Raw genomic sequence first — 57671 nt, 5'->3', positions numbered from 1 at the left:
CTCAAGAATATAAAGAAGAATCAATATCTATAGGAAGAATTGATGTTGATGAATTGAACAATTTAGGATTCTTTAAAGGAAATCTGATAACTTCGGAGAAGCTGGCATCAGTTACAAAAATATTTAATAATGGATTTAAGAATTTCATTTTACTCCCCCTTCTGCATTACAACACCAGAGTGCCATTCATCATAATTTATTTTGAAGAAAATTTTTTGCTAGATAAAGATGAATTAATAATGCTGACTGAAGTTGCAGAAGATTTATCGTTCGGTTTTAAATCATTAAAGGAAAGGTCAGAGTTAGAAGATGCAGACAAACAATTAAGGGAAACTGAAATACTCTTTCAGCAAGTTTCGCAACAGAGCCAGGTTGTGGTTTGGTCGGTTGATAAGGAGGGTAATTTTCAATTTATAAGTGAAACTGCTTTCAAAGTATTAGGATTCCGACCTGATGAAGTGCAGAGCAAAATGAATTTTTTTGATTTTGTTCCGGATGATGATTCTGATGAAATAAAAAAGTTTGTTAGAAAATTAATTATTCAGCGAAAAGAGGTACGGGACCATGAAGTTAAACTTCTAACAAAATCCAAAAGTATTATTTGGGCATCCTGTTCCGGTTTCCCGATTTTTGATAAAAATGGAAAATTTTGTGGAGGCAGAGGATCTCTTCTCAATGTTACTGAACGTAAAAAAATGATTGATGAATTAATTAATTCTAAAGAAGTAGCTGAACACGCTAGCAGATTAAAAGATACATTATTGTCAAACCTCTCGCATGAATTCCGGACTCCACTTAATGGAATTTTAGGTTTTGCTCAATTATTGGAGGAAGATGGAGGCTCGGATCCAATTAAACTTATGGGTTCTAAAATCAGATTATCCGGGTTGAGACTTCTAAATACTCTTAACTCTGTTCTAACTTTAACTGAGTTAGAAAGCAGAAGAAGCAGTTTGAGTATTACCGAGTTTAATCTGGTGGAACTTCTCTCGGAAATTAAAGTTTCTCTCCATTCACTAATTATGGAACATGAACTATCATTTAATATCGAATCTGCTGAAGAGTTAGTCGAGATTATTTCTGATGAATCACTTCTCAGAAAAATGATTTATAATATTGCCGAAAATGCGGTAAGGTTTACACACTCCGGTGGAGTTAGAATTAAAGTCACAGTTTCTACTGTAACCGGGCAAAATGATTTTGTTACAATCGCAATTATCGATTCGGGCATTGGGATTAAAAAAGAAGATCATAATCTTATCTTTAAAGAATTTAGACAAGCAAGCGAGGGATACCGCCGCCATTATGAAGGGCTAGGACTCGGCTTAAATATTTCACAAAAAATTGCCGAAATACTAAAAACAGAAATTACATTAGAAAGTGAAGTTGGAATCGGCTCAACTTTTACACTCAAGATCCCGAGACAAATTGGAGAAATAAAAGATGGGAGTAATTCTTCTAATCCCTCAAATAAAGAGGAGAGCGCAGTGCCAAAATTAGTTAACGAAATTATGGTAATTGAGGATAACCCGATTAATGCAGAAGTACTTCAATGGTTTCTTTCAAAATTCGGAAATGTAACAACTTCTATGAATGGAGAAACAGCTTTATCATTATCAAATGAAAAAATCTATGATCTTTTTTTAATAGATATCAATCTTGGCAAGGGAATGGATGGAATTGAATTACTTAATAAATTGAGAATCAATCCTCTTTATCAAAATACTCCGATGGTAGCTGTTACCGGTTATGCATCAGACTTAAACAAGAAAGAACTTATCGAAAAAGGATTTAATCATTTTCTTGCAAAACCTGTCGCAAAAAATGAGGTTATAAACCTTGTTAAGGATATTTTTAATATAGAATAGGTTATAAAATTCTTCGTGACGCCTCAAATAATAGATAAATATAAATAGAGTTAATATGGTTAACTATTCATCAAATAATTTTTTAGTAAAAGCCAATCTTATTTTGTTGATTATTCTTTTAACAAATATCAACGCTCAACAGCCTCGTTTTAAATTTGAAAACTTGACAACAAATGATGGACTTTCGCAAAATATTATTACAACCATTTTTCAGGATAGCAGAGATTTTTTATGGGTTGGAACCTCCGACGGCTTAAATAGATTTGATGGTATTAACTTCAAAATTTATAAATCAGATTTAGTTGATACATCAACTCTTCAAGGGCATAATTTCAGTCAATTAGTTGAAGATAAAGAGGGAAACCTTTGGATCGGTTCGTATGGAGGAGGACTAAATAAATATATTCGTAAGCAAGATAAATTCAAAAGATATAATTCAGATCCAAGATTCAAAGACAATTTACTTTGGGATAGAATTAAAGCTTTAACTTTTGATAAAGACGGTTATTTGTGGATTGGCAGTGAGGGGGGGCTTCGGAAGATGAATATTAAAAATGGAGATCAACGAGTAATAAACATCAATGCAACTAATCCTGATAGCCTGAGTGAAAAAAACATTAGAGCACTTTATACCGACAGAGAGGGGAAAATTTGGATTGGGACCGCCAATGGTGTATTTATTTACCATCCTTTGAATAAGAAATTTAGAAAATATCTTCCCAGTACTATGAATATAAAATCATTGGCAACAAACTACATAATTTGCTTTGAGGAAGATAAAGATGGTGTAATGTGGGTTGGGACAACCGGAGGGTTCCATAGATATAATAAAGAGAGTGACGATTTTACAAGATATCTCCCTATTCCGAATAATCCCTACTCCATCAATGATTCTGATATAAGAGGCATACTTGAAGATAGAAATGGAAATTTATGGATTGCGACATCAAATGGTGGAGTTAATCTGTTTGATAGAAAGAAAAATATATTTTATCATTATCAAAAAAATCCTTTTAATTCTCAAACGTTAAGCAGTGATATAACAACTTGGCTTTTAGAAGATAGAACTGGTATTCTGTGGATTGGTACCTACGGGGGCGGATTAAATAAACTGAGCTTTAAAAAATCACAGTTCGAGACATATAGAACTGAACCCAATAAAACTAAGGCTCTCACCAATAATAATATCATGCACTTTTTGGTTGAATCAAAAAATCAAATTTGGGTTGCCACTTATGGAGGTGGACTAAATAAATTGGTACGCAGCTCAAACGGCGATAGATTCATTAATTACAGACATGATGCTGGAAATCCCGAGAATAGTTTACTAAGCAATAAAGTTAGAACTCTTGCTTATGATAATTATAAAAATATATGGGTTGGAACTGAATATGGTATTTCGAGAATAGATAAAGCTTCGGGAAAATTTAAGAACTACACAAATTTAAATAGCAATCTAATAAGTAATACTGTGTTTTCATTAGTAGTCACAAATAATAATGATCTATTAGTGGGAACATATGGCGGTGGACTAAGCTTCTTAGAAAAATCCACTGATAGATTCATCAATTACACACACAATCCGAATAATCCAAAAACAATTTCATCAGATATTGTTTGGTGCATTCTTGAAGACAGTAAGAAGAGAATTTGGGTTGGTACCGAAGCCGGATTGAACTACTTTGATCGACAAAAAAAAGAATTCGTTCATTATAAGTATGACCAAAAAAATCCAAAAAGTATTAGTGATAATACCATATTAATAGTATTCGAGGATTCTAAAGGAAATATTTGGATAGGCACTACACAGGGTTTGAATAAGATTATTGGCGATATAGAGAAAAATAGAGACATAAGCTTTTTAAAGTATTCTATAAAAGATGGTTTACCTGACAAAAATATTCAAGGAATTGTTGAAGATGATAAAGGGTTCTTTTGGATAAGTACAAATAAAGGTATTTCAAAGTTTGATCCAATAAAGGGAACATTCAAGAATTATAATACTGATGACGGATTACAGAGTGATGGATTTTCGGTAGGTGCCTGCGCGAAAATAGAGGAAACGGGAGAACTTATTTTTGGTGGTGAAAATGGATTTAATTTATTCTACCCCCAAAATGTGAGTGATGATGAATTTACTCCTAAAATTGAGATAACACAGTTATTAATAAATAATCAATTAGTTACACCTGGTAGTTCGCAATTTGGTAATATTCTTCAATACTCAATTGGAGAAACCAAAGAGTTTGAACTCCCCTATTATATAAACGATATAGCTTTTGAATTTGCAGCGCTTCATTTCGCAAATCCCAAAAACAATCAATATTCTTATTTTTTAGAGGGATTGGATACTAACTGGAATTACATCGGTAAACGAAGATTTGCATCTTTCACTAATTTACTTCCCGGCGAATATGTATTTAGAGTCCGCGGCTCAAACCATAATGGGTATTGGAATCAAACCGGTGCTTCTATAAAAATAATTATCACACCCCCCTTCTGGTTAACATGGGTTTTTAGAATTTCTGTGTTAATATTTTTATTTACTTTAATCTATGTGGGATACAAAACAAAAACTAAAAACATTAAAAAAAGAAATAAACAGCTTGCCATATTAGTTGATGAAAGAACAGATGAATTACAAAAAAGTAATAAAACTCTTGAGGATGAAATTGTTGAAAGAAGAGTGATAGAAGAAAAACTTATAAAATCAAAAGAAGAAGCAGAGGCGGCTAATAAAGCTAAAAGTGAGTTCCTAGCCAATATTAGTCATGAATTAAGAACTCCGCTTAATGCCATTTTGGGGTATACTCAAATATTGAGAAAGCAGAACAACTTGACTGAGAACCAGAAGGATCAGTTAATAACAGTCCAGCAAAGCGGCGAACATCTCCTCACTTTAATTAATGACATTCTGGATTTAAGAAGAATTGAAGCACATAAAGATAGTGTACTCTCAATCGAATTCAATTTTAAAATGTTGATTGAGGAGGTAATTAGCACTCTTAGAGTGAAAGCAATAGAAAAAGATCTTACTTTTAATTATGAAGAAGTTACTGATCTTCCAAATTATATTATCGGCGATCCTAAAAAAACGAAGCAAATACTTTTAAATCTCCTTGGAAATGCTATTAAATATACTAGTAAAGGTAGCGTTACATTTAAAACTTCTTGCCAAGAATTTGTACATGCCACCAAACTATCGCGTGAAACTCCATTTACCAAGGCACGAATAATCTTTGAAGTAATTGATACAGGTCCAGGGATTGAGGAAAGTAAACTAGACAAGTTATTTCAACCTTTTATTTCTCGTGAAGAAGCTTCTTCAGAAATTGAGGGAACCGGGCTTGGTTTGGCTATAACTAAAAAGATAGTAGAATTGCTGGATGGATATATTTCAGTAAAAAGTAGTGTTGGTAACGGAACTACTTTTTCGGTGGAACTTGAGTTTGAAGTTTCACAGAATAAAAATGTTACTCAAATTAGAACGGAATCGAATATCATTGGTTATTTGGGGGAACGCAAAACTATTCTTTTAGTTGATGATAATTTAATTAATACAAATATGTTAACTTCGGTTTTAGAGCCCTTAGGGTTTAATATAATCACAGCGTTTAACGGCATGGAGGCAATTCAATACATAAAAAATAAAAAACCCGATTTAATGCTAATCGATCTATTGATGCCCGATCTTGACGGAATACAAACAATGGAAATAATTCGAGAAGATAAATCCCTCTCTACTTTGAAATCAATCGGGGTTTCAGCCGCTGTAGCCGATGCGTTGAGAATGGAAAAATTCGAAAAATTATGTGATGATCTTGTCTCAAAACCAATAGAAACTAATAGATTGCTTGAAGTTATAGAAAAATACTTAAATCTAACTTGGATTCTTGATCAGGATATAAATTTAACATTAGCCTCAACAAGGCAAAAACCGAAAACAAATATCAATGAAATTGTTAAACCACCACAAGATATTATTGAGAGAATTATTAAACATGTTGGGTTGGGGGATTATGGATCGATCGATAGCATACTAAATGAATTGTCTACCGAAGAAAAATATATTCTATTCGTGAATAAAGTTAAGGAATTGTCGAAACAATTTGATGAAGAATCGATAATAAAACTTTGTAGCTAACTATTCAGCCATTAGCTATAAACTAATGGCTGCAAAATATTATCCAATATACCGCTGATGAAAATCTCCAATTGCTTTGTATGCCTTTTCCAGTATCTGTTCCTGAGCAAGAAATACAATACGGAAGTGATTAGTACCTGGAACCTGGCCAAAACCATTTCCTGGGACAACCACAACTCCGGTTTCCTGAATTAATTTTTTTGTCCAATCTTCATCATCCTTAATACCATGAATTTGAGGAAATGCGTAGAAAGCTCCTTCTGGCGCTACACAAGTTATCCCACTAATTGAGTTCATCATTTCAACCGTTAAATTTCTTCTTGTTGTAAGTTTTTTCATTGCCACTTCAAGGTGCGATTGATCTCCCAATAATGAGGGGGCAATTCCATACTGTTCGGGATGATTGGCACTCAATCGTGATCTCAATAATTTATTAATTGCTTCAACATAATCTGCTAAAGTTTCTCTAGCACCGCTTACTATCCCCCATCCAATTCTAAATCCGGGGACCATATAGTTTTTAGACAACCCGCCGAAAGTAATCATTGGTACTTCAGAATCGAGTGAGGCAATTGAGACATGTTTTTTACCATCCATTAATAATTTATCGTAAATCTCATCTGCAAAAATTACAAGGTTATTTTCTCTCGCGATTTCAATGATCTGTTTTAAAGTTTCCAAGGAGCAGTTTGAACCGGTAGGATTATTAGGATTAATTAGTATTATACCCCTCGTTTTTGAGTTTACTTTACTTTTAATATCCTCTATGCTGGGCTGCCACCCGTTAGATTCATCAAGATAGTAGGGATTTTCCATAGTTTGAAGTTTACTTTGAATAGCGGTGTAGAGTGGATAGCCGGGTGTGGGGGTTAAAACATTTTCCCCATCATTTACCAAAGCGGTTAAACATATATCTATTGCTTCACTGGCTCCAGTAGTAATAAATATATCCTGAATATTTGAGATACCCTTTTTTTCCGCTTCCTTCGAAACTGCATCAACTGCTACTTTTATTCCCGAAGAAGGAGCGTATCCATTTTTATTATTCAACATAGCCTTATAAGTTTCTTCAATAAGGTGTGTCGGCGGTTCCCAGTCAAATAAATTGGGATCACCGATATTTAAGTAGAGCATCTCTTTTCCGCTCTTTGCCACTTCATTCGCTAAAACAACAATGTCTCTAACAGCGTAAGTTATGTTATTCGTACGCACCGCAGGTTTAACAGAAAATTTTCCCATTACTCACTCCAAAATTTCATTCTTTGAAAGAAAAATTAATCTTTTGCGATAAGAAGCGCAAAATATTGTGAGGATATTTAATGGCTAAACCTATCACAATAATGATTTTTATCTATTAAATATTTTGTTATTTCATCAAAATCATTTTTTTAACTTGAATAAAATTGCCGGCTTGCAGTTTATAAAAATAGATTGAGTTGGAGAGTGGTCTTTCTTTATCAAATTCCTTTATGGAAAATTTTATGCTGTAGTTACCCGGCAATTTTGCTTCATTAACTAGTGTGGCTATTTCTCTCCCTAGAATGTCATAAACCCGTAGAGACGTCATAACTTGTCTCGATTCTTCGGGATATGAGGTCTCTACACCAGACGGGACAGAATATTTTATTGTTGTTTCTGGATTAAATGGATTAGGATAATTCTGTTCTAGTATAAATTGTTGTACTCCATTTATATTAACCTCAACTATATCACTATACTCGAACTGACCATCAAAATCTATTTGCTTCAACCTGTATTGAAGCATTGCTGGTAAATAAAAATTAGTGTTTTTAAGAATATCTGTAAATGAGTATTTTTTTGGTGAGTTTGAGTTTCCATGCCCTTGAACAAAACTAATTTTTTGCCAACCCTCAGAATAAAGATTAGTTCCGAGTACTCTTTTCTCTATATCAAATCCATAATTATTTATTTCAGTGGCAGTCTGCCAGCTTAGTACAACTTCTTTATTTAGCAATAACCCATTAAAATAGGTGAGTTGAACAGGTAAAGCTGATTCATTTTCAATAATAATATCATCAATTGTAATTGCCGATCCTACAGTCCAAGAACTATTTGTGTAAAATTTAAATCGAGATAAGTTTTGATTCGGATTATCAACAATTATTTCATCAAATTCTTTTGTGGTTCCAACCCAAATATCCGCTTTATTATCCTCTATTGATTCATAATTTCCGTTAGGTGCCAAATAGGATAGCGTTCCACCCGAATTATTTAGTACCCATAAAATATTTTGTGAACCTGAATAAGTATTGTTGCCCGTCTTTCCATTGGTCACATCTCTAATTTTGAATTCCCCCTCATTACTTGTTGTATTAAAAGAAATCCTCCCAAAAAGATTGCTTATTGTAGGAGTTGTACCAGAATTTACAACATCTGACCCTACTGCTAAAGCGAACACATTAGTCCCAGCAGAACCGCCCGAAACCAAAAAATTAAATTGAATTTTTAATGCAGATGGAGAGCTAGCAAAGTCAACATTTCTCTCCGCATAGGCCACTGTAGTTGATGTCCCCAATCTTCTAAGAAACAACTTATTGTCAGCAATTTTCACTTCTGAGTTTTCGTTTGTAGTCGAAATATTTCTGAACTGATTTGAAGTAGGTGTAACGCTAAAATAGTCTGTAAGAATTGAGCTGCTGTTAAAGTTTTGATTAAATAGTTGTGCATTGGTTTGCACCGAAGTAATTAATAACACTAATGATACTATACCCCCTTTGCATTTCATTTTAACCCCCGGTTAGTTTTGTTAAGATTACTTTTCTAAAATATTCATACCTCTCTCAGAATATTGATGGAGAAAAAAGATTCGATTATTTGTTTTAAATTTTAGCGTTAGAATAGATGAATCAGACTAATTAACAAGAAACCCCCAGCCCCAATTTAAGAAGCTGCATTTCCTTTACTGTTTGTATCAGAAAATTCAACAATGCTTAAATGTTCTTCGGTTTTAGATGCTTCTACCGAGTTGTTTTGTACCCGTCAATCCCGAGATAAAAATATTTTTTAATAGTCATTTTGTGGATTAGTATTGGCTTGGTATAAACTTATAATTTTTCCCGATAAAAAAGAAGAGCCAGGCAATGAAAAAAGCTTTTTATAAAAATTCATTTTTGCATCGGATGACCGTGAGTTTTTCGCAAATAATATTACATAAAAAGTAATTAGGATCAATTGCAAATCAAGTAAAATTGACTTATTCACTTCATAATATTTTTCAAGGAATATTAAATTTTCGATACCGGAATTGCGTGTCCCAAATAACTGCCAAATACCGGTAATCCCCGGTTTAGTGGTAAAGTTTTCGCGGATTAAATATTCAACTGGATGTTTTTCTTTAATTATTTGGATATCGCTTGGCATTAAAGGTCTAGGACCAACGAAACTCATCTTTCCAGTGATCACATGAAATATTTGAGGCAATTCATCAAATCCGGTTTTTCTTAAAAAGGAAGTAAATCTTGAAAAATTATAATGTTCGCTTGTTAAAAGAAAGGTATGCTCTTCATGATTCTGTTTATTAACATCTATATTTTTTATAGTCTTTAACTTTAGCATCCTAAAATAATTATTTCCGAAAGTGATGCCTCTATATTGCAAGAAAAAGGGATTTTCTCTAAACATAAATAAAAGAATAAATGCAAAAAAAAGGGTAAGTATAGAAGCGGGGATTATAAAGAGTAATAATAGAAAATAATCCATAATAATTTTACTGAATTTGGATTTCATATTAATCCTAAAAAACTAGCGTCCATAAAATATAATCTATAATTAAGATGGAAGCTGAGCTTAGTACAAAAGACCGGATTGTGGAATTTCCCACACCCTCGGCTCCGCCTTCTGTTTTAAAACCAATGTGGCACCCCAGCAATGATGTTACTAACCCGAAAAACATCCCCTTCATTAATCCATAAACAAAATCATTTAATAAAAAGAATCTTCGAGCCGATTCAAAGAATACATTAAATGAAACACCCAAAAAAAGGTTTGAAATAAAATAGGCACCAATAGTTGCAATTACATTTGCAAATAAAACCAATATTGGCATCATCAAAGTTGTGGCTATAACTCTTGGGGAGGCAAGAAAGGCAATCGGACTAATTCCCATAGTTTCTAACGCATCGACTTGTTCAGTAACTTTCATTGACCCAAGTTCGGCGGCAATAGATGCACCAACCCGCCCAGCGATTACAATTGCTGTTAACACTGGTCCAAGTTCAGTTATGATTGCTCTTGTAGTTGCGGCACCTAAAAATGAAAGTGGGGCTAATCCTTGCAATTGGTAAGCAGCCTGCCAAGCCGCGACAGCACCAGTAAAAACAGCTATTATTAAAACTAATGGAAGTGAATTAACTCCTATATGCTCCATTTGAAAGAGTAGATTGCTCGGCTTCTTTATTGTTCTGGGTATATACCTTATTATCGATCCGAATAAGATTGATACCTGTCCGAACTCTTCAAAAAAATCGAGTGTTCTTTTACCAATTTTTTGTAGGATTTTGTTTACCATCTTATGATGAATCCATTGAGCATTTTAGGTTTGCTCTTTTATTTTTTTAATAATCAATTCCGGATCATTTTGTTGAATTAATTCTTTAGTAAAATCGGCATTATTAAATTTCTTTGAAATTTCAGCAATTAGTTTTAGTTGTATTTCCGGTTCATTTTGTGGGATAAGAATAAGAAACACTAGATTTGTTAATTGTTTATCCATAGAATCAAATTCAATTCCCTCTTTATTTATTGCAAGACCAATCACCGGTTTCTGAATTGGCAGTCGGGCATGCGGTACAGCAAAACCATTTATTATGCCGGTGGACATTTCTTCTTCCCTCATCCATACTTCATTAAATACTTTATATCCATCTAGTTTTTCTTTTTTAGAAATTAACTCGCACAATTCTTTGATAACTTCTTTTTTTGAAGCATTATGTGTAGTGATGGTGTGAGATGATTTAAGCAGTCCCTCAAGGGAAAATTTATATTTCCTTCTCTTTAAAAATATATTCATAAGTGGAGCGCTTGTAATTGATGTCACCAAAGCCATGATAACCAATGCGACAAATACTTTTTCTGTAATTAGACCCGATTGAAGTGCAAGCAAACCCAATATTATTTCCATGGCTCCTCTTGCGTTCATTCCAAAACCAATCACCATACAGTCATCAAAACTTTTTCCACCGAAATATGCCCCCAATCCGGATCCAACCACTTTGCCAACGAATGCGAGTATAAGAAAAATTGAAACCAGCAGTAAATCAAAATTATCTATAAAATTTACTCGCAAGCCTATAGCTACAAAAAATAGAGGAGCAAATATATTCGTCACAAATTGGTGAATCATCTCTCTAGTTTCTTCCTTAAGATGATTTGAATCTCCAATAGCAATTCCAATAATGAACGCACCGAATATTGCGTGAATTCCAATGTACTCAGTAAAAGCCGCGCAGAGGAATCCGAGTATAAAAATAAAGTTCAGTACTCCTCCGGGATAAGAAGTAAATTTATTCAAATATGGTATCAAGAGATTAATAATTTTTCTTCCAACTATTAAAATTAAAAATACGAATGAAAATAAAGTTATAATCAACCAATGCAGTTCCATTCCATGAGCGTGTTTCCCCATCATTCCTAAAATCAACGAAAAAATAATCCAACCAATCAAATCATTTATCATTGCCGAAGTAATAATCACAAAACCAACATCAGTCTTAAATATTTTAAGATCCATTAATACTTTAGCAACGACGGGTAATGCTGTTATTGATAATGCAACACCTATAAATAGCGCGAACACTAATCTCATATCCGGGTTATTGATTCCTAAAGTTTCTGGCGCGAGGTAAGCAATTCCAAATCCAACTAAAAATGGGAATATAAAACCTAGTGTACTAATTGAGGAGGCGGCTTTTCCCTGTCTCAGCGTGAGGCCTAAATCAATCTCTAATCCGGTGACTAACATTAACATCACAACAGCCATTGTAGTTATACCGCTCAATGCAGTGAATGATGAGGTGGAACTCTCAAATAGATATGAAAAAGCCGAGGGGAATAAATTACCAAATATTGTAGGACCTAGAACAATACCTGCTATTATTTCACCAATAATGAGCGGCTGCCTAAATTTTCGGAATAACTCACCGAAACTGCGAGCAAAAAGAAGCATCACTCCAATACTAAGTAAAAAAATGGTTATGTCGTTTTCGTTTAAACTCATTCTAAATAATCGCTCGATTTGATAATAAGGACACTCGAGGGCAAATCCTTAATTATAAACTCCAAATCATGCTGAAAGATTCTATCGAACAATTTTAATCGCTTCATCGAGGAGGAAACGACGAATAAATCCATTCCATTTTCTTGCACGTAATTGTTTGCAGTCCAACCTTGCCGACCGCATAAACATACCTGCTTAATTTTCACACCGGTTAAATTTAGTTCCTTAATAAAGAAACCCAGCCTAATTTCTTCTTCTTCAAGCATTTGTTTTTTCTGAAGTTCAGTTTCGTCTGTTGAACCCGATTCTGAAATAGTGATCGCAAGTCCAGGTAGCTGGAATTCTCTAATAATAGTAAGCTCTTCGCTCTGTTCAATAATGGATAACTCATGAGAAATTTTAATTGTTTTTTCCCCCAGCTCGGAATAATCGAACGAGACTGCAATATTCTTGAATGGTTTTGGATCTATTAAAGGATGAGGTAATAATAACATTGAGCAGGTAGCTTCACGGACTAAAGTTCGCGCAACCGAACCTAAGTAATATTTCAAAAAATTTTCTTTCTCAAGAGCGCCCGAAACAAGCAGATCAACTTTTTTCTCCTCGCATGCATTTAAAATAACTTTTACCGGTTCCCCTTTTTTCCAATGAAGCGTGTAACAATTTGGATCTAAACCAGATTCTGTTATTATCCTTTTCATTTTTTGTTCTGATTCGGAATTCTGTTCCCCCGCATGAATTAAAACAATTTCTGAATCAAAGAGTCTTTGCAGTCGGTTGACTTCTGCCAGTAATGCTATGCTAGTTGGCGAAAATGTGAGCGCTAATCCAATTTTTTTAAATAACATAATCTTCTTCTGTTTGGTGCTACTACAATTATAGTGAAATTATTTTCCCATTTCCAAACGGTATATTTTTTTTACTTATATTTGTTACAAATTCTAAAATCAATAAAATTTATTTGGTAGTTAAAATAGGGATTATATTATGAGCGAACCAGTTAAAGCAGTTGAGGAAAAAAGATTAAAAGTTAATTTGCCCGATAATTTAGTTTTTGGTAAAGTTTTTAGTGAACATTGTTTTGAGATGGATTACGATTCAACAAAAGGGGGATGGCAAAAACCCATAATTAAAAAATTAACCGATTTACAGCTTCATCCAGCGGCAATGGTTTTCCACTATGGGCAGGCTCTGTTCGAAGGGATGAAAGCTTACAAACAAGTTGACGGTAAAATTGCACTGTTCCGCCCATATAAGAATGCCGAAAGATTTAACCGTTCTGCCGCCCGGCTCTCGATGCCACAGGTAGATATAGAACTTTTCATTAGTCAACTTAAAGAGTTAATTCTGCTCGATCAAAATTGGATTCCCGAAAAACCGGGATATTCTTTATATATCCGCCCATTCATGATTGCAACCGAACCATGCTTTGGAGTGCGTCAATCAGAAATGTATAAATTTATAATTTTACTTAGTCCGGTTGGGCCCTACTATCCCGAAGGTTTTAAACCCGTTCCGATTATGGCTACAGATAATTATGTACGCGCGGTTAAAAGAGGCACCGGAGAAGCTAAAGCCGCCGGTAATTATGCGGCTGGATTAATTGCTCAAACCGAAGCAAAAAAAGAGGGTTATTCACAAATTCTTTGGCTCGATGCAATTGAACATAAATATATCGAAGAAGTTGGAGCAATGAATATTTTTGTTCGTTTTAAAGATGAAGTTGCCACACCAATGCTTTCGGGTTCAATACTTTCGGGTGTTACACGAATGTCTGTAATCGAATTGCTAAAAGATTGGAATTATAATATTTCCGAAAGACAAATATCTATTGATGAAATTGTTGAAGCTTACGATAAAGGCGATTTGTTAGAAATTTTTGGAAGCGGTACCGCCGCAGTTATCTCTGCAGTAAGTAAATTAAAATACCACGATAAAGTTCTTCAATTCAGCGATATAGAACCGGGTCAATTAACTCTAAAATTGTATAATGAGTTGACCGGAATTCAATATGGCACAATACCGGATCGTTTCGGCTGGGTAGTTCAAATCTAATTTTGTCCTTCATAATGGGAGAATTCAATATTCTCCCTCTTTTTTCCCAAACAGGAATCAACATGAAAAAACTATTAGCTATCTCTATTTTATTATTTTTATCCACCATTTCAGCGCAAAATTCAACAAGGCCAAAAAATATTATTATACTTATTGGTGATGGAATGGGACTTCCCCAAGTATCGGCCTCCGTATTATCTATGAAAAATGATCCATTCAAAAAATTTAAACATATCGGGTTAATAAATACTTGTTCAGCCGATAAATTAGTTACCGATTCAGCGGCCGGAGCAACCGCCTTTGCCGCCGGAAAAAGAACGGCAAATTCAAAACTGGGTATTGACACTGAAGGTAATATTCTTGAAAGTATCTTTGAGATTGCAAAGAAGAGAAAAAAATCAACCGGCGTTATAGCAACAAGTTCATTAACTAACGCAACTCCCGCGGCATTTATGGTTCATAAGGATTCACGACATAAGCAATTTGAGATTGCGGAACAGATTTCTAAAAGTAATACAGATATTTTAATTGGCGCTGGCACCGATTATTTTTTGCCCAAATCACTTGGAGGAAAAAGAGACGATGATAAGAATATTGCGGATTCAATGAAGAATATGGGATACCATGTAATCACCGATTCAACTCAAATAAATAATTTGCCCGATAAAAATAAATTACTAGCACTTCTCGGAAGTTATCAATTACCAAAAGGAGAAGAAAGAAATTATAATTTAGGGGAACTAACAGAGCATGCTATTAAATCATTGAATAAAAATAAAAAGGGATTTGTATTGATGGTTGAGGGTTCAAGAATTGATTGGTCGGCGGAAGCAAATGACCGGGATTATTTTTATAGTGAGCAAATCGATTTCAATAACGCAATTAATGAAGCATTAAATTTTGCAAGCAAAGATAAAAATACATTGGTAATTGTTTTAGCAGATCATGATACCGGTGCGATGGGAATAAGAACTAAAGAAGCTGATTCGGATAAATTAGGAATTGTTTGGGGTACAAAATTTCATACAGCGAACCTGGTTGGTGTTTTTTCATTTGGCCCAGCATCGAAAAATTTTGTGGGAATATTGGAGAATTGGGAAGTGGGGAAAAAATTAATTGATTTAGTTAAATAAAATTAGGGTGAGCATTTCATTTTTATTAAAATGCTCACTCAATTCTAATTATGATTTGTTTAGTTCTCTCTCAATAGCTTTAGTAATCTCTTCCCCTTCCGGTGTAACTTTACTTCTGAATCTATCAACAATGTTTCCTTTTTTATCAATAATAAATTTTTCAAAATTCCACTTGATATCCCCCTTCTCAACTTTACTACTATTAACTAAGCGATCGTATAGAGGAGATTTATCATCACCCAAGACTTTAACTTTATCGAAGAGTGGAAAAGATACATTAAAATTACCGGTGCAAAATTCCTTTATTTCTTCATTAGAACCAGGTTCTTGTCCGCCGAAATCATTGCATGGAAACGCAAGTATCTCAAATCCTTTTTCTTTATACTTATCATAAATGGCTTGGAGCCCGGTATATTGTTTTGTATAACCACACTTGCTTGCAACGTTAACTATTAAAAGCACTTTACCTGAATACTCACCTAACTTGACCTCTTTTCCATCAATATCCTTGACCACTATATCCTTGATGTTGTCTGTCATCTTTTTATCCTTTGCATTAGTTTGAAATCCCGTAAAAGCAATCACAAATAATATTATAAATAATTTTTTCACATAGACTCCTATTTAGTTTTATTGATAAACGGCAAGATTATAATATTAGTTCAATAGAGTGAGCGAAAAAAAAGGTCGCACCATTTAATGATGCGACCTTCAATTTAACTTAAAAATTATATAAGAATTAATCAGCCATTAAGCAGGCAATTGCAGAGGTATTTACAATATCATCAACACTGCAGCCACGGCTTAAATCAAAGAATGGTTTTTTAACACCTTGATTTACCGGGCCAACAGCTTCAGCACCGCCCAATCTTTGAGCAATTTTATAACCAATATTACCTGCATTTAAATCTGGGAATACCAATACATTCGCTCTTCCGGCAACATCGCTGCCCGGTGCTTTTTTCTTACCAACATTTTCAACAATTGCCGCATCAAACTGAAGCTCGCCATCAACTTTAAGGTCAGGTCTTCTTTCTTTCACAAATGCTGTGGCTTGCCTAACTTTATTAATTAGCTCATGTTCAGCGCTTCCCTTAGTTGAAAACGATAACATTGCGATATATGCTTCTTCTCCGGTTAATTTTTTATGATTATCCGCGGTCGAAATTGCGATATCGGCTAATTGGCTGGCATCCGGATTCGGATTTACAGCGCAATCTGCAAAACTATAAACTCTATTGGGGTATGCCATTAAAAAGAAGCTGGAAAGAATTGATATACCTGGTGACATTCCAACGCAAAAAATTGCCGCGCGGGTAACATCAGCAGTTGTCGCAAATGAGCCGGATACACTCGCATCCGCCATTCCTTCGGAAACCATCATCCCGGCAAAAAATAGATCTCTGAGAACAGTTTCTCTTGCCTGCTCAATAGTTACTCCTTTATGCTTTCTTTTATTGTAGAATATATTAGTGAAATCACTGAGCTTATCCGATTTTTCAGGATCAATAATTCTTATTCCTTGAAGATCTACTCCAATTCTAGCCGAATCAGTTCTAATTTTTTCTTCATTACCAATTGTAATTACGTTAGCCGTTTTTTCTTTAGTTAATATTTCAGCGGCTTTAAGAACTCTTTCATCATGCGATTCGGGTAAAACGATAGTTTTTTTTCTTTGAGCAGCTCTTGCTCTAATCTGATTTAATAATTCAATTTCAGCCATGTTTATCCTTTAATAATTATTTTGTGATTCAAATATAGTTATTTTACTTTTTTCTCTACCACTTCCCACCTATTTTTGAGGAAAATCGGCGACTAATAATAGATTTGCGTTTTGATTTATATTTGGAAATATTAGCATAAAATGAAAATATAATAATTTACTTTATGAGCACTACAAGAACAAAAAGAGTTATTGCGGTTTCTGCTTCAATTATAGTTTTGCTCGCCGGAATTTATCTGTTCGCAAATATACTTGCCATACTTATAGTATCGGTTCTAATCACCTTAATCTTTGATCCTCTCGTTACTTTTATTGAAAAACGGGGATTTAACCGGGGCTTGGCAACTCTCTCAGTTTTTATAACAATGGGCTTTTTTATTTATGCCGGTATTTCACTTGTCATACCCAAAATTTTAAATCAATTCAGTGATATCTCGTCAGCTTTCTCCCAAGATAATATCAATATCCTATTGCTCAAAATTGAATCTAAGATTGAGAAGGTAATTCCATTTATCGGCTCTTATAATCTTTCCAGCAGGGCTGGTGGATTCATCCAAAACTATTTCACAAACTTTGTTAGTAACATTAGCGAATTTATTTATAATCTCATCTCAATATTAGCGATCGCGGTTATTGTTCCCTTCTTAACATTTTATATGCTGAAAGATAAAAAAGCTTTATTCAGCGGAATACTTGACCTAATGCCTAATAAATATTTTGAAGTCTCTTATGCTGTACTCAGAAAAATTACAATTCAGCTCAGCAAGTTTGTTCGAAGCTGGATTTTTGACGCAGCAATTGTCGGATTCTGTATTGGCGTTGGCGTACATTTTCTTGGGATAGATAATTCTACTTCAATCGGGTTTATAGCTGGAATTGGACACTTAATTCCTTATTTCGGACCCGTGATTGGAGGACTTCCCGCATTACTTATTGCGTTAATTCAGTTTGGTGATTTTTCGATGCTGCCAAGTATTGTTTTGCTCTTTGCTATTATATATACACTTGATAATGGTTTTCTTCAGCCAAAAATATTTTCAAAGAGTACCGACATTCATCCAATAGTAATAATTCTACTTATACTTATTGGTAGTGAATTACTTGGCATTTTTGGAATGCTTTTAGCGGTTCCTACAGCAACCGTGGTAAAAACAGCATCGCGTGAAATTTATATTGGCTATAAGAATTATAAAATTATAAAGATGTAAATTATACTCTCACACCAAAGGCAAAATATTATGAAAATCACATTTGTTGGTGCCGCACAAACTGTTACCGGTTCTATGCATTTAGTTGAAGCTAATGGTATTAAATTTTTACTCGATTGCGGTATGTATCAAGGCAAAAGAAAAGAAGCTTTCGAGATCAATAAAAATTTCGACTTATTTGATCCGTCTGAAATTAGTTTTGTTATTCTTTCGCACGCACATATTGATCATGCTGGTAATCTCCCATCTTTGGTAAAAAGAGGATTTAAAGGGAAGATTTATTCAACTTTTGCCACCCGAGATTTATGTTCGTACATGCTGATTGACAGTGCGCATATTCAGGAAAAAGATGTTGAGTTCGTTAACAAGAAAAGGAAAAAGAATAAACAAAATTTATTTGAACCTCTTTATGTGCAAGCCGACGTATTAGAAACATTAAAGAGATTTGTAGGGCTTAATTATCATCAAGAGCAAAAATTGGAAGAGGGTATTTCAGTAATATTTTATGATGCCGGACATATTCTTGGTTCTTCTATTGTTCTTCTTACAATTAAAGAGAATGGGAAAATTATTAAACTCGGATTTTCTGGCGATCTTGGAAGACCAAACTTACCTATACTTCGAGATCCAGAAAAAATTGAGAATGTTGATTTTTTTATTTGCGAAAGTACTTATGGAGGAAGAACTCACGAGAAGGCTGATCAGTCCGAAGAGGCACTTGCGGCAGTAATTAATAAAGCAATTAAAAGAAAAGCGAAAATAATAGTCCCTGCTTTTAGTGTCGGAAGAACACAAGAAATGGTTTACTCGTTACACCGAATCTTTGATTCAAAAAAAGCCGCATCAATTCCGGTATTTGTTGACAGTCCATTAGCTGTTAATGCGACTACTGTATTTAGAACTCATCCCGAATGTTTTGATGTAGAAACAAGTGAGTTCCTCTTCAAAAATGAAGATCCATTTGGATTTAGTAAATTAAAATATATCACCGATGTTGAAGACTCTAAAGCGTTAAACAATGTTGAAGGACCATGCATAATTATATCTTCTTCGGGGATGTGCGAGGCTGGAAGAATTTTGCATCATTTAGCAAATAATATTGAAAATTCCAACAATATTGTTTTGATGGTTGGTTATTCTGCTGTAAATACTTTAGGAAGAAAGTTAATAGATGGAGAAAAAATTGTTAGAATTTTCGGAGATGAATTTCAGGTTAAAGCCGAGGTTATTGTAATGCAATCTTTTAGCGCACACTCAGATGCTGAAGAATTACTGAGCTATTGCAAAAGTTTTGATAAAAGCCGGATGCAAAAGTTATTTCTAGTTCATGGTGAAATTGATCAACAGGAGATTTTTAGAACAAGTCTGGAAGAAATTGGATTTAGAAATATTGTAATCCCACAAAAAGGATATGAGATTTCTATATAATTTTATACTCTTTAGTATCCTAATCTTTTGGGGATGCAGAGAAAAAATAACAGATGTTCCCGATGAACAATCAGTTCCTCCGCCTCCAATTTCTGTAGCTATTTATGATGCCTTCGATGGACAAATTGGAATTGAATGGCATAAAGTTGAGCGTAGCGGGATTTCATATAAAATTTATAGAAGTAAAGTATCCAATTCCGATTATAAGAATATAGCCTTGGTCAATCAAAACTATTTTGTTGATACCAACTTGGAATATGATGTCACTTACTATTATAAAATTTCTAGTGTAAATCTGCAAAAACTGGAAAGTGAACTGAGCGACTATGTTTATGCAACCCCTAAAAATATTTATCCCCCATTGCGCCCTCAATTTGTGAAAGTTAACGGTAAAAATATTGATGGTGATTTATATTTAGAGGTAAAATGGAACGCCTCTGTGGATAGTGACATAAGCCATTATGAGATATTCCGCGATACATTGTTGACCGAAATTATACCCGGCAGAACACCTAATTATATTTCAAAAGCATTGCTTTTAAGAGACACAACCAATGTTTCCCTATTAAGAAATTATTACTACAGAATAATATCTGTTGACAAAGGAGGGCTTAAAAGTAGCGCCACACTTCCGGTTTCGGATCTTGTACTGAATACCCCACAACTCATTTCACCAGCCAACTCTATTGAATTAAAAAGTTTGGGTAAGTTTATTTTTCGTTCGTCAAGTTTACCATCATCTTATAAACTATTTTTACAATTGAGTGAACACTCAACTATATATAAAGAATTTGATATTGGATTAAAACCTCCGGACCAGGATATAACATTAGACTTGACCGGCGTTTTAATTGAACCAAATCGAAATTATCTCTGGCGTGTTGCAGCGTATTACAATAATACAAGTGAATATAATAGTATAAGTCAATTGCGTAGATTCTATTTAAGTCCATAACGGAATATTTTATTGAAAAAAATTTCTATAATACTGATTCTAATTGCCTACTCAGTTTCAGCACAGGTTGAGAAAGACAGCGCCGCATTTTCACCAAATCTCTACTCACAAAAAGTGATACTAAGTCAAACAGATAAACAACTCAATACTTATAATTTTTACAATTTGTTCGGTTATAACTTCTCGTTTAATAATTTTTTTATTGGACTCAGAGAGAATTTTAATTCCACTATATCTAATACCTCAACTAAAAACATTAAAGATGAGCAATACTTTTCAATGCTTGTTTCGTACAAAATTAATCAATACTTCTCAACAGGCTCATCAATTAAAAATAATTTGTATGTGGATGACCGAAATTTATCTATAAATAAAACTATGCAGTTCAACGGATCATTGTTCTTAAAATACTCTCCCATCGAGAGAATGGAACTCTCTCCGTTTGTTGGATTATCCCGCAACGATCAAATTGGCGAGCAGGATAATGGTTATGTTTATGGTTCTGAATTAAGTATTGATGAACTTCCAATTGGTGAGTTTGGGCTAACTTCTCACTTAAAAGTTCTGAATGAAGACATATCCCCCAGAAAAAATAATTACCGATTAGCATTGGTAAATTTGACCAGTAATTTTGATCAGAGCTTTGAAAATATTTTATCCGGCTATTTTAATCAGCAGAGAAAAGATTTTTACTTCTCAGCTGATCCAATTGTATCCGAATTATTTGAGGTTAGAAACAATATACAAAGCCGTACAGAAACTAATTATTACATTCAGGACAGACTTAGATTGGTTCAAACCGACTCACCATTCTCATTGGAAGTTAATGGTAAAGTAAGCTGGAGGGATATTGAGAGAAATACACGATATATCTCCTTACGAAACTTAAGTTCTTTCAACGATTCAAGAATTAATGAATTAAAAATTGATTTGAATCTGTTATCCGAGTATAACAGCGATCCGCTGCAGTTTGCTTTTCGGGTTAATTTTTCTGAACGGAATGAGAGACACCAGTCGAGAAGATTGGAAGGTATCCTTGAGTCAGACTTTTTAAACCGGCAGCAAAATGAATTTCAAAAAAACAACACTTCGCAATTAGTGAATCTAGCCTTGTCCTCAATATATAATTTATCGAGAAATGATCGAATTTTCTTGAGTTTCTTTCACCGTAAATTAAAATATGACACTCCAAGCTCCGAAAACTTTGATGACAGAGATGAACTATTAACTATTTCTAAATTGCAATACGAAAGAATTTTTAATCCGGCATTTAAAATCTTTGCTTCAATTGAAGCAAGCATGAACAAGATAGTTTATATATTTTCTGAGAGAAGTTCTAATAACAATATTCAGAGGGTTATAAAGTTTACAAGTGGTGGTAGGTTCTCAAATAAACTAATTTCCTCCACAAATTCGGCCGAGGTATTGGCTAATTATACAGTGTTCGATTATGAAGAATTCAATCCAAATTTTAAGAGCTATTCCTTCAGGCAATTCATCTTTCGAGATTCAACGAAAATTAATTTAGCGCAAAAATTAAGTTTGCATATAAATGGATATTTAAAACTTTCAGAACAGGGGGATTTTAAGTGGACAAGTTTTTCGAACAAACCTCAGCGATTCATAAATGAAATATTTGCGGAGCCAAAACTTTCCTTCTTAATAAATAAATTTTCCATTGCCTGCGGGACAAGATTTTTTCTGATATCTACTTACAGCTTCAACAAAGGGATTGATAAAACTAAGTTGACCGATTATACAAGTATAGGCCCAATTTTAGAGTTGAGTTATGAATCTTCGGAACTACTAGAATTTTATTTAAATGCCTGGTACGAATTTATCAGGTCCGAAAAAAACTTGAAGCGAGAATTGTTTAATATGAATTTAAAGCTAAAATATGCTTTATAATTTGCACTTTAGTTGCGACTATTGTTTTGTAGTTATATTTTAATACTTAATGAATATTCGGAGATAAACTTGTCTCATATAGTTTATGAAAGGGATGTGATTAGCGATCCGGAATTACTGCCGGAATTAGAGAATTATATAGTTGAAATTGCTAAAACACATAATGTACCCGAAGAAAAGATCAATAATTTAGCTCTCTCTTTTTCTGAAGCTGCTTCCAATGGAATGTCTCATGGAAATAGGCTTGATAAAGAAAAAAAGATAAATATAAAGGTAGTAATCAGCGATTCCGAATTCCTCGTAAAAATTAAAGATCAAGGCAAGGGTTTTAAACTTGATGAAGTTCCCGATCCTACAAAGCTGGAGAATATTTTAAAGGATAGCGGACGAGGCATTCATATCATGAAATCTTTTCTCGACGGCCTAACTTACAATATTACCCCTTCCGGAACAGAAGTATCTCTTTCAATATCATTAAAGTAGTTTGATATTTAATCATCATTATATTCGGTATTATTTAAAATTTATAGGAGAATAAATGGCAAGAAAAAAAATAGCATTAATTGGAGGCGGCCAAATAGGGGGTGTTTTAGCGCAGCTTATCGCAATTAGGCAATTGGGTGATGTAGTATTATTTGATATAGTCGAAAATTTACCTCAAGGTAAAACATTAGATATAGTTGAAGCTTCGCGTGTTGATGGTTTTGATGTTAACATGCTTGGAACCAACAATTATTCTGACATAAAAAATTCTGATGTTGTAATTGTAACCGCAGGTTTACCTAGAAAACCTGGAATGAGTCGTGATGATCTACTAACCACTAATTCCAATATCATGAAGATTGTAGCCGAGAATGTAAAAGAATATGCACCAAACTCTATTGTTATTATTATTTCTAATCCTTTAGATGCAATGGTAACATTATTTCAAAAAGTAAGCGGATTTCCTCACAAGAGAGTAATTGGTCAAGCTGGAGTACTCGATTCAAGCAGGTTTGCTACTTTTATTTCGTGGGAATTAGGAGTTTCAGTAAAAGATGTAAATGCAATGGTTCTTGGTGGTCATGGTGATACGATGGTACCAATTGTTAGATATGCGAATGTGAATGGCATCCCGGTAATGGAATTGTTGGAGCGAAAATATGGAGATGTTAAAAAAGCCAAAGAAGTAATGAAAGCAATGGTTGAACGAACAAAACAAGCTGGAGGTGAAGTAGTAAATTTGCTCAAAACTGGCTCGGCTTTTTATTCTCCAGCATCATCAGCGGTATCGATGGCAGAAGCTATTATTTACGATGAAAGAAGGATACTCCCCACGTGCGCATACTTAACCGGGGAATTTGGAGTTGAAGGATATTATGTTGGAGTTCCTGCAATTTTAGGTAGTAATGGTGTAGAGAAAATAATTGATTTTGGTTTAGATTCAGAAGAGAAAGCCGCTTTTGACCACTCAGTTAAAGCTGTTAAAGATTTGGTTGAAGATATGAAACGATTAGGATTTTAGAATAATTTAATTTAAAAACAAAAAACCCGCTTTTGCGGGTTTTTTGTTAACTATAAACACTTAATTAATTTTTTGTATCACTAATACTGATATATTTTCGGTTATTTCTTTTAACTTCAAATTTCACAAAACCATCCATTGTAGCAAAAAGAGAATGATCACCGGCTAATTTTACATTTTCGCCTGGATGAAAATTTGTTCCCTTTTGACGAACCAAAATAGAACCGGCTGTAACTTTCTGTCCGCCCCAAGCTTTAACGCCTAAATATTGCGGATTACTATCACGACCGTTTTTTGATGAACCTTGACCTTTTTTATGTGCCATTATAAAATCCTCCGCTACTAAGCTATCTTAGTAACTTCTATTCTTGTTAATTGTTGTCTATGACCTTTTTTACGTCGATAAGAAATTCTTCTTTTTTTCTTAAAAACAATCACTTTATCATCTTTTAGGTGTTCTAATACTTTTGCTTCAACTTTTACACTAGGAACGAAAGGTGTTCCAATTGTAGTTGTAGTATCATTATTTAATAAAAGAACAGAATCAAAAGTTACATTACTATCGGGTTCAGCTTTTAAACGAGGAACATAATACTTCTTGTTTTCCATTACTTTGAACTGTTGCCCGGCGATATCAACAACCGCAAACATTTATCCTCCAATACTTCAAATTTTGAGCCGTAAATATAGGTATTGCAGGATATAATTGTCAATAAAATTGTCGATTTACTCATATTCTATTTTTTTAGGTAAAAATAGAATTCACTGCCCACTCCAATTTTACTATTTAGCTCAATTTTTGAAGAATGAGCTTCCAGGATATGCTTCACAATGGCTAATCCCAAGCCGGTTCCACCCATCTCACGAGAACGATCTCTATCTATTCTGTAAAATCTCTCAAACACTCGTGGTCGATCATGCTCAGAAATTCCCAATCCTGTATCTTGAACATAGACCCTTCCGGAATAAGGTAATTCCTCAACCCCAACTTTTACAAAACCATTTTCGGTGTATTTAATCGCGTTAGTCAATAGATTGCTCAACACCTGCCGGATTCTCTGCTTATCTCCATATAATTGCATATTTCTATCAAAGGTGTCCAATATCAGTTCAAGACCTTTATTTTCTGCATTCGACTTAAACTCATGAACCATGGAATCAATCAACTCAAAAATATTAAAGTATCGATAGCTTAATTTCATCTGCCCCGATTCGATCATCGATATATCAATTAGATCATTCAATAAATTATTCAAATTGAGTGTGTGATTTTTGGCCTTTTCCAGAAAATTTATATTCACTTTTGGGTTATTAATTGCCCCATCAAGGAGAGTTTCTATGAAACCTTGAATCGCAAATATTGGGGTTCTGAGCTCATGAGATACATTCCCTAAAAATTCTGTTCTCACCTGCTCCAATTTTTTAAGATTAGCAATATCGCTCTGTGTTCTAAAAAACATCGCCTGTATTTCATCTTCCAACTCTTCTAGGTTCTTGCTAAGTTCAATATCACTTGGTTTTTCAATCTCATTCTTCCTTATTCTTGAGATCACATTTTTAATTGCATTCAACTCATTTTTTCTCTTCCGGCCTATCATAATTTGAAGTAATGACACAAATAAGAATGAAGTGACAAGAAGAAAAATTAAATTAAATTCGGAGAAGAGACTAACTGAGATTATTAAAAGTAGATAAAGTGCGGTTATTGAAAAGATTACCGGTGAAAAAATTCGCGCGCTGTAATAATTTTCTTTTATTTTTTTAAACATCTTTGAACCGGTAACCAACACCTTTTATAGTTTCGATTAGATCGGAATATTTACCTAATTTTTCACGGATCTTTCTGACATGTACATCAATTGTTCGTTCAACAACAAAAATATCGTCTCCCCAAATCTCTCCCAAAATTTTTTCACGAGGGAATACTTTCCCGGGATTGGATGATAGAAATGAGAGTATCTCAAATTCCTTTTTTGGTAGCACAATTGATTTACCATTTAATTCAACAGTATATTTTTCACGGTTAATTTCAAGAGGGCCGATACTAATGCTTATTACTTCCGGTTCGGGAGATTCAGACTCTTTCTTTCTAAGATTAGCTTTCAGGCGGGCAATTAAAGTTTTTGGCGAAATTGGTTTTTTAATAAAATCATTAGCTCCAATATTAAGACCATGAACCTCATCAATCTCAGCCACTTTAGCGGTTAAAAATATTATTGGTACATTATTAAATTCATTCATTGCTCTAATTTTTGAACATACTTCATACCCATCCATTCTGGGCATCATAATATCTAACAAAATTAAATCCGGTTTTTGAGAAAGTTTTTCGAGCGCTTCCTTACCGTCATATGCGGTTATCACATTAAAACCCTCTTCTTCCAAATTATACTTTAGAAATTCAACTATATCTTTTTCATCATCAGCTAATAATATTTTATACTTCATTTTATATAATTACCTCTTTTTTTAATTCGGCAGATTTATAAACGGAAGCTAGCAATTTCATCATAGAGTATGATTCTTCTATGGTTGAAATAATAGGGCTATTTTCTCTAATTGCTGATATAAAGTGCTTTAATTCATTTTCATAAGATTTCTTGAATAAATTTACAGAATTAGCAGAACCAGATAGTGTATAATCAATTCTTCCCGATTCCATTCTCCTATAAGCCCGAAGCGGGTTTAGATGAGCAGTACCCTTTGTGCCATAAATAGTCATTTTGAATGTATCCGCTTCTGAATGAAGTCCCCAGCTTACCTCAAAATTAATTACTTCATCCGTCTCCATGCGTAGCAGTCCAACTGCGGAATCTTCAACTTTTTTGGTTTGATGTGAAAACTTTTGAACAGATATACTTTTTACTTTTTGATGACCATAAAACCAGAGTGCCAAATCGAGTACGAGAATTCCAAGATCAGAGATTACGCCTCCCCCCGATTTCTCCTTATTCAAGAACCATTTTTCCTCGCTGCTTTGTTTGCGAAGCCAACCGCATCTCACATAAAAAATATTTCCGAGCTCGCCGCTATTGGCTAAACTTTTCATTAGCATCGAATCGGGGCGGAATCTCAAATTCATCCCTACCATTACTTTTTTCTTGGCTTTATCTGCAGCTTTAATTATTTGAGCAGCTTCTAAATGATTTACTGAAACTGGTTTCTCAATCAAAAGATGTTTCTCTGCTGCAAGGCAATTTAGTGCAATATCTTTATGAGTATTGGTAGGGGTTGCAATAATTACCGCATCCAATTCTTCTGAGGCTAGCATTTGCTTATAGTCTTCGTAGCGATTGGAAATATCAAATTTATCGGATACTGAAATGAGACGGTTTTTATTAATCTCAGAAACCGCAACTATTTGAACATTAGGCAATTTAGTTAGAATTGGCAGATGAACAAGTTGAGCAATTCCCCCTAGCCCAACCAATCCAATTTTAGTTCTATCGCTCAAACTAATACTCCATTATTAATACTGTTTTGCATAAAAACCTTTACCCGTTCAGCAATTCCTTCCGGATCGATGCCCAAAATTCTGTGCAATTCCTCTTGTGTACCATGATCCACAAAATTATCTGGCAGTCCAACTCTAATAATATCATTTTTATAATTTTTATCCGCAAAGTATTCAACAACCGCCGAACCAAAACCTCCAATAATTGAATTTTCTTCCAGAGTAACAATTTTTTCAAATCTACTAGCAACTTCATCCAATCTCTGTAAATCCAGCGGTTTAATAAATCTCATATTAATTATTTCGCACTCGATACCCTCTTTTTCAAGAATTTTTGACGCAGTTTTAGAGTATTCAACCATATTGCCAACCGCAAGTAGAGCAACAGAATTTCCAGACTTGATAATTTCCGATTTTCCCAGATCAATTGATGTAAAGTTTTCGTTAAGTTTTACACCAATAGCTGAACCGCGCGGGTACCTTATTACCACTGGTCCTTTTTCATATTTAACAGCGGTGAAAAGCATATCCCGAAGTTCAGCTTCATCTTTGGGAGCCATTAAAACAATACCAGGGATGTATCGGAGATAAGATAAATCGAATGAACCGTGATGAGTAGGTCCATCGGCACCTACTAATCCCGCCCTATCTAATACAAAAACAACATGAAGTTTTTGGAGTGCCACATCATGAATTATTTGGTCAATGGCTCTCTGCATAAAAGTAGAATATATTGCCACTACCGGAATTATTCCCTGAGTAGCCATGCCGGCCGCAAATGTTATTGCGTGCTCTTCTGCAATTCCAACATCAAAATATCTACCAGGAATATTTTTTTGCATATAATCCATACCAGTTCCATCGGGCATTGCCGCGGTTACCCCAACCACTCTTTCATCTTGCTTTGCAATTTCCACTAAAGCTTTACCAAATATTGCAGTATAAGCTTCGGCTGCCCCCGGTTTCTTTATTGCTTGCCCGGTATGTTTATCAAATGGTGTTGAGGCATGCAATCTTTGAACATGTCCCTCAGCCGGTTTGTATCCTTTTCCTTTTTCAGTTAGAGTGTGAACTAAAATTGGACCATTCAAATTTTTAATATGATTAAATATTTTCACTAATTGATTTAAGTTGTGGCCATTTATAGGACCAAAGTATCGGAATCCGAGCGCTTCGAAAAGCATACCCGGCGTTATAACAGCTTTTATACCAGTTTCAAGACGAGCGGCAACTTTTCTCAATCTATCTCCAAATTGGTCAAGTTTACCTGTTAAATCCCAAATTGCGCCTTTAAATTTATTGTACTCAGGATGAGCAATCATCTCATTAAAATAATTGGAGATTTGCCAAACATTTTGGGAAATGGACATATTGTTATCATTGAGTACAACAATCAAATCGCTTTTAAGTACACCAGAATTATTCATTGCTTCGTAAGCCATACCGCCCGTCATTGCGCCATCGCCAATAACTGCAATTACCTTTTTGAGAGATTTTTGAATATCCCTTGCTGCGGCCATACCTAGTGCGGCAGAAATTGAGGTTGACGCGTGTCCCGCACCAAAAGCATCGTAATCACTTTCATTTCGTTTCAGGAAGCCACTAAGGCCATTTAATTGACGAATTGTATTTAGCTGATCTCTTCTCCCTGTGATAATTTTATGGGGATACGCTTGATGACCAGTATCCCAAACAATTAAATCATTAGGAGTATTAAAGACATGATGGAGCGCTACAGTTAACTCTACTGTACCAAGACCGCCTCCAAAATGACCGCCGGTTTGTGAAATAACATCCACCAAATATTCTCGAATTTCGGAGCAGAGCGTTTTCAATTCATGTATAGAATAATTCTTAATATCGGCAGGAGAATCGACTTTAAACAGCAATTCATATTTTGATTTATCAATCATTAAAAATCCTATTCGTTAAAATTAATTTTTGTTTCAAGCGTCTGCTTTAATTCTGTAATTTTAAGCTCCGCACTCTTTAAAGTATCGTAACAAATTTTTGCCAAATTAATTCCTTCTTCATATAATTTAATAGAATCTTCAAGTCCGGTTTCCGGGTTCTCGAGAAGATCAGAAATTTCCTGAAGTCGGTTAACATTTTCCTCAAAATTATTTTCTTTCTTTTTAGCCATTTATAATCACATCTCCATCAATAAATTTTATTTTAATCTCTGAATTTGAATCGAGAACCTCTTTTCTCTTCACAAATCTTCCATTCTGCTGAATTAATGCAAATCCCTTTTGCAGTACTTTCTCAATGTTGTGAGATTCAAGTCTTGCCCATATAAGTTCTAAACTACTTTTATGAAATTTAAGTTTACTTTCACAATTATTCTCGACACGATATAATAAATTGTCTAACTGTTGCGATTTTGTGTTTAGATTATCCAATGGTCTGCGAAAACCATAAGAAAATATTAACTGGCGTAAATTTGAAAAATTATCGGATAATTTATCAACCAAATTTTGATAAAAATTATCTGATAAATTTGAGAGCCAATCCATTAAATTTTGCATATCGGGAGTAGCAAGTTCAATGGCGGCGGATGGAGTTGGAGCTCGCAAATCAGCTACAAAGTCGGAAATCGTAAAATCAATTTCATGTCCTACCGCGCTAATAATAGGAATATCCGACTTGAAAATTGCACGAGCAACAACCTCTTCATTAAACGCCCAAAGATCCTCCAGAGAACCGCCTCCCCTTCCTACAATTATCAAATCAATATCATCAAGTTTATTTAAGTCATTGATAGCGTTAGCAATTTCATTGGCCGCTCCATCCCCTTGTACCTTGCAAGAAGCAAGCACAAATTCGGTAAGAGGAAATCTTCGCTGAGCGATACTTTTCATATCTTGAAAAGCCGCGCCATCTCTCGATGTTACAATTCCAATTTTTGCGGGGAGTTGAGGAATTCCTTTTTTATATTTTTCATCAAATAATCCTTCCGATGAGAGTTTCTGTTTCAATTTCTCGAATGCCGCCTGTAGTTCTCCAACTCCAGCTGGTTTCATGCTTCTTACATCAATTTGATATGAACCTCTTGGAGCGTAAACCGAAACTTTTCCGGTTACAATTACTTTCATACCATCTTGCGGTGTGAAGTAAACATAATTATTAACACCACGCCACATTGTCGCACTGATTTGGGCTGTTGAATCCTTTAGGGTAAAGTACCAATGACCCGACACATGCGCTTTGAAATTTGAAATCTCTCCAATTAAAACCAGGTCATCAAACTTTTCCTCAAGTGTGAATTTAATTTGAGAAGTAATTTCAGTGATTGTTAAAATTTTATCGCTCATGATTCCTTTCTAAAAATCAAACAATATTGGTGATGTCTGTTTCCAACCCAAGCGCTATTAACCCCCAATGCAATTAACTTTTTATCATCCTGCAGCCAAATTCTCTCATCTTTTAGTACCCAGCTTTTTTTATTTCTCTTTGTTAATGATGAAGCCGTATCAAACGCTAACGGATATAATTTGCCAGAAAAATATACATTGTTAGTTATGATGGTTAAATAGGAGCCGACTTTTGTGTACTCAAAAACTTTATCAAATACTTTGGCTTGCATCTCAAGAAATGAATCATAATCCTCAATATTTCCTAAGTCATCAGCATTATTAGAGTAGCTGGTATCAAGCCCTTTTTCATTGCGTTCCTTTTGCCTTATCGAACTTCTTCTTAATTGATTCCAATAAGGGGGAGATGTTATCACATAATCAAAATTAATTGATGAAAGATCATTATTCTTTAATACAGCATCTAAATTTAGGGAGTTGCCAGAAAGTGGAATAATTTTGTTTTTGCTATCTAATTTTTCAACCCTTTTTATTGTTGTAGCAAAATATTTTTTGGACAACTCAATGCCAACGCAGTTTCTATTAACATTATTAGCCGCTAAAAGAGTACTTCCAGTTCCCATAAATGGATCTAAAATCCAAGCTCCCTTTTTAGTAAAAAAGGTGATAAAATCTTTCACAAGATTTTCCGGAAATTTAGCGGGATGGAGCAGTTCCTCATTTTTTCTTTTTGGCGGACGTAGAATGAACCAGCTTTTAGTAAATTTGAGCCATTCTTTACCAGTGAGATCATTTAGTTTATTGTTGGGATTATATTTGCCCCGCTCCCCCAAATCCATCACTATGTTCTTTTCTTTTTTCAAACTGCTAGAAATTTAATGAAAAAAAGTGTGAGTATAACCCAATAGATAAGAAATGTTCATTTGGGTGATTACTAGAGAATGGCCGTAAATAACGATATCGCACATAAATAGTGAAGACGTTTTCGATCTGAAATAATCCAGCAGTTACCTCGGGTGATAAGTAATGCCTTCCCTCAAATAGTGTAGAAAAATTAGCTCCAATTGAAATAAATTTTATAAAGTTTAGCTCAAAAATATGCTTATACCCAATATTCAGCCGGTGCTTTTCTTCTGCATTAAAAAAATAAGAATACTCAGCGCCGATATAGCCAATTGGGTAATTATATCCTTTAGAATAAAATGAAAATAGGGGTAATTCTTTGCTTATCCCGAAATAAGAACTATTCTCACTAAATGAAATACTTGCAGAGGGAAATAAAAAAATGGCGCTGCCAATACAGCAAGTCTGAAAAAGTCCAGTATCATTTTCATCGCTTATTTTTAATCCTTCAGAAATTTCAATAAAATTATCTTCGAGTGAAGCAATAATTCCTTCCCTATTTTTTGCAATTATATCAAAAGATACAATTGATTCCGCAATCCCCAATTTTTCAAACTCGATCTCAAATTTGTGGGTTTCTGTGAAGGCATTGGATACAATAAATTCAAGAGAATTTTTGAATTTAATTTTGCTTGTTGTACTATCTCCGGTAATAAAAGAAATTACTAATTTATTTGGTTTTTCAGGAGTTACATAGGAATCAATTAAATAAATATCGAATGCTGGTTCAGCAAATTGGGCCTCAGAAATAATCGAGACAAAAAGAAGCAAAGGAATTATTCTTAATATTATTTTCATGCTCTAATCAATTAAATAATAAGTAGGGAACCGTAATTCAAATTTAGTAATTTTTATCGGTAGTTGAATTACATATATTTGCAAAAGTTTTTCAAAATTCCATTCGAGGTTTAATTGAAGATATTGATTTCAAATGATGATGGCATTAATTCTCAGGGCATTTCTGAACTGGCTGACGAATTGAAAAAAATTGCCGAAGTAACCATCATTGCTCCAAGTACAGAACAGAGTGCTGTTGGTCATGCAATAACAATGAAAATCCCACTACGGGTAACCGAACATTTCAAAAATGGCGAGTTCTTCGGATATGCAGTTGATGGAACTCCGGCTGATTGTATTAAAATTGGTATTAGAAATATCATGAAATCAAAACCCGATTTAGTTGTTTCGGGTATTAATCATGGTGCCAATGCTGCCATTAACATTATATATAGTGGAACGGTTTCCGCCGCACGAGAAGCAGCAATAATGGATATTCCCGCAATTGCTGTTTCGGTAGCCAGTCATGATGCAAAGGACTTTTCTTATGCTTCAGAGTTAACCGCGAGACTGGCAAAAGTTTTCACTAAAAAGGTTATGCAAAAAGGTACACTATTAAATTTGAATGTCCCAGATTTGCCGAAATCTCAAATTAAAGGTGTAAGGCTCACAACACAGGGCAAATCGAAATGGGATGATATTTACCAGGAACGAACAGATCCTTATGGGAAAAAATATTATTGGTTAACCGGCAATCTTATTGAATCGGATAATTCACTCGATGCAGATTATTTCGCTCTAAAAAATGATTATGCTACCATTACTCCAATTCATTTTGACTTGACAGATTATGAAACATATTCTGATATGAAAAGTTGGGATTTAGAATCACTTAAATAATGGAACATGAATATTTTTGATAATATAACAATAAATATTAGCGGCAGTTTACTATTAGTAATTTTATCAATAATCGTACTGTTGTTGTATTCATACTTTATTTACAAGTTTACAATTCCAGCACTGAGTAATGTATTACGCTACACTTTAATTGCAATTAGATTTATCTGTCTGGCATTTATTCTGCTTCTGCTCTTTGAGCCTTCGTTTGGAGTTACAACATCTGATACAATAAAAAAAAATACTTTCATTTTTACCGACAACTCCAATTCAATTGCTCTCTCCGATAGTTTAAAAAATATTTCTATCCTAAATAATCTAAGCAATGAACTAAAGACAATTTCCAAAGATCAATATATTTTCGGCGATCAAGTTGATTCATTAAGGGAGGGAAATGAATCAAACCTTCTCCTCAATGATCAGAGAACTAATTTTTCGAAATTGTTCGATTTTCTAAAAAGTAATGAAAAGCAGATAAGCTCCGCAGTAATTATAAGTGATGGTATTATTACTGATGGAAGCGATCCTACCATATTCGCGGATAGATTTTCATTTCCCATATATACAGTTGGAATTGGTGATTCTATAGTTAAACATGATGTGGCGATAATTGGAATAAATTTTAATAAGTACATTTATTCAAACAAAAAATCGGAGATACGAGCCACTATTAAAAACACCTTCCCACGTCAAGTGAATGTTAAAGCTTCATTGTATGATGGCGCGAAGGAAATATCAAGTAAGAATATTGTATTAAGCGCTGAGACTGTAAGTAATATTGAATTTGATTACACTTCAATAAATGTCGGTGAGCGAAAACTTGAATTAAGGCTGAGCAGTTTTACAAAGGAGTACTCATATTTAAATAATCAGGAAACATTTTTTATTGATGTATTGGAATCGAAATTAAAGGTTGGAATTGTTGCCGGTGTTCCCTCATCAGATCTTACCGCAGTAATTAGCGCACTGAGCAATAATCAAGAGTTGGAAATTAGCAAGTTGATAAGTATATCTAGTAATAGATTTCTTAATAATCGTAATTCTTCATTGATTGATTCTTCCGATGTACTGGTACTTGTTAATTTCCCCTCAAATAATTCACCGCTCGAACTAATAAATAAAGTAATATTACTACATCAGCAAAAGAATAAACCAATATTATTTTTTTACTCGCCAAATATTGATTCTCGAAGATTTGAAATAATGAGGCAAATCGTACCATTTAATTTGGATCCAAAAAACTTAAATGAAATTAATGTACTGCCAGCTACAACTACTAATTCTACGAACATATTGTCCTCACAAATAAGTAAAGCCGAGATAATTAACGGTCTACCTCCTCTGAGCCACCCTGGCTTAGCATTGACGATAAAACCGGGAGCTTCCACCATTTTAGAAGGTACGTCCAAATTTAGCGCGTCTGGAGTTCCGTTAATTGTATCAAGTTCATTGGGTAATAAACGGGTTATTTCAATACTGGGGTACGAAACCTGGCAATGGAAACTTCAAGTTGCCGAAAAACTTCCCGATTTTTTTGATTCACTTATGAATGATTTAATTAAGTGGCTCTCTGTTAGCAGTAACAAGAAACTTTTATCGGTGAGAACTGATAGCAAAAAATACTATCCTGGTGAGGAAATCAGAATAGAAGCACAATTATATAATCAATCTTTCACACCTGTTACCGATGCAGAAGTTGTTGCTGAAATAATTAATAAGGATGGGATCAAAACAGTAAAACTAAATCATACAGTCAATGGATTTTATACCGGGACTACCTCTCTGGAATTAAGAGGCGATTACAGAATAATTGCTAGATCAAAGTTATCTGGGAATAATATTGAAAGTAGTCTTTTCAATTTTCTGATTGAAGACTTGTCATTAGAAAAAATAGAAACTGTGATAAATAAAAATTTATTGAAACAAATCGCCGATAAATCTGGTGGACAATATTTTGAGATTGATAAAACTTCGGGATTAATTGATTTAGTTAAGTCCTTAACTAAAGACAGTGAAATTGTGGAAACCAAATATTCAGAATTTAAAATAGCATCAAACTTTTATTGGTTATTACTTATCATTTTATTATTTGGTATTGAATGGTTTGTTCGAAAACGAAACGGATTGTTATGATGAAACAAACGAATTTTATAAATTTCACCGTTACTGGAAAATTAGGAATAGAGGATATCGATAATCAGCATTATGACTTAGCTTCTTTAATTAATCGATTATATGATAATTATATTAATAAAGATTTGGAATCAATTAATCAAATTTTCCCCAAACTTATTCAACACATTCAACTGCATTTTGAGTATGAAGAAAAGATAATGATAGAAAATAAATTTGATGGATTTTATTCGCACAAAATGGAGCACCGGAGGTTTAATAATAATCTAAAAATGATAGTAGGTGATTTTTTGGAAAGCCAAAAATTATTTGACGTTGGGGTTTTAGAAAGTATTAGAAGATGGTATTATAATCACATCGAAATTAAAGATAGAAAACTTGTTGAGTACATAAAATCCAGAGAAAACTTAAATGAAAAAGGCGCTAGCTAATTTCGTAGATTTTTTTCTTCCCCGATTATGCCCTGCTTGCAACTGTACACTTAATCAAACCGAATCTTTAGTCTGTTCTGCTTGTTTTAATTCAATCAAAATTGCCGGGGATGAACTGATCAAAAAGGAGTATGAGCGAAAATTTAGTGCTGATAATTATGTTAAGGATTTTATATCGCCATTTGTTTTCGAAAAGGAAAAGGTACTGCAGTTTATACTTCATAGATTGAAGTATGATAATGATTATCATGTTGGAAAGGCTTTGGGGGAAATTACCGGCCAGATAATATTTAAAAAACTCCAATCGTGGCAGTGCCATCTTCTTGTTCCAATTCCACTTTTTCACTCTCGTATTTCTGAGAGAGGATATAATCAATCATTTGTTATAGCTAGAGGTATTTCTAAATCTTCGGGTATCCCGGTAAAAAAAAATATCATTAAACGAAAACGCTTCACAAATACACAAACAAATCTTTCTTTGCATGAAAGAAAATTAAATATTTCGGATGCGTTCAACGTTGTTAGCCCAAAAGATATAATACAAAAACGAATTGCGATTGTAGATGATGTGATTACAACGGGGGCAACTGTGTCGGAATGTGCCAAAGTACTTATAGACCAAGGCGCTTTGGAAGTCTTTGCCGTATCGGTAGCAATTGCAGATTTATAAATTACATCTTATCGGGAGAGTCAACTCCCAAAATGGAGAGACCATTTTTAATAGTCTGCTGAACCGCCATTACCAATGCAATTCTTGCCTCTGCTAAATTTTTATCACTACCAATAATTCTGCATTCAGTATAAAACCTATGAAAGAGAGAGGCTAATTCTTCCAAGTAAGTAGTGATTCGATGGGGTTCAAATTGTTCGGAACAGTGCAAAATTTCGCTTGGAAATTCATAAATCTTCTTGATCAATTTCTGTTCTTCAATTTTTTGCAAAAGCGATAAATTGTTTAAAGATTGAGTAAGTCCCTCGCCTTGAGTCATTCTCAAGATTGAGGCTATTCGGGCGTGTGCATATTGAAGATAAAAAACCGGATTTTCATCTGATTGTTTTTTGGCAAGATCGATATCAAAATTTAAATGGCTTGTTAAACTTCTCATATTGAAAAAGTATCGCACTACATCGCTCCCCACTTCATCGATCAGCTCATCAAGAGTAATATAATTAGCTTTTCTGGTGGACATTTTTACAACTTCACCTTTATCCATTATTGTAACAAACTGGTGAATTAGCACTTTTATTATTGAGGTATCATATCCTAATGCTTTTAATCCGGCAAGTACATCTGGGTAAGTAGCGCTGTGATCGGAACCAAATAAATCAACAATTAAATCATAATTGCGTTCATATTTTGTAATATGATATGCAATATCTGGTAAACGATATGTTGGCTCTCCAGTAGATTTTACTATAACTTTATCCTGCTCATTCCCCAGTTCTTGCAGCTTAAGCCAAACAGCATCATCCTTTTCGTATGATAAATTTTTATTCTTGAACAGCTCAAGCAGAGATTTAATTTTTCCCTCTTCGTATAAGGTGTGTTCATTATAAAAATATTTCATCTTCACTTTAGTATTTGCTAAAGTTTTAATTATATCTTGAAATATCTCGTATTCTGCTTTCTCTTTAAATTTACCTTCAGCATCTTCATTTAACAGCTTATTCCCATATTCATTTACAAGCAGTTGGGCTATATCTTTTATATAATCCCCTTGATAATAATCTTCAGGAAATTGAATCTTCTCCCCTAATAATTCAAGATAGCGGAGCCGAACGGAATCCCCCAACACTCTCATCTGTCTGCCGGCATTATTGAAATAATATTCTCGATCAACTGAATAACCAATATATTCGAGCATATTAGCAACAGTATCACCAATTACAGCATTTCTGCCGTGCCCAACAGTAAGTGGACCGGTTGGATTAGCAGAGACGAACTCAACAATTGCTTTCTTCCCCACATATTTTTTCGACTTACCATAACCCGATCCGAGAGAAAGTACATCTTTTATTATTTCCGTAATATATGTTGGCGAAAAATAAAAATTGATAAAACCGGGTCCTGCTATTTCAACTTTAGTAATAATTTCATTGGAGTAGGATAAGCCGTCGATTATTTCCTGCGCAATCTCGCGTGGATTTCTTTTAATCTTTTTAGTCAGCAGCATCGCAACATTCGTAGAATAATCACCATGCAAATCCTGTTGTGGAACAGTAAAAATAAAATCCACTTCATTTAAGTAGATTAATTTTTGGGATAATTCGTTAAATATGCTGACGAGGTATTCTTTCATAATTAACGACCTATGCCTTCTTCTTTGGTTTATCTTCAATTGAAATAACCGGAGCATCGCCCCACAATTTTTCGAGATTGTAATAAGTTCTCGACTCGGCCCTAAATATGTGCACGACAATATCAAAATAATCAAGTAGTATCCAGTTCAGAGTTTCGAAACCCTCTTTATGAAAACATTTAATTCCTTTTTCAAGCAGTTTTTCATCAATTTCATCGGCAATAGCTTTAACTTGTCTATCAGCTTCAGCAGAACAAATGATGAAATAGTCCGCCATATCTGAAATGCCTTTTAAGTTGAGGATTTTAATATCATACCCTTTTTTTGATAATATTATTTCCCCTATCATCTTTGCGAATTTCAATGTATCCAATTAATTCCTCACTTGAATGGTGTTAGGTTAAAGTAGTCTCTACCTACAATTATCGAAACATCTATAAAATAATCTTTATTCAGTTGTGTAATTATGTTATCATTTTTAATGCCTAATAGATTGGCAATCCGTTTTGCATTGGCTTCATTTCCAGTTCTATCAACAACCATTGTTTCATCAACATCAAACGATATATAATTTTTAATTCCTACTACATCTACATTCTTTGTTCTTAGGAAATCTGTAAACCGGTCTGCCACACCGCCCACTCCACATCCGTTTAGCACGTCAACTTGAATTATTTCTGAAGCTACTTCTTTGTTCTCGCTGATTACATACTTATCAGATCCGAAATTAAACTTCACAAAAATCGAATAAAGCATATAAATAATTATTGCGGTGAGAATAAATATCGAAATATTTAATAAAATATTAATAACCGACGATTTTTTATTATTACCGTCAGTTGTCTTTTTTACTGTCTTTTTTTCCAATTAGTTGAATGCCAAATAAATAGATGGGGCAAATTTAAGAAACTTATTATTCTTTCTCTCAATCTCTTCCATAAAAGAATGGGTTATAATAACGAGATCCGCCATAACCGTAATATGGGGAATAATAGTTCATAGGCATTTGGCTGTATTGAAGGACTACTTTAAAATTATCTGTGGGTTTGTAATTCATTTCAAGTCGGCTAAGATATACACCATTAATCTGATCTGTGAACTCTTTTCCGAACGAATTATATGGAGAATTTAAAATGCTCACATCCGCTTCAATATTTAATTGATCGTTGAATTTATATTTCAAGCTATTTGTATACATTCCAAGTGCCATTCCCCCGCCGCCGAATGCCGAATATGAAAGACTGAATGAATGATTCATTGAGAAATTTTGTGGATTAATAAAATCGAGGAAAAGACTTGAAGGTGAATTATTGGATATACCGGATTTAAAATCAATGGGTTTATTTAATTCGTCACGAAATTGGCCGAATGTCAGCCCCGTTCCAATAAAAAATAATAGTATTATTCGTTTCATGTCTTTTCCTTATTTGGGAGCTTTAACCGCTTCCTACACAATTATGTTTCAACAATCAGTTGCAATTTTAAATTCTGTACGATCAATTTTCAAGTCAAAAATAATTAATCGTCGAGCTCAACAATCATTTCAATTTCAACGGGTGCGTTAATTGGGAGTTCGCTGACCCCTACAGCGCTTCTGGAATGTTTCCCTTTTTCGCCAAATAGTTCAACTAAAAATTCTGATGCACCATTCGCAATTTTGGGTTGTGCGGTAAAATTAGGAGCCGAACTCACAAAAACTGTTAGCTTTACTATTTGTTTTATCCTGTCAAGATCAGCAACAACTGTTTTAACCGCACTCAAACAATTAATAATCGATAATTTAGCACATTCAATAGCGGTAATTTCATCAACATCTTTTCCCACCTTCCCTTCAGCAATCAATTTCCCCTCCTTAAATGGCAACTGTCCTGAAGTATAAACATAATTACCGGAAAGCTTTGCTGGCACGTATGCGGCTAATGGTTTTGGAGCTGTTGGAATATCAAAACCGGTTAATTCTTTAAATTTAGCTTCAATCATCATTTTTCTCATTTTTTTGAAAAGTCTTTATTTAATATAATATTTCGTGTAGAAAAATGAATAATAAAAGCAGAAACCATTTCACTAAAACAATAGAACCGGAGCAATAATGATTGGCGATAAATTTCAAGAATTATATGATATAATGAAACGGTTGCGTACCGAATGTCCTTGGGATCGTGAACAGACACACGACTCAATTAAGGCCGCCACAATTGAAGAAACATATGAAGTTGTTGAGGCAATTGACGATAAAGATTATAACGAGTTAAAATCGGAATTGGGGGATCTTCTTCTTCACATATTATTTCATTCGGTAATTGCAGAAGATAATGGAACCTTCAAAATTGAAGAAGTAATTCAGTCTATCTCTGATAAATTAGTAAGAAGACACCCTCATGTATTTGGCGAAGTAAAAGTGAATGGAACTAAAGATATCCTAAAAAATTGGGAAGAAATAAAATTATCCGAGGGACGAACATCTGTGCTTGAAGGAGTGCCTAAATCCATGCCCGGGTTGGCGAGAGCATTTAGACTGCAAGAAAAAGCTTCAAAAATTGGTTTTGACTGGGACAAGAAAGAAGATGTTTGGAAAAAAGTTATTGAAGAAATTGAAGAAATGCACGAAATGGAAAAAGCAGGCAACACCAGAGAATTGGAGAAAGAGATGGGTGATGTATTTTTTGCACTTACAAATTATGCCCGATTTCTAAACATTAATCCGGAAAATGCTCTTCGTCTTACTAATGAAAAATTTATAAAACGATTTAATTATGTTGAACAAAAGGTTAAAGAAACAGGAAAAGCTTTAAGCCAAACTTCTTTGGCAGAGATGGATCAATATTGGAATGAAAGCAAATCATCGTTTTAATTTTTTTCTTTTGAGTTGTAGTGTTCTTCATAAGCATTAATTATTTCTTTTACTAAACGATGACGAACCACGTCACTTTTATCGAAATAAATAAACGCAACTCCCTCAATGTTCTGAAGAATATTCTTAACCTGTACTAATCCGCTCTGCGAGTAACTGGGTAAATCAATTTGAGTAATATCTCCCGTTATAATTGATTTTGAATTTGGACCGAGTCTGGTAAGAAACATTTTCATCTGCATAGATGTAGCGTTTTGAGCTTCATCTAAAATAACATATGCGTTATTTAGAGTTCGGCCACGCATAAAAGCTAAGGGTACTATTTCTATTACCCCCTTTTCTAAATAATTTCTAAGCTGTTCTCCGGGTATCATCTCTTCTAACGCATCATACAGAGGCCTCAAATAAGGATCAATTTTTTCTTTAAAGTCACCGGGTAAAAAGCCTAAGCTTTCACCTGCTTCAACAGCGGGGCGGGCTAGTACAATTTTCTTCACCACTCCTTTTTTAAGAGAAGCAACAGCGAATGCGACCGCCAGATAAGTTTTTCCGGTACCGGCTGGACCAATAGCAAAACAAACATCATTTTCACGAACTGCATTCCAATATGCCACTTGGTTTGGAGTTTTTGCCTTTATAACATCCTTCTTTGAGTAGAGTACAATATTTTCATACTCTTTTCCATTAATTATTTCTCTCCCCTGAAGGGTCAAATCAATAATATTATAAATATCGGCAGTCTCAAGTCGGCGCGTTGAATTGAGCACATAAATCATTTCTTTTATTATTTTTTCTACTATTTCAACTTCTTCTTTTACTCCCTGGATAATCACATTATCACCGCGGACTGTAAGATTGGCGTTAAATTTTTCTTCAATTGGTTTGAGGTTTGAATCGTTGAATCCCAGAAATGAAACAAAATCTACATTTTCAAGTTTGATAATTTTTTCGAACTGCAATTTTGGTTGACCTCTCAATTTTTATATTTGCAAAAATATCAAAAAAAAAGCCCTTTCCATAAAATGAAAAGGGCTTAAAGGAAAAAATTAGGACTTAATTACCAAGTGATTGACTCTGTGTTGCCGGTGCAGGTTTGTAATTACGTCTTATTTTATCATAATTCGATTTCTCTTCTTCTGTCAAATTAGGAATCTTAAATATTTGTTTTGGGAAAATTAAATCAGGATTCTTAATTTGATCTCTGTTAGCTTTGTAAATCATAGGCCATGCAAATGGGTTTGCATAATGTTCTTTCTTACGAGCAATTCCCCATAAGTGATCGCCCTTAACAACTGTATAATTGATTTCTGTTGGAGCTTCAACCCAAGCATCTAATTTTCTTGGTAATTGATTGTGAACTTTATCAAAAAATTCAGTTAGAGCAGAAATTTTATTTTTTTGCAATGAGCTTAGTTCAGCAACACGATCAGCTTTTGGAGCTTCGCGATTATCAATTTTTTTAGTTAAAGCATCTACTTGATTTCTGAAATTATCAACATCAGCTTTTGTTGCGCCAAGCATTGCATATAATTCATCCATACAGTCATTGTAAGATTTTAAACCGTCTCTAACTTTTTTAAGATTAGAAACTTCAGCTTTAAGAGTATTTAATTCGCTATTTAAAGCAATTCTTCTTTCTGTTAAGCGGTTAATTTCGTTCTGCCACTCTTCTTTTGTCATTTCGGCTTGAGCAAAAAGATTAACGGCTAGAAAAAAGAATAAAACTCCACTAAATAAAAACTTAATATTTTTCATTTATTCCTCCAGATTTCTAAACTGTTAATTATAAGCCTAATTTTTCAAGATTCTTTTTTACTTCAGCCTTTTCTTTTGCACACTGGTCTAATTTTGCATTTTTCTCGGCTATTTCTTTTTCAATAGAAGCTTTTTCGCTCTTCAAGCCATTAACTTCTCTTTCGAGGGCTTTAACTTCTGATCTTAGCGCTTCAAGTTCTGCTAATTGCTCTTGTGACACACCACTGCAAGCAGTAGCGCCAAATATCAAAGCAATTACAAGAGCAGTACCAAGTAGTTTTTTCATCTTACACTCCTGTTATTAAGTGAATAAAAATTTTTTACAAAGATAATAATTTTAACGCTTAAACGAAGCAAAATCGTAGTTAATGCAAATCAAATGACCCTTTTTTCAACTAGACTAGTAAAAAAGTTTCCAGAGATGATAATGTGATCAAATATTTTTATGTCAATTATGTTTCCGGCTTCGATCATCTTTTTGGTGAAGGAGATATCCTCATTACTAGGTTCGCAATTTCCGCTTGGGTGATTATGCAAAAGAATGATATTCGCTGAATTTGCTTCAATAGCTACCTTAAATATTTCTCGCTGGTGAACCACACTCGAGTTCAAAATTCCTTCGGTAATCTTTTCATACTTTATAATTTTATTAGCTGAATTTAAACAAATTACATAGAATTCTTCTTTTTGTTTATCCCGTAACAATGGGATAAAAATATCTGCAATATCTGAAGGAACTGTAATTGATTTGTTAGAAAACCATTTTTTTTGTGAATCGGATCTACGTCCTAACTCAAAAGATGCGGCTAAAGTAACGGCTTTATCCCTACCAATTCCAGAAATTTTTTTCAGTGAATCGACAGATTGCATTGAGAGTTGATTTAAATTTTTGAAATGAATTAAGAGTTGCTGGGCAAGCTGAATTGAAGATGTTCCCTTTTTTCCCGTTCTCAAAAGAATTGCAATTAATTCTGAATCAGATAAACTTTGAGAACCTCTTAAACAAAGTTTTTCACGCGGTCTATCATCGAGAGGAAGTTCCTTCACTTTCATCAATCCCCCTATAAATAATTATTCCCATTCGATAGTTGCGGGCGGTTTTGAGCTAATATCGTAAACCACTCTATTTATTCCACGAACCGATCTAATAATTTTATTAGATACAGATTCGAGAAATGAATAATCAAATCTAAACCAGTCGGCAGTCATTCCATCTAATGATGTCACAGCTCTAAGTGCAACAACATTTTCATATGTCCTTGCATCTCCCATAACACCTACAGTCTGAACTGGCAACAGAACCGCAAATGCCTGCCAAATATCATTATAAATACCCGCGTTTTGAATTTCGCTAATAAATATATCATCAGCTTCGCGTAAAATATCCAATCTCTCTTGAGTAATTTCGCCGAGTACTCGCACGGCAAGTCCTGGCCCCGGAAATGGATGACGCTGAATAAAATTTTCTGGCAGTCCCAATTCTCTTCCTACCGCTCGCACCTCATCTTTAAATAATTCTCTAAAAGGTTCAATCAATTCAAAATTCATTCGTTCCGGTAAACCACCTACATTGTGGTGAGTTTTAATTGTTACAGAAGCTCCTTTAACCGAGACTGATTCAATTACATCAGGATAAAGTGTACCCTGCACTAAGTATTTCGCGTCAACAATGTGGGCTGATTCCTGCTCAAAAACATCAATAAAAGTATTTCCAATAATCTTTCTTTTTTTCTCGGGATCAATTACGCCTTCTAATCTTTTCAAAAATATATCAGTTGCATCGGCATGAATAATTTTCAAGTCATAATTTTCTTCAAACATTTTAACAATATTAACACTTTCATTTTTTCGCATCATTCCAGAATCAACATGGATACAGGTAAGTTGATCCCCCACAGCTTTATGAATTAACACAGCGGCAACTGATGAATCTACACCACCACTAAGAGCGCAAATAACTTTACTACTGCCCACTTTCTCCTTAATATTTTTTATGGTCGACTCAATCAAATTATGAGGAGTCCAATCATCAATACATCCGCAGATATTAAATACAAAATTGGAAAGTATTTTTTTCCCTTCAGAAGTATGAACAACCTCGGGATGAAATTGCACCCCAAATATTTTTCTTTTAACATCAGAAATTGCGCAAAGTGGAGAGTTTGCGGTTTTAGCAGTTAACTTAAATCCATCCGGCATTTTTGTTACAAGGTCGCCATGACTCATCCAAATAACCGATTTATCAATAACATTATTTAGAAGTGGGTCATGCTCAACAATCTCAATATCTGCTTTACCATATTCGCGATGCTCAGCTGAAGAAACTACTCCCTCAAATTCGGTTGTAATTAATTGAAGCCCGTAACAGATCCCCAGAATTGGAATACCCAGTTTAAAGATTTCAGAATTAACTTTAGGTGAATCTTCCTCATACACACTCATAGGTCCGCCGGAGAGAATAATGCCGGTAGGTTTTTCATCTTTTATTTTTTCTATTGGATATGAATGAGCATGAATTTCACAAAAGACTTTTAACTCTCTAATTCTGCGGGCAATTAATTGAGTGTATTGTGAGCCGAAATCAATTATTAGAATTTTACTTGAATGATGCATTTTGAATTCCGGGGAATAAATGGGCAGTATAGAACTGCCCAAACTTTAAGATTTTTATTACTAACCTAACTGTTCTTGATATGCAGAAGCTGAAAGAAGTTCATCAATTTGTGCAGGGTTACTCAATTCAATTTTAATTATCCATCCTTCGCCGTAGGGATCGCCATTAATGAGCTGTGGTTCATCTTTGAGTTTTTCATTCACTGAAATAACTTTACCATCCACCGGGGCATATAGGTCGCTCACGGTTTTAACAGCCTCAATTGTACCAAATGATTGGCCTGAGATAATCTCTGAGATGTCTGGTGCGATATCCACATAAACAATGTCTCCTAATTCTCCTTGTGCAAATTCTGTAATTCCTATAATACCGGTATTTCCTTCTACTTTAATCCATTCATGATCTTTAGTGTACATTAATTTTTCTGGAACGTTCATGGAGTCCTCACTGGTTAAGTTTTAAATGTTGATCGATAAAAGATGTATCAAAATTACCGCTTAAAAATCTTTCGTTAGCCAATACTAATTTATGGAATGGTATTGTAGTTTTTATACCTTCAACTTTAAATTCATCCAACGCTCTGTTGGCTCTGGCAATCGCATGTTTTCGATCGGTTCCCCATACAATCATTTTAGCGATAAGTGAATCATAATAAGGGGGAATAACATAATCGTTATAAATATGTGAATCGATTCTAACTCCAAATCCTCCCGGGAAATGCAAATACTCAATTCTTCCCGGTGATGGTCTAAAACCCTTTTCTGGATCTTCCGCGTTAATTCTAAACTCAATAGCATGACCGCGAGGATCAATTGGTTTATCTTCAATTGGTTCTCCAGCAGCAACTAATATTTGGTTTTTAATCAAATCGATGTTTCGTACCATTTCAGTAACCGGATGCTCAACTTGAATTCTGGTGTTCATTTCAATGAAATAGAAATTAAGATGTTTATCTACAAGGAATTCAATTGTTCCGGCTCCCTCATAATTTACTGATCTGATTCCTTTTATGGCCGCATCTCCCATTTTCTTTCGAACTTCTTCAGTTAATAAGGGAGATGGCGATTCCTCAATTAATTTTTGATGTCTCCGCTGAATAGAGCAATCGCGTTCACCATAATGATAAAAATTATCATGTGTATCAGACATAACTTGAATTTCTACGTGGCGCGGATTTTCAATAAATTTTTCAAGATAAAGATCAGAATTTCCGAAAGCGGCACCAGCTTCATTGCTGGCAGTTTGAAACATTTTTTCTACATCTTTCTCTTCAAATACAATTCTCATTCCTTTACCACCGCCACCAGCCGAAGCTTTCAACATTACCGGATACCCAATTTCGGCGGCTATTTTTTTTGCTTCTTCAACTGTAGAAATAACGCCATCGCTACCAGGCACAACGGGCACGCCAACTTTTTTCATTGTTTCTTTGGCGAATGCTTTATCCCCCATCTTTCTAATGGAATCGGGGGATGGACCAATAAACTTTATATTTGAGTCAGCACAAATTTCGCTAAACTCAGCATTCTCCGAAAGGAAGCCGTAACCAGGATGAATTGCATCGGCACCGGTAATATGCGCGGCAGATAATATGCTCGGAACTTTTAAATAACTTTGGCTGCTTGATGCGGGACCTATACAAACAGCTTCATCAGCAAAAATAGTATGAAGAGAATCACGGTCAGCTTCCGAGTGGACTGCAACTGTTTTAATTCCTAACTCTCTGCAAGTGCGGATAATTCGGAGAGCTATCTCGCCCCTATTGGCAATCAATATTTTCTTGAACAATATAACCTCGCTAATTTGAGAAATTTAGTTTTTCTGAATCAAGAAAAGGGGTTGATTGTATTCAACTGGAGAAGCATTTTCAACTAATATTTTTACGATCTTACCGTCAACGTCGCTTTCAATTTCATTCATTAGTTTCATTGCTTCAATAATACAAAGTACCGATCCAGCAGAAACGGAATCCCCTACATGCACATAATCGTCGGCATCGGGAGCGGGAGCTCTATAAAATGTACCAACAATTGGGGAACGGACTTCATGAAGATTATCAGCGGGCTTTTCAATTTTAACTTCTGAAACGGAAACCGAAGAAGAAGTTACCGGTTGTTGTACCTGCAGCGGTTTTGGTTGCTCATAATTAGGTTGAATCTGAAAACTGGGGGGGGTGTTAGTTTGTTTTGAGATACTTACTTTTAGATCACCTTCTTGAACGGAGAATTCGGTAATCTCACTTTGCTCAACAATTTTGATGAGCTTTTTTATCAGATTTATATCCATGCTACCTATTTTATTTAGTTTTTAACTCGTTCGACGTATGCGCCGTTTCTAGTGTCAACTTTAAGCATATCTCCAATATTTACAAAGAGAGGGACATTAATTTTTGCTCCCGTTTCAAGTATTGCCGGTTTTAAGGCATTGTTCGCTGTATCTCCTTTAAATCCGGGTTCGGTATCTTTCACTTCTAAATTCACGAAAATCGGAATTTCAGCCGATATGATTTGATCATTATCATCCAAGAGTAATTCCACTTCATCACTTTCTTTTAAGAATTGTTGCCCTTCCCCAAAAACATCGGAGGATACGTTGGTCTGCTCAAAAGTCTCATTATCCATTAATACAAAATCGTTAGATTCTTTAAAAAGGAATTGATATTTCCTTCGTTCAACTCTAACAACATCAACTCCTTCACCCGATCGGAATGTATTTTCTAATACTCTACCAGTTTTTAAGTTCTTCAGTGTAGTTCTAACAAAGGCGCCACCTTTGCCCGGCTTTACATGCTGAAATTCAACAATAACAAATGGGTCCCCTTTATATCGAATTATTAATCCATTTCTAAAATCTGATGTATCTGCCATTTATATATCCTCTATTCGATTAAAAAATAATCAGCATCTGTTCTAAATGCAATAAGTAATTTAGTTTTCAATTTGAAGAAGATATTTATCTAATTCAAACGTAATTGGTGAAGTAGGATAATCTTTTTTTATTGATAAAAAGAGTTCTTTGGCTCTACTTTTATTATCCAATTTTATAAAACATTTTCCAGCTTTCAATAAAAATTCGGGATTAGATGGATTAATTTTAGAAATATTTGCAGCATCCAAATAAAGATTAGCAGCTTTCTCCCATTCATTCTTCGATTCATAGCAGGAGGCTGCACCGGCTTTTGAAGCCGCTTTTAATAGCTCATTACTTCCTGAATAATCTTCAAACTGATCTAAGGCTTCATCAACTTTTCCTAAAATAAAATATGCATTTGCTAAATAAATTCTTGCCACTTCCCCGGCTTCGCTGCCGCCATACTCATTTACAATTTTTTTGAGCCCATCGATATTGCCGGTTTTATCACCTTCAATTGCTTCGTTCAATGAACCAGCTTCGATAAGTGGAGTAACTTTTGCAAGAGCAGCCGAAGCGGCAACATTATTAGTATCGCCTCTTTTATTTAACATAATAACAGCAACTATTATCAAGACTACCACTCCAGCGGCAATTAAAACTTTAGCCTGATTTTCGAAATAAAATGATTGAACTTTGTAGTAGCTGGTTACGAGCTTATCTTCTTTCATCTGTTTTTTAGTAACCTTCTTTTTTGCGTCTAACACGGGAAACCTCTTTTTTTAACAATGTTTATTTTTTGGCGGAGAAATCTAACAAAAATTATAGACCGATTCTAATATGATTTGAAAAAATCCAGGCATTTTCGTTTTGGTAGACCTCTATTCTGTATACCCCTTTTTCGTTAACAACAAATTCAGCATCTGTCGAATCAACCGAATTGATAAGTTGGCCATTATGAATTAATCTTATAGTTGCAGCTAAGTTTGGCAAAACTACTCTCAATTTAACTTTTTCCTTTAAATCCAAACTTTGACCCATCTGATATATCGAATTTCCATCCTCTGCGAAAAACCTAAATCCTTTAGCATCGCCATGATAATAATTAGCAAAGAAACAATTACCCTCTTTCAATGAATTGTACAAAGCTTTTTTGGCTATTAAAAAAGAACCAGTATCCGACGACGAAGGTAACAATCTTTCATTAGTCAAAATATGAGTCCGTATTGACTTAAAGAGGACTTTATATGGGAAAACTTCTACTTCAAAAAAACCGAATAAGTTTACTTTATGAGCATGAGCATCAATGCCTCCAATACCAACAACCCTCCTCTCCAAACTTAACCTATCCCAGGCTTCCAGTGTATCTTTAGGCGGAGATGTAATTGAGCGAAGCGGGTGAACAAAATAATTATATTTATTCTGCTCCGTGAGTCCCTCCATCCATTCCGACATATGATTCCAAATTTCAATACCGGTGAACTCGTTACAATCCCATTCTGTCCATGGATATGGAGGATGCTCCGACATTGATGATCTCTTTTCATGTGGGTGAGCCAGAAATCCCAATCCTCCCGCATCACTAACTCTTTTTACATATTCTTTAGCCGGCATTCGTGTTGAGAATGTTTCATCAATTCCGAACGCCAATAAATGATTTTTATTTTCTTTATCATTTATTTCGCAGCCAACAAGAAGTAGAGTTTTGTTGTACCATCCTTCCAAACCTTCGGTGAGAGCACGAAGAGTATTATGATCGGTTAGGATAAGAAAATCCAGATCAGATTCATTTGCGGCTAAAGCGATATCTTTGACATCGCCAGATCCATCCGAATAAATTGAGTGGATATGTAAAGCTCCGACATACTCAAACATGTTTTTTGCCTTTTGTTAGGCGGGTTAGTTGTTACACACAATTATTGTGCGTTGTTAACTTCGAAAAGTGTAGTGTATTGAGTTGTTTGCTCTTTTATTAAATCAGAAAGCTTTGTCATTAAAAGATCAATTCTCTCATCGGTATTATCTTCAAATGTTTCATATGATTCATTGTTTTTGAAGATATAAATTTCTTCGAAAGAGTTTGGTTTATTTTTTTGCTCATAAACCGAGTAATTTTCTAATCCCTCTGATTTAACAAGATTTTTAAGTTCACGAACTACATCAAGGTATTCTTCTCTTTTTTCTGGAAAGATATTATAACGTATTGAAAAGATTACTTTGCTCATTTATACCTCAATTAGATTATAAATTCACCATTATATACAATTTGAGCCGGACCCGTGAGGGAGATATTCTCAAAATTGTTGTTCACATAATTAAAATCAACTATCAATTCCGCGCCACTTTGTACAATAAGTTTTATGGGCGGTTTAATACCATTATTAAGAAAAACCGCAATTGCGCTTGCGACCGAACCGGTTCCGCAGGCTAGAGTTTCGTTTTCAACTCCTCTTTCATAAGTGCGTATTTTTATATTATCCCGATCATTCGTAATAAAATTAACATTCACGCCATCGGGCAAAAAATCCTTATGATACCTTAATTCCCTACCCAATTTAGTAACCGGAAGATCATCAACTGAATCATATTTTGAATTCAGGTCGTTGGGATTTTTTAATATATCATTACAATTAAGAACAATATGTGGTGCCCCGGTATTTACAAATGAAGCTTTAATTAACTGATTAAAAGCTTTTACCATAAAATTCATTTTAATTTTTTGAGGCTTATTCAAATAGAATTTTACAATATTGGGAGCCAGCATTTCGGCTGAGTAAGATTGATTGTTTGATAAAAAACTTATTTTCTTGCTATCAAACATTTTTTTTGAATAAGCATAATTAACAGCGCATCTTGCGCCATTTCCGCATAAGTTACCCGTTGAGCCATCAGAATTATAGTAATTCAACTTAAAAGAAGAATTAATATCCTCATCAAATAAAAGAACGCCATCAGCTCCAATTCCAAAATGCCGGTCACATATTTTAATAATAATATCTGTTGATATTTCAAATTCTGGGTTAATTTTTTTATCTATTAAGATAAAATCGTTGCCCGCCCCAGTCATTTTGGTGAACAATAAATTTTTCATTGCGGTCTCAAATTTACTTGAATGAGAAGCGGGAATCAATCAAAAAAAGGATTTGGCACGATTTTTATTTGAGGGTTTTAGTTCATGAATCAACAAATGATAGATAGGATAAGCCAGCAGAATACTTTAGAAAAAGAGAATTGAAAAAAATCGGATTACAATTTCCGATCCTAATAAAAACCTGGTGGAGGTGCGGGGAGTCGAACCCCGGTCCGAAATTACATTTCAGAGAACATCTACACACTTAGTTTATCTTTTAATTTCATTCTGTAATCATCGATAAACAGATTATTACAGAACTATCCCGAAATTAAATTCGCCTCGTCTATTCGGAAGTTCGACTCAGCTATCACACCAATCGGCGTTCTATCAATCCCCGGCGTGAGCGGAACTGTAGAACGGCTCCTAAATTAAATTAGGCAGCTAAAGCGTAATTATATTCGCCATTTAGTTTTTTTTACCGTCGTTTAGCGTGTCTACGGAGAACACGGTGTGCAGTTCAAAGAACAAATAACCCCGTCGAAGCCAAATTCACCCCCGGAAAATAGTGTAGAACATAGAGTATTGAGTGATGAGTTCTATTAATTCTGGGTTTCAGTTTCGTCAAAAGGATTTAAGAACAAATTATTTATGCCACATTACATCTTCAACTTTTTGTAAATAATTATCGTATCGGGCTAGGACAAACAATAAATCAGAAAGCCGATTCAAATATACTTCTATTTTCTCATTAATTTTTTCTGTTTTTACCAGCGTAACAACTTCTCTTTCAGCTCTTCTGCATACAGTCCTACCCAAATGAAGAAATGACGCGCATTTGCTGCCACCGGGCAATATGAAATTTTTAAGAGGCGGAAGCTGAACGTCTATTTTATCAATCAAATTTTCGAGAACAATTACTTCATCATCTTTAATTCGAGGAATTGGATATTTGCTGTCATCAAAATCCAGTGGGGTTGCTAAATCTGAACCAGCGCTGAATAATTGGTTCTGTATACCTAGTAAAATATTTTTGAGTTCCGGGTTAATACATTCCACTACCGCAAGACCAAGAATTGAATTTAATTCATCAATAGTTCCATAGGCGCTAATTCGGGTATCATCTTTCCAAACTCTTTTTCCCCCAAACAATGAAGTCTCTCCAGAGTCTCCTGTCTTTGTATAAATTTTCATCTACAACCTTTGATCAATTTCAAGTTCAGTCATCTTTCCATTATTAACAGCAAAAAGTTGAACTTGGTTCGATAACGATTTTTTCTTAACCAGAGCTAATCCTAAAATACTTTTTGACAGTGTGGAGTGAGAAGTAAATTGACCAATCACATTCTGTTCGGAGTCGTAAATTTCATCTTGAAGATTATCTTTTAATACTTCTGAGCGTAGTATAATTAACTCTCTCTGAATTTTATCATAAGTATCGAGTCGTGCAATTACTTCCTGCCCAATATAGCATCCTTTAGTGAAGCTGACATTACTAATTAACTCTGCTTCGTATGGATTTGTAAGATCATTAATTTCATTAGGGAATGAGGCTATTTTATTAATTACTCTGTAATGGTCGAATGCTGTATCACCCACGAAACTAAAATCGAAAGCGCCGGTAATTCTTATAAGATAATCAGCAAAAGCGTTGCACTTATCACGTTCAATGATTATTGAATAACTACTAATTTCTTTATTTATTTTATTTAGAAATATATGAAAAGTGAATCCGTCAACATCAAATCTTTTAACGGAATCGTTTACGACTTTATCAATTTCAGAACCCAAAATCATAGTTAAAAATGAATGAGATTGCGGTCCAAAAAATTCAAACACCATCAATTTGTCAGATTGATCAAAAGTGTGAATCTCTTCAACAATAATAAATTTGTTAATCCAGTTTAATAGTCTGCGGTGCGGGTCGGCATTCCCAATTAACAAAAATTCATGTTCCAGATGTAGAAGAATTGAGCTGTCAATAAATCTTCCCTTCTCATTTAAGAATAAGGTCGGAATTGCGCTATTGGGTGCGAGGTTGATAACATTATTAGTTGAAACACGGTGAAGATAGTCGAGTACATCTTTACCCATTATTTTTATAATTGAACGGGAAAAATGAATTTTAGCTCCCACCCCATGCTTCAATGAGTTTAACTCGGTTTTCTCATCCATATATTTAGAAATTCCCCCATCACTTTCATTCAATAGCGGAAATTTTTCTTTCAACATACTTATGTTATTTATGTTAGTGTTTTCTATAAACATATTCTCTCTTATCGAATTAGTATTTTCTAAACCATCGGGGACTTCTATCGGTTATATATAATTGTTGTTGAAGGCTCCAATAGAACGGAATTGAGTCCAATATTCTAATAGCATATAATGAATCGACCTGCCAGTGGGAAGAGGAAAAACGATATTCATAATAATCTGGGAATTTATCATTATTAACATTAGATAATGTTCTTTTATGAGCTATACCCACATAAGTTTCAAGCAGATGAGGTGGTTTTCTCCAACCGTCAACCATAAAAAAATTATAGTTTCTATGACCCGAAATTATGCCATCCTCATAATTCAATTCAACATACTTCATATTTTTTTCGCGCCAATTTTTAATAGACATGCGGTTAAAGCCACCATGAATCGGAACCTCAGATTCCCATATCCTCACAAAATCGTCCTCTTTGCATTCGAACAAAGTTAACCAAAAAAAAGCGGTTCCTAATTTCGTACTGTCGAGATTAATAAAACTTGATTCAAACCCGATTACATTTTTAGCTTCAATATTTCTTTCACCCGGTTTTGATTTTGCCACAACAGCAAGTACATAATTAGCACTATCTTTGAAATAAATGACCGCCGATTTTGGCACGTTGTAAGTGTAAGTTCTATCAAATTTTACCAAATAAGTGCCAGGTTCATAAGTATCAAGTATGAATTCTTTTAAAGCAATAGTATCACAAGCAAAACGTGCGGCGGCCTGTTCTTTTTGAATAGCCAGATTATACTCTCGCACATTTTCATCTTTTGAAGTCGAGGTTGCCGCATCCCCATCCCCTGTTCCTTTACCGCAAGAATATATTAGCGCTACTAATAAGGGAAACACTATAAACACTTTATAGAGTTTCATTGAGTTATCCTCTAATTAAAGTTTTGAAAATTCATCTAAAAAATAAGCGGAGCTGTATAGACCTTTTTCAAAATTTTCAATTCTGAAATGTTCATTGGGAGAATGAATATTATCACTATCCAAACCTAATCCCATCAAAACAGCCGGAGCTTTTAAATGATTCATGAATTCAACAACAATTGGTATTGAACCGCCTTCTCTAGTAAAGACTGTTTTTTTCTTAAATGCCTTTGCCGCCGCGTTTGCACCTGCTATTATTGCCTTTGAATCGAGAGGAACGTATGCAGGCGAACCCCAATGGAGCGCCCTTACCTCAACGTGTATTGATTTTGGAGCAATACTTTTCACAAATTTTATAAATTCTTTTGCAAGTTTTTCCGGTTTTTGATTAGGTACCAACCGCATACTAATTTTCGCCATCGCTTTTGAAGGAAGAACTGTCTTTGCTCCTTTTCCGGTAAATCCTCCAACAATTCCGTTGCAATCCAGAGTTGGGCGCACCCATAAACGCTCAAGTGTGGAAAATCCTTTTTCTCCCTGAAGTTCTTTTACTTTCAAATCTTTAGCATACGATTTATCGGAGTGTTTCAATTTCTTAAAATTCTCTTTCTCTTTTGCGGTTAACTTTAGAACATCGTCGTAAAAATGAGGAATTGTTACTTTTCCATTTTTATCCTGTAGCTTGGCAATAATTTTGGCGAGTTCATTGATGGGGTTAGCTACTGCTCCACCAAAACTGCCGCTATGAAGATCACGGCTTGCCCCGGTAACTTCAATTTCCATATATAATAAACCACGGAGGCCATATGTAATTGTAGGAATGCCTGCATCAAACATACTTGTATCCGAAATAAGTATAGCATCACACTGTAATAAATAAGCATTATTTTTTATGAATGGAGCCAGATTTGTGCTACCAATTTCTTCTTCCCCTTCCAGTAAAAATTTAATATTTACCGGAGGTTTTTCACCAACTGCAAAAAATGATTCAACACTTTTCATATGAACAAAACTTTGCCCTTTATTATCGTTTGCGCCTCTGGCGTATATCTTCCCATCCTTAATTACAGGTTCAAATGGATCATTATCCCAAAGTTCGATAGGATCAACCGGCTGTACATCATAATGCCCATAAATTAGTACTGTAGGTTTACCGGGATTTCCTAGCCATTCGCCATAGACCAACGGATGCCCGGGTGTCTCGAATATTTTCACATTATTCATCCCGGCAGTTTTAAGTTTTTCAGAAACAAATTCTGCGCACTTCAGCATATCTCCTTTATGATCTTCTGAGGTGCTGATACTTGGAATCCTAATAAACTCTTTTAACTCTTCAATATATTTCTCTAGATTACTTCTTAAATGATTTACAACATTTTCCATCATGCCTCCGTACTAGCAAAGATTTACAAAATTTGAGTTACAATTTAGTTCTATACTTCACTGGATTCAAGTTTATACGTTATACCGAGCCAGTAATAAATTATACTATCTCTCATTTCAAACTGAAGCATTAATTGTTAAATTTGCTTAAGTAAAACTTGAAACCAATTGATATTAATAAGATACATACTTCGCAACCATTTAGTACCATTTCTATTTGCTAATTTTACTTTAATTGCCGTTTTGCTGCTTCAATACTTAATGAAAATGGCTGATAAGTTAATTGGTAAGGGATTAAGTACTATGGTAATTTTGCAACTTGTGATGTATAGTTTGGCCTGGATGATAGTACTAGTTGTACCAATGTCGGTACTAATCTCAACCATAATGGCTTTCGGGAATATGTCCCAAAATAACGAAGTAGCAATAATGAAAGCCACAGGCGTTAGTCTTTATAAAATGATGATTCCCCCTCTATTGGGAAGTATTTTAATAGCATGGGGATTAGTGTATTTCAATAATAACATTTATCCAGATTCAAATCATGCGGCAAGGTTGTTATTGGAAGATATCGCAAGAAAGAAGCCAACATTATCGTTAGCTCCGGGTGTCTTTTCAAAAGATATTCCCAACTACTCAATATTAACACGTGAAATTGACCAATTGACGAATGAATTAAAATCTGTTACTATCTACGATTATTCCAATCCTCCCAAAATAAATATAGTTACAGCCCAAAAAGGAAAAATTTATTTTTCGAAAGATCAAAAAAAATTAATTATGGATCTCGAGACCGGTGAAATTCATGAAACGAGTAATATAAATAAGAGTGAATATAGAAGACTTAGATTTGACCGGCATAAAATTGCAATGCCCGCAGATGAATTCACATTTGAGCAAAGCGCTCCAGGAGGTCAGCGTGGAGACCGCGAATTGGGTGCTAATGCTATGCTTACTATTGTAGATAGCCTAGCTAATCTTAATAAACTGGAATTAAAGGACTTCACTAATAAACTTACACGGATGATCACTAAGGCCAAAAGTGAAGTGATTGAGGCGAATCCAACTAATGTCTCTGTAAAAATTGAACAGCAAATAAGATTTGATGAAAGCTCAATAAAGAGTATTAGCTCGAGACTCGATTATCTGAGAAAAGAGAAAAATAGGTATTGGGTAGAAATCCATAAAAAATATGCTCTGCCATTTGCATGTCTTGTATTTGTTTTAATCGGAGCCCCGCTCGGAACAATGTCACGCAAAGGTGGATTTGGTATGGCCGCCGGTTTAAGTTTATTCTTCTTTTTAATCTATTGGGTTTTTTTAATTGGCGGTGAGAAATTAGCTGACCGGGGATTGCTCTCTCCATTTGTGGGAATTTGGGGCGCTAATATTTTCTTGGGATTGATTGGCGTTTTATTAATGATTAAAAGCGCTAAAGAAATGGTAACAATAAATTTTGAATTCTTTAATAAACTTATCCCCAAATCCTGGAGAAATACTGAAGTAGCCGATGAAAATTATTGATAATTATCTCGTCAAACAGTTTATCCAAACAATCTTTTTTGGAATATTAGCATTCACGCTACTATTTGTTGTTATAGATATGATGGAAAAATTGGGGGATATCGTTGATCAAAAT

57 protein-coding genes and 1 other RNA gene (2 of these 58 cut by a window edge) are annotated in these 57671 nt (G+C 34.5%); 17 read left to right on the top strand and 41 right to left on the bottom strand.

What is annotated here, in order from left to right:
- A protein-coding gene (locus KF816_05600) for a response regulator (GenBank protein ID MBX3007490.1) crosses the window boundary here: on the top strand, window positions 1-1868 show its 3' portion. 709 nt of this gene lie to the left of the window's left edge; 1868 of the gene's 2577 nt are visible here — the last part of the coding sequence; the start codon falls outside the window, past its left edge; it ends in the stop codon at window positions 1866-1868.
- A 55-nt stretch (window positions 1869-1923) separates the two neighbouring features.
- Window positions 1924-6012 (top strand): response regulator, encoded by a 4089-nt coding sequence (locus KF816_05595; protein MBX3007489.1) that lies wholly within the window; start codon window positions 1924-1926, stop codon window positions 6010-6012.
- Window positions 6013-6051: 39 nt separating this feature from the next.
- Here KF816_05595 and KF816_05590 read toward each other — a convergent pair whose 3' ends face one another.
- The 6 genes from KF816_05590 to KF816_05565 all read right to left on the bottom strand — a co-directional run bounded on the left by KF816_05590 (window position 6052) and on the right by KF816_05565 (window position 13095).
- Window positions 6052-7251 carry an aminotransferase class I/II-fold pyridoxal phosphate-dependent enzyme gene (locus tag KF816_05590; GenBank protein ID MBX3007488.1) on the bottom strand — a complete coding sequence of 400 codons (1200 nt, stop codon included), beginning with the start codon at window positions 7249-7251 and terminating at the stop codon, window positions 6052-6054.
- Between the two features lie 127 nt (window positions 7252-7378).
- Window positions 7379-7777 carry a T9SS type A sorting domain-containing protein gene (locus KF816_05585; GenBank protein ID MBX3007487.1) on the bottom strand — a complete coding sequence of 133 codons (399 nt, stop codon included), beginning with the start codon at window positions 7775-7777 and terminating at the stop codon, window positions 7379-7381.
- Window positions 7778-9036: 1259 nt separating this feature from the next.
- Window positions 9037-9759 carry a sugar transferase gene (locus tag KF816_05580; protein MBX3007486.1) on the bottom strand — a complete coding sequence of 241 codons (723 nt, stop codon included), beginning with the start codon at window positions 9757-9759 and terminating at the stop codon, window positions 9037-9039.
- 7 nt (window positions 9760-9766) lie between these two features.
- On the bottom strand, window positions 9767-10540 hold the full coding sequence (locus KF816_05575) for an ABC transporter permease (protein MBX3007485.1): 774 nt from the start codon (window positions 10538-10540) through the stop codon (window positions 9767-9769).
- A gap of 24 nt (window positions 10541-10564) precedes the next feature.
- The gene (locus KF816_05570) at window positions 10565-12247 is read right to left on the bottom strand and encodes a cation:proton antiporter (protein ID MBX3007484.1); all 1683 of its coding nucleotides are present in this window, start codon (window positions 12245-12247) and stop codon (window positions 10565-10567) included.
- Window positions 12244-13095 (bottom strand): universal stress protein, encoded by an 852-nt coding sequence (locus tag KF816_05565; GenBank protein MBX3007483.1) that lies wholly within the window; start codon window positions 13093-13095, stop codon window positions 12244-12246. The genes KF816_05570 and KF816_05565 overlap by 4 nt, the downstream gene beginning before the upstream one ends.
- Before the next feature lie 139 nt (window positions 13096-13234).
- On the opposite strand from KF816_05565, the gene KF816_05560 reads away from it, so the two are divergent.
- Together KF816_05560 and KF816_05555 are read left to right on the top strand one after the other, a co-directional pair.
- The gene (locus KF816_05560) at window positions 13235-14302 is read left to right on the top strand and encodes a branched-chain amino acid aminotransferase (protein ID MBX3007482.1); all 1068 of its coding nucleotides are present in this window, start codon (window positions 13235-13237) and stop codon (window positions 14300-14302) included.
- 62 nt (window positions 14303-14364) lie between these two features.
- Window positions 14365-15435 (top strand): alkaline phosphatase, encoded by a 1071-nt coding sequence (locus tag KF816_05555; GenBank protein ID MBX3007481.1) that lies wholly within the window; start codon window positions 14365-14367, stop codon window positions 15433-15435.
- Between the two features lie 48 nt (window positions 15436-15483).
- On the opposite strand, the gene KF816_05550 is transcribed toward KF816_05555, so the two are convergent.
- Complete coding sequence (locus KF816_05550; protein ID MBX3007480.1) at window positions 15484-15975, bottom strand: glutathione peroxidase; 492 nt, start codon at window positions 15973-15975, stop codon at window positions 15484-15486.
- Window positions 15976-16174: 199 nt separating this feature from the next.
- Window positions 16175-17158, bottom strand: a complete 984-nt coding sequence (pta, locus tag KF816_05545; protein MBX3007479.1) for a phosphate acetyltransferase — start codon at window positions 17156-17158, stop codon at window positions 16175-16177.
- Window positions 17159-17322: 164 nt separating this feature from the next.
- On the opposite strand from pta, the gene KF816_05540 reads away from it, so the two are divergent.
- The 6 genes from KF816_05540 to mdh all read left to right on the top strand — a co-directional run bounded on the left by KF816_05540 (window position 17323) and on the right by mdh (window position 24161).
- Window positions 17323-18366, top strand: coding sequence for an AI-2E family transporter (locus KF816_05540; protein ID MBX3007478.1), 1044 nt, complete (start codon window positions 17323-17325; stop codon window positions 18364-18366).
- Window positions 18367-18396: 30 nt separating this feature from the next.
- On the top strand, window positions 18397-19794 hold the full coding sequence (locus KF816_05535; GenBank protein ID MBX3007477.1) for an MBL fold metallo-hydrolase: 1398 nt from the start codon (window positions 18397-18399) through the stop codon (window positions 19792-19794).
- Window positions 19778-20749, top strand: a complete 972-nt coding sequence (locus KF816_05530) for a hypothetical protein (GenBank protein MBX3007476.1) — start codon at window positions 19778-19780, stop codon at window positions 20747-20749. Before KF816_05535 ends, KF816_05530 begins: the two co-directional genes overlap by 17 nt.
- A 12-nt stretch (window positions 20750-20761) precedes the next feature.
- On the top strand, window positions 20762-22657 hold the full coding sequence (locus tag KF816_05525) for a hypothetical protein (protein ID MBX3007475.1): 1896 nt from the start codon (window positions 20762-20764) through the stop codon (window positions 22655-22657).
- Window positions 22658-22726: 69 nt separating this feature from the next.
- A complete protein-coding gene (locus KF816_05520) occupies window positions 22727-23140 on the top strand; it encodes an ATP-binding protein (protein ID MBX3007474.1) in 414 nt (137 codons plus the stop codon).
- A gap of 55 nt (window positions 23141-23195) precedes the next feature.
- The gene (mdh, locus tag KF816_05515; GenBank protein MBX3007473.1) at window positions 23196-24161 is read left to right on the top strand and encodes a malate dehydrogenase; all 966 of its coding nucleotides are present in this window, start codon (window positions 23196-23198) and stop codon (window positions 24159-24161) included.
- Between the two features lie 64 nt (window positions 24162-24225).
- Here mdh and rpmA read toward each other — a convergent pair whose 3' ends face one another.
- From rpmA to KF816_05465, 10 genes are all read right to left on the bottom strand, one after another.
- A complete protein-coding gene (rpmA, locus tag KF816_05510; protein MBX3007472.1) occupies window positions 24226-24486 on the bottom strand; it encodes a 50S ribosomal protein L27 in 261 nt (86 codons plus the stop codon).
- Window positions 24487-24503: 17 nt separating this feature from the next.
- Entirely contained in the window at window positions 24504-24812 is a 309-nt protein-coding gene (gene rplU, locus KF816_05505) for a 50S ribosomal protein L21 (protein MBX3007471.1), read from the bottom strand.
- An 86-nt stretch (window positions 24813-24898) separates the two neighbouring features.
- The gene (locus tag KF816_05500) at window positions 24899-25930 is read right to left on the bottom strand and encodes a two-component sensor histidine kinase (GenBank protein MBX3007470.1); all 1032 of its coding nucleotides are present in this window, start codon (window positions 25928-25930) and stop codon (window positions 24899-24901) included.
- Window positions 25923-26609 (bottom strand): response regulator transcription factor, encoded by a 687-nt coding sequence (locus KF816_05495; GenBank protein MBX3007469.1) that lies wholly within the window; start codon window positions 26607-26609, stop codon window positions 25923-25925. Before KF816_05495 ends, KF816_05500 begins: the two co-directional genes overlap by 8 nt.
- Before the next feature lies 1 nt (window position 26610).
- The gene (locus KF816_05490; GenBank protein ID MBX3007468.1) at window positions 26611-27615 is read right to left on the bottom strand and encodes a Gfo/Idh/MocA family oxidoreductase; all 1005 of its coding nucleotides are present in this window, start codon (window positions 27613-27615) and stop codon (window positions 26611-26613) included.
- Entirely contained in the window at window positions 27612-29528 is a 1917-nt protein-coding gene (gene dxs / locus KF816_05485) for a 1-deoxy-D-xylulose-5-phosphate synthase (protein MBX3007467.1), read from the bottom strand. Before dxs ends, KF816_05490 begins: the two co-directional genes overlap by 4 nt.
- 8 nt (window positions 29529-29536) lie before the next feature.
- Entirely contained in the window at window positions 29537-29758 is a 222-nt protein-coding gene (xseB, locus tag KF816_05480) for an exodeoxyribonuclease VII small subunit (protein MBX3007466.1), read from the bottom strand.
- Window positions 29751-30929: an exodeoxyribonuclease VII large subunit gene (locus KF816_05475; protein ID MBX3007465.1), complete on the bottom strand. Its 1179-nt coding sequence runs from the start codon at window positions 30927-30929 to the stop codon at window positions 29751-29753. Before KF816_05475 ends, xseB begins: the two co-directional genes overlap by 8 nt.
- Entirely contained in the window at window positions 30926-31792 is an 867-nt protein-coding gene (locus KF816_05470) for a hypothetical protein (protein ID MBX3007464.1), read from the bottom strand. Before KF816_05470 ends, KF816_05475 begins: the two co-directional genes overlap by 4 nt.
- Window positions 31793-31796: 4 nt before the next feature.
- Window positions 31797-32630 (bottom strand): hypothetical protein, encoded by an 834-nt coding sequence (locus KF816_05465; protein MBX3007463.1) that lies wholly within the window; start codon window positions 32628-32630, stop codon window positions 31797-31799.
- A 114-nt stretch (window positions 32631-32744) separates the two neighbouring features.
- Here KF816_05465 and surE point away from each other — a divergent pair, with 114 nt between their 5' ends.
- From surE to KF816_05445, 4 genes are read left to right on the top strand one after another with little or no spacing between them, the layout of a single operon-like run.
- Window positions 32745-33509 carry a 5'/3'-nucleotidase SurE gene (surE, locus tag KF816_05460; GenBank protein ID MBX3007462.1) on the top strand — a complete coding sequence of 255 codons (765 nt, stop codon included), beginning with the start codon at window positions 32745-32747 and terminating at the stop codon, window positions 33507-33509.
- Window positions 33510-33515: 6 nt separating this feature from the next.
- Window positions 33516-35642, top strand: a complete 2127-nt coding sequence (locus tag KF816_05455) for a hypothetical protein (GenBank protein MBX3007461.1) — start codon at window positions 33516-33518, stop codon at window positions 35640-35642.
- On the top strand, window positions 35639-36073 hold the full coding sequence (locus tag KF816_05450) for a hemerythrin family protein (GenBank protein ID MBX3007460.1): 435 nt from the start codon (window positions 35639-35641) through the stop codon (window positions 36071-36073). The genes KF816_05455 and KF816_05450 overlap by 4 nt, the downstream gene beginning before the upstream one ends.
- Entirely contained in the window at window positions 36054-36743 is a 690-nt protein-coding gene (locus KF816_05445) for a ComF family protein (protein MBX3007459.1), read from the top strand. Before KF816_05450 ends, KF816_05445 begins: the two co-directional genes overlap by 20 nt.
- Window position 36744: 1 nt before the next feature.
- Here KF816_05445 and KF816_05440 read toward each other — a convergent pair whose 3' ends face one another.
- The 5 genes from KF816_05440 to KF816_05420 all read right to left on the bottom strand — a co-directional run bounded on the left by KF816_05440 (window position 36745) and on the right by KF816_05420 (window position 40353).
- Window positions 36745-38373 (bottom strand): arginine--tRNA ligase, encoded by a 1629-nt coding sequence (locus KF816_05440; GenBank protein MBX3007458.1) that lies wholly within the window; start codon window positions 38371-38373, stop codon window positions 36745-36747.
- 10 nt (window positions 38374-38383) lie between these two features.
- On the bottom strand, window positions 38384-38746 hold the full coding sequence (rsfS, locus tag KF816_05435) for a ribosome silencing factor (GenBank protein ID MBX3007457.1): 363 nt from the start codon (window positions 38744-38746) through the stop codon (window positions 38384-38386).
- An 8-nt stretch (window positions 38747-38754) separates the two neighbouring features.
- Entirely contained in the window at window positions 38755-39240 is a 486-nt protein-coding gene (locus tag KF816_05430; GenBank protein MBX3007456.1) for a LytR C-terminal domain-containing protein, read from the bottom strand.
- A gap of 58 nt (window positions 39241-39298) precedes the next feature.
- Window positions 39299-39787: a hypothetical protein gene (locus tag KF816_05425; GenBank protein ID MBX3007455.1), complete on the bottom strand. Its 489-nt coding sequence runs from the start codon at window positions 39785-39787 to the stop codon at window positions 39299-39301.
- 104 nt (window positions 39788-39891) lie between these two features.
- Window positions 39892-40353 carry a RidA family protein gene (locus KF816_05420; protein MBX3007454.1) on the bottom strand — a complete coding sequence of 154 codons (462 nt, stop codon included), beginning with the start codon at window positions 40351-40353 and terminating at the stop codon, window positions 39892-39894.
- Between the two features lie 109 nt (window positions 40354-40462).
- On the opposite strand from KF816_05420, the gene mazG reads away from it, so the two are divergent.
- Window positions 40463-41224 (top strand): nucleoside triphosphate pyrophosphohydrolase, encoded by a 762-nt coding sequence (gene mazG / locus KF816_05415; protein ID MBX3007453.1) that lies wholly within the window; start codon window positions 40463-40465, stop codon window positions 41222-41224.
- Here the strand turns inward: mazG and KF816_05410 are convergent.
- The 18 genes from KF816_05410 to KF816_05325 all read right to left on the bottom strand — a co-directional run bounded on the left by KF816_05410 (window position 41221) and on the right by KF816_05325 (window position 56032).
- Window positions 41221-42051 carry a PhoH family protein gene (locus KF816_05410; protein ID MBX3007452.1) on the bottom strand — a complete coding sequence of 277 codons (831 nt, stop codon included), beginning with the start codon at window positions 42049-42051 and terminating at the stop codon, window positions 41221-41223. The genes mazG and KF816_05410 overlap by 4 nt on opposite strands.
- 226 nt (window positions 42052-42277) lie before the next feature.
- Window positions 42278-42979 (bottom strand): LysM peptidoglycan-binding domain-containing protein, encoded by a 702-nt coding sequence (locus KF816_05405; protein MBX3007451.1) that lies wholly within the window; start codon window positions 42977-42979, stop codon window positions 42278-42280.
- 28 nt (window positions 42980-43007) lie between these two features.
- Window positions 43008-43265, bottom strand: a complete 258-nt coding sequence (locus tag KF816_05400) for a hypothetical protein (GenBank protein ID MBX3007450.1) — start codon at window positions 43263-43265, stop codon at window positions 43008-43010.
- Between the two features lie 89 nt (window positions 43266-43354).
- Window positions 43355-44035 (bottom strand): DNA repair protein RadC, encoded by a 681-nt coding sequence (gene radC / locus KF816_05395; GenBank protein ID MBX3007449.1) that lies wholly within the window; start codon window positions 44033-44035, stop codon window positions 43355-43357.
- Window positions 44036-44050: 15 nt separating this feature from the next.
- Entirely contained in the window at window positions 44051-45592 is a 1542-nt protein-coding gene (gene guaA / locus KF816_05390; GenBank protein MBX3007448.1) for a glutamine-hydrolyzing GMP synthase, read from the bottom strand.
- 60 nt (window positions 45593-45652) lie between these two features.
- Complete coding sequence (gcvH, locus tag KF816_05385) at window positions 45653-46030, bottom strand: glycine cleavage system protein GcvH (protein ID MBX3007447.1); 378 nt, start codon at window positions 46028-46030, stop codon at window positions 45653-45655.
- Window positions 46031-46037: 7 nt separating this feature from the next.
- Complete coding sequence (accC, locus tag KF816_05380; GenBank protein MBX3007446.1) at window positions 46038-47381, bottom strand: acetyl-CoA carboxylase biotin carboxylase subunit; 1344 nt, start codon at window positions 47379-47381, stop codon at window positions 46038-46040.
- 24 nt (window positions 47382-47405) lie between these two features.
- On the bottom strand, window positions 47406-47879 hold the full coding sequence (gene accB / locus KF816_05375) for an acetyl-CoA carboxylase biotin carboxyl carrier protein (GenBank protein ID MBX3007445.1): 474 nt from the start codon (window positions 47877-47879) through the stop codon (window positions 47406-47408).
- Window positions 47880-47893: 14 nt separating this feature from the next.
- Window positions 47894-48460, bottom strand: coding sequence for an elongation factor P (gene efp, locus KF816_05370; protein ID MBX3007444.1), 567 nt, complete (start codon window positions 48458-48460; stop codon window positions 47894-47896).
- Between the two features lie 60 nt (window positions 48461-48520).
- Window positions 48521-49210, bottom strand: a complete 690-nt coding sequence (locus KF816_05365) for a tetratricopeptide repeat protein (GenBank protein MBX3007443.1) — start codon at window positions 49208-49210, stop codon at window positions 48521-48523.
- Window positions 49211-49265: 55 nt separating this feature from the next.
- On the bottom strand, window positions 49266-50318 hold the full coding sequence (locus KF816_05360) for a PHP domain-containing protein (GenBank protein MBX3007442.1): 1053 nt from the start codon (window positions 50316-50318) through the stop codon (window positions 49266-49268).
- Between the two features lie 41 nt (window positions 50319-50359).
- Window positions 50360-50668 carry a hypothetical protein gene (locus tag KF816_05355; GenBank protein MBX3007441.1) on the bottom strand — a complete coding sequence of 103 codons (309 nt, stop codon included), beginning with the start codon at window positions 50666-50668 and terminating at the stop codon, window positions 50360-50362.
- Between the two features lie 11 nt (window positions 50669-50679).
- A complete protein-coding gene (locus KF816_05350) occupies window positions 50680-51534 on the bottom strand; it encodes a diaminopimelate epimerase (GenBank protein ID MBX3007440.1) in 855 nt (284 codons plus the stop codon).
- A 182-nt stretch (window positions 51535-51716) separates the two neighbouring features.
- Window positions 51717-52073, bottom strand: a transfer-messenger RNA (tmRNA) gene (ssrA, locus tag KF816_05345).
- Window positions 52074-52158: 85 nt separating this feature from the next.
- Window positions 52159-52707: a cob(I)yrinic acid a,c-diamide adenosyltransferase gene (locus KF816_05340; protein MBX3007439.1), complete on the bottom strand. Its 549-nt coding sequence runs from the start codon at window positions 52705-52707 to the stop codon at window positions 52159-52161.
- Window positions 52708-53781, bottom strand: coding sequence for a hypothetical protein (locus tag KF816_05335; GenBank protein MBX3007438.1), 1074 nt, complete (start codon window positions 53779-53781; stop codon window positions 52708-52710).
- A 16-nt stretch (window positions 53782-53797) separates the two neighbouring features.
- Window positions 53798-54649, bottom strand: coding sequence for a hypothetical protein (locus tag KF816_05330; protein MBX3007437.1), 852 nt, complete (start codon window positions 54647-54649; stop codon window positions 53798-53800).
- A 15-nt stretch (window positions 54650-54664) separates the two neighbouring features.
- On the bottom strand, window positions 54665-56032 hold the full coding sequence (locus KF816_05325; protein MBX3007436.1) for a dipeptidase: 1368 nt from the start codon (window positions 56030-56032) through the stop codon (window positions 54665-54667).
- 168 nt (window positions 56033-56200) lie between these two features.
- On the opposite strand from KF816_05325, the gene KF816_05320 reads away from it, so the two are divergent.
- Both KF816_05320 and KF816_05315 read left to right on the top strand, forming a co-directional pair.
- Window positions 56201-57556 (top strand): LptF/LptG family permease, encoded by a 1356-nt coding sequence (locus tag KF816_05320; protein MBX3007435.1) that lies wholly within the window; start codon window positions 56201-56203, stop codon window positions 57554-57556.
- Window positions 57543-57671: the 5' portion of an LptF/LptG family permease gene (locus tag KF816_05315; GenBank protein ID MBX3007434.1), read on the top strand. 954 nt of this gene lie beyond the right edge of the window; 129 of the gene's 1083 nt are visible here — the first part of the coding sequence; it begins with the start codon at window positions 57543-57545; the stop codon falls past the right edge of the window. The genes KF816_05320 and KF816_05315 overlap by 14 nt, the downstream gene beginning before the upstream one ends.

This window comes from Melioribacteraceae bacterium (assembly GCA_019638015.1).
GTDB lineage: Bacteria > Bacteroidota > Ignavibacteria > Ignavibacteriales > Melioribacteraceae > JAHBUP01.
This window is presented reverse-complemented; position numbering and strand designations above follow the sequence as displayed.

Bases quoted from the DNA above. Each gene is read 5' to 3' on its own strand.
- KF816_05340 (MBX3007439.1), bottom strand. From the start codon at position 52,707: ATGAAAATTTATACAAAGACAGGAGACTCTGGAGAGACTTCATTGTTT.
- KF816_05455 (MBX3007461.1), top strand. From the start codon at position 33,516: ATGAATATTTTTGATAATATAACAATAAATATTAGCGGCAGTTTACTA.
- KF816_05400 (MBX3007450.1), bottom strand. From the start codon at position 43,265: ATGAAAAAACTACTTGGTACTGCTCTTGTAATTGCTTTGATATTTGGC.
- KF816_05475 (MBX3007465.1), bottom strand. From the start codon at position 30,929: ATGAGCGATAAAATTTTAACAATCACTGAAATTACTTCTCAAATTAAA.
- KF816_05585 (MBX3007487.1), bottom strand. From the start codon at position 7,777: ATGCTTCAATACAGGTTGAAGCAAATAGATTTTGATGGTCAGTTCGAG.
- KF816_05580 (MBX3007486.1), bottom strand. From the start codon at position 9,759: ATGAAATCCAAATTCAGTAAAATTATTATGGATTATTTTCTATTATTA.
- efp (MBX3007444.1), bottom strand. From the start codon at position 48,460: ATGGCAGATACATCAGATTTTAGAAATGGATTAATAATTCGATATAAA.
- KF816_05555 (MBX3007481.1), top strand. From the start codon at position 14,365: ATGAAAAAACTATTAGCTATCTCTATTTTATTATTTTTATCCACCATT.
- dxs (MBX3007467.1), bottom strand. From the start codon at position 29,528: ATGATTGATAAATCAAAATATGAATTGCTGTTTAAAGTCGATTCTCCT.
- accB (MBX3007445.1), bottom strand. From the start codon at position 47,879: ATGGATATAAATCTGATAAAAAAGCTCATCAAAATTGTTGAGCAAAGT.
- KF816_05425 (MBX3007455.1), bottom strand. From the start codon at position 39,787: ATGAAACGAATAATACTATTATTTTTTATTGGAACGGGGCTGACATTC.
- KF816_05350 (MBX3007440.1), bottom strand. From the start codon at position 51,534: ATGAAAAATTTATTGTTCACCAAAATGACTGGGGCGGGCAACGATTTT.
- KF816_05440 (MBX3007458.1), bottom strand. From the start codon at position 38,373: ATGAAAGAATACCTCGTCAGCATATTTAACGAATTATCCCAAAAATTA.
- KF816_05560 (MBX3007482.1), top strand. From the start codon at position 13,235: ATGAGCGAACCAGTTAAAGCAGTTGAGGAAAAAAGATTAAAAGTTAAT.
- KF816_05355 (MBX3007441.1), bottom strand. From the start codon at position 50,668: ATGAGCAAAGTAATCTTTTCAATACGTTATAATATCTTTCCAGAAAAA.
- guaA (MBX3007448.1), bottom strand. From the start codon at position 45,592: ATGCATCATTCAAGTAAAATTCTAATAATTGATTTCGGCTCACAATAC.
- xseB (MBX3007466.1), bottom strand. From the start codon at position 29,758: ATGGCTAAAAAGAAAGAAAATAATTTTGAGGAAAATGTTAACCGACTT.
- mdh (MBX3007473.1), top strand. From the start codon at position 23,196: ATGGCAAGAAAAAAAATAGCATTAATTGGAGGCGGCCAAATAGGGGGT.
- KF816_05570 (MBX3007484.1), bottom strand. From the start codon at position 12,247: ATGAGTTTAAACGAAAACGACATAACCATTTTTTTACTTAGTATTGGA.
- KF816_05535 (MBX3007477.1), top strand. From the start codon at position 18,397: ATGAAAATCACATTTGTTGGTGCCGCACAAACTGTTACCGGTTCTATG.
- KF816_05325 (MBX3007436.1), bottom strand. From the start codon at position 56,032: ATGGAAAATGTTGTAAATCATTTAAGAAGTAATCTAGAGAAATATATT.
- KF816_05565 (MBX3007483.1), bottom strand. From the start codon at position 13,095: ATGTTATTTAAAAAAATTGGATTAGCGCTCACATTTTCGCCAACTAGC.
- KF816_05335 (MBX3007438.1), bottom strand. From the start codon at position 53,781: ATGTTTATAGAAAACACTAACATAAATAACATAAGTATGTTGAAAGAA.
- KF816_05420 (MBX3007454.1), bottom strand. From the start codon at position 40,353: ATGATTGAAGCTAAATTTAAAGAATTAACCGGTTTTGATATTCCAACA.
- KF816_05360 (MBX3007442.1), bottom strand. From the start codon at position 50,318: ATGTTTGAGTATGTCGGAGCTTTACATATCCACTCAATTTATTCGGAT.
- KF816_05495 (MBX3007469.1), bottom strand. From the start codon at position 26,609: ATGAAGTATAAAATATTATTAGCTGATGATGAAAAAGATATAGTTGAA.
- KF816_05500 (MBX3007470.1), bottom strand. From the start codon at position 25,930: ATGTTTAAAAAAATAAAAGAAAATTATTACAGCGCGCGAATTTTTTCA.
- KF816_05450 (MBX3007460.1), top strand. From the start codon at position 35,639: ATGATGAAACAAACGAATTTTATAAATTTCACCGTTACTGGAAAATTA.
- KF816_05590 (MBX3007488.1), bottom strand. From the start codon at position 7,251: ATGGGAAAATTTTCTGTTAAACCTGCGGTGCGTACGAATAACATAACT.
- KF816_05405 (MBX3007451.1), bottom strand. From the start codon at position 42,979: ATGAAAAATATTAAGTTTTTATTTAGTGGAGTTTTATTCTTTTTTCTA.
- gcvH (MBX3007447.1), bottom strand. From the start codon at position 46,030: ATGAACGTTCCAGAAAAATTAATGTACACTAAAGATCATGAATGGATT.
- rplU (MBX3007471.1), bottom strand. From the start codon at position 24,812: ATGTTTGCGGTTGTTGATATCGCCGGGCAACAGTTCAAAGTAATGGAA.
- KF816_05540 (MBX3007478.1), top strand. From the start codon at position 17,323: ATGAGCACTACAAGAACAAAAAGAGTTATTGCGGTTTCTGCTTCAATT.
- mazG (MBX3007453.1), top strand. From the start codon at position 40,463: ATGATTGGCGATAAATTTCAAGAATTATATGATATAATGAAACGGTTG.
- KF816_05595 (MBX3007489.1), top strand. From the start codon at position 1,924: ATGGTTAACTATTCATCAAATAATTTTTTAGTAAAAGCCAATCTTATT.
- rpmA (MBX3007472.1), bottom strand. From the start codon at position 24,486: ATGGCACATAAAAAAGGTCAAGGTTCATCAAAAAACGGTCGTGATAGT.
- pta (MBX3007479.1), bottom strand. From the start codon at position 17,158: ATGGCTGAAATTGAATTATTAAATCAGATTAGAGCAAGAGCTGCTCAA.
- KF816_05575 (MBX3007485.1), bottom strand. From the start codon at position 10,540: ATGGTAAACAAAATCCTACAAAAAATTGGTAAAAGAACACTCGATTTT.
- KF816_05465 (MBX3007463.1), bottom strand. From the start codon at position 32,630: ATGAAAATAATATTAAGAATAATTCCTTTGCTTCTTTTTGTCTCGATT.
- KF816_05330 (MBX3007437.1), bottom strand. From the start codon at position 54,649: ATGAAACTCTATAAAGTGTTTATAGTGTTTCCCTTATTAGTAGCGCTA.
- KF816_05445 (MBX3007459.1), top strand. From the start codon at position 36,054: ATGAAAAAGGCGCTAGCTAATTTCGTAGATTTTTTTCTTCCCCGATTA.
- KF816_05550 (MBX3007480.1), bottom strand. From the start codon at position 15,975: ATGACAGACAACATCAAGGATATAGTGGTCAAGGATATTGATGGAAAA.
- KF816_05530 (MBX3007476.1), top strand. From the start codon at position 19,778: ATGAGATTTCTATATAATTTTATACTCTTTAGTATCCTAATCTTTTGG.